This is a genomic window from Bradyrhizobium sp. MI1.11, assembly GCF_055811255.1.
In genome coordinates this window covers 1-56,279 of record NZ_JBVVPM010000032.1, presented here as the reverse complement: position 1 = coordinate 56,279, position 56,279 = coordinate 1, and the positions used below count along the sequence as shown (strand labels likewise).

Annotated in this window: 52 protein-coding genes and 1 pseudogene (1 of these 53 running past the window's edge); 17 read left to right on the top strand and 36 right to left on the bottom strand. The window is 64.4% G+C overall.

Going from position 1 to position 56,279, the window contains the following annotated elements; all coding sequences use genetic code 11:
• Positions 1 to 70, top strand: the end of a protein-coding gene (rpsU, locus tag AC0L30_RS27800) for a 30S ribosomal protein S21 (protein WP_007596265.1). Its footprint begins 239 nt before the window's first position; 70 of the gene's 309 nt are visible here — the last part of the coding sequence; the start codon falls outside the window, past its left edge; its stop codon occupies positions 68 to 70.
• Positions 71 to 195: 125 nt separating this feature from the next.
• A complete protein-coding gene (locus tag AC0L30_RS27795; protein WP_007596267.1) occupies positions 196 to 846 on the top strand; it encodes a tetratricopeptide repeat protein in 651 nt (216 codons plus the stop codon).
• A gap of 28 nt (positions 847 to 874) precedes the next feature.
• Here the strand turns inward: AC0L30_RS27795 and AC0L30_RS27790 are convergent, their stop codons facing one another.
• From AC0L30_RS27790 to AC0L30_RS27740, 11 genes are all read right to left on the bottom strand, one after another.
• Positions 875 to 1,822 (bottom strand): hypothetical protein, encoded by a 948-nt coding sequence (locus AC0L30_RS27790; RefSeq protein ID WP_473405662.1) that lies wholly within the window; start codon positions 1,820 to 1,822, stop codon positions 875 to 877.
• Between the two features lie 92 nt (positions 1,823 to 1,914).
• The gene (locus AC0L30_RS27785; protein WP_007596270.1) at positions 1,915 to 2,199 is read right to left on the bottom strand and encodes a cupin domain-containing protein; all 285 of its coding nucleotides are present in this window, start codon (positions 2,197 to 2,199) and stop codon (positions 1,915 to 1,917) included.
• Between the two features lie 34 nt (positions 2,200 to 2,233).
• Entirely contained in the window at positions 2,234 to 3,331 is a 1,098-nt protein-coding gene (locus AC0L30_RS27780; RefSeq protein ID WP_354160012.1) for a calcium:cation antiporter, read from the bottom strand.
• Positions 3,332 to 3,401: 70 nt separating this feature from the next.
• Positions 3,402 to 4,883 carry a sodium:proton antiporter gene (locus AC0L30_RS27775; protein WP_051058434.1) on the bottom strand — a complete coding sequence of 494 codons (1,482 nt, stop codon included), beginning with the start codon at positions 4,881 to 4,883 and terminating at the stop codon, positions 3,402 to 3,404.
• Positions 4,837 to 5,634 carry an alpha/beta hydrolase gene (locus AC0L30_RS27770; protein WP_007596276.1) on the bottom strand — a complete coding sequence of 266 codons (798 nt, stop codon included), beginning with the start codon at positions 5,632 to 5,634 and terminating at the stop codon, positions 4,837 to 4,839. The genes AC0L30_RS27775 and AC0L30_RS27770 overlap by 47 nt, the downstream gene beginning before the upstream one ends.
• Before the next feature lie 157 nt (positions 5,635 to 5,791).
• Positions 5,792 to 7,189, bottom strand: coding sequence for an NAD(P)(+) transhydrogenase (Re/Si-specific) subunit beta (locus AC0L30_RS27765; RefSeq protein ID WP_007596277.1), 1,398 nt, complete (start codon positions 7,187 to 7,189; stop codon positions 5,792 to 5,794).
• 42 nt (positions 7,190 to 7,231) lie between these two features.
• Positions 7,232 to 7,549, bottom strand: a complete 318-nt coding sequence (locus tag AC0L30_RS27760; protein ID WP_007596278.1) for a proton-translocating transhydrogenase family protein — start codon at positions 7,547 to 7,549, stop codon at positions 7,232 to 7,234.
• Between the two features lie 11 nt (positions 7,550 to 7,560).
• Complete coding sequence (locus tag AC0L30_RS27755) at positions 7,561 to 8,688, bottom strand: Re/Si-specific NAD(P)(+) transhydrogenase subunit alpha (protein WP_219681691.1); 1,128 nt, start codon at positions 8,686 to 8,688, stop codon at positions 7,561 to 7,563.
• Between the two features lie 137 nt (positions 8,689 to 8,825).
• Positions 8,826 to 8,978, bottom strand: coding sequence for an aa3-type cytochrome c oxidase subunit IV (locus AC0L30_RS27750; protein ID WP_007596280.1), 153 nt, complete (start codon positions 8,976 to 8,978; stop codon positions 8,826 to 8,828).
• Between the two features lie 185 nt (positions 8,979 to 9,163).
• Positions 9,164 to 12,055 carry a patatin-like phospholipase domain-containing protein gene (locus AC0L30_RS27745; protein WP_219681692.1) on the bottom strand — a complete coding sequence of 964 codons (2,892 nt, stop codon included), beginning with the start codon at positions 12,053 to 12,055 and terminating at the stop codon, positions 9,164 to 9,166.
• Between the two features lie 211 nt (positions 12,056 to 12,266).
• Positions 12,267 to 14,189 (bottom strand): M3 family oligoendopeptidase, encoded by a 1,923-nt coding sequence (locus tag AC0L30_RS27740; RefSeq protein ID WP_473405661.1) that lies wholly within the window; start codon positions 14,187 to 14,189, stop codon positions 12,267 to 12,269.
• 127 nt (positions 14,190 to 14,316) lie between these two features.
• Here AC0L30_RS27740 and AC0L30_RS27735 point away from each other — a divergent pair, with 127 nt between their 5' ends.
• From AC0L30_RS27735 to AC0L30_RS27725, 3 genes are all read left to right on the top strand, one after another.
• A complete protein-coding gene (locus AC0L30_RS27735) occupies positions 14,317 to 15,810 on the top strand; it encodes a sigma-54-dependent transcriptional regulator (protein WP_473405660.1) in 1,494 nt (497 codons plus the stop codon).
• Positions 15,811 to 16,157: 347 nt separating this feature from the next.
• A complete protein-coding gene (locus AC0L30_RS27730) occupies positions 16,158 to 18,338 on the top strand; it encodes a L,D-transpeptidase scaffold domain-containing protein (RefSeq protein ID WP_473405659.1) in 2,181 nt (726 codons plus the stop codon).
• 289 nt (positions 18,339 to 18,627) lie between these two features.
• Positions 18,628 to 20,250: a peptidoglycan L,D-endopeptidase MepK gene (locus AC0L30_RS27725; protein WP_473405658.1), complete on the top strand. Its 1,623-nt coding sequence runs from the start codon at positions 18,628 to 18,630 to the stop codon at positions 20,248 to 20,250.
• Positions 20,251 to 20,421: 171 nt separating this feature from the next.
• On the opposite strand, the gene AC0L30_RS27720 is transcribed toward AC0L30_RS27725, so the two are convergent.
• On the bottom strand, positions 20,422 to 20,694 hold the full coding sequence (locus tag AC0L30_RS27720) for a DUF2312 domain-containing protein (protein ID WP_007596286.1): 273 nt from the start codon (positions 20,692 to 20,694) through the stop codon (positions 20,422 to 20,424).
• 209 nt (positions 20,695 to 20,903) lie between these two features.
• Positions 20,904 to 21,206: a DUF1244 domain-containing protein gene (locus AC0L30_RS27715; protein WP_219681696.1), complete on the bottom strand. Its 303-nt coding sequence runs from the start codon at positions 21,204 to 21,206 to the stop codon at positions 20,904 to 20,906.
• Between the two features lie 179 nt (positions 21,207 to 21,385).
• On the opposite strand from AC0L30_RS27715, the gene AC0L30_RS27710 reads away from it, so the two are divergent.
• Positions 21,386 to 21,979 (top strand): DUF1036 domain-containing protein, encoded by a 594-nt coding sequence (locus AC0L30_RS27710; RefSeq protein ID WP_007596288.1) that lies wholly within the window; start codon positions 21,386 to 21,388, stop codon positions 21,977 to 21,979.
• A complete protein-coding gene (gene pyk / locus AC0L30_RS27705; protein WP_007596289.1) occupies positions 21,976 to 23,412 on the top strand; it encodes a pyruvate kinase in 1,437 nt (478 codons plus the stop codon). Before AC0L30_RS27710 ends, pyk begins: the two co-directional genes overlap by 4 nt.
• A 151-nt stretch (positions 23,413 to 23,563) precedes the next feature.
• Here pyk and AC0L30_RS27700 read toward each other — a convergent pair whose 3' ends face one another.
• On the bottom strand, positions 23,564 to 24,244 hold the full coding sequence (locus AC0L30_RS27700; RefSeq protein WP_007596290.1) for a TetR/AcrR family transcriptional regulator: 681 nt from the start codon (positions 24,242 to 24,244) through the stop codon (positions 23,564 to 23,566).
• Positions 24,245 to 24,513: 269 nt separating this feature from the next.
• Between AC0L30_RS27700 and AC0L30_RS27695 the strand changes: the two genes are divergently transcribed.
• Positions 24,514 to 25,497 (top strand): phosphatase PAP2 family protein, encoded by a 984-nt coding sequence (locus AC0L30_RS27695; RefSeq protein WP_473405657.1) that lies wholly within the window; start codon positions 24,514 to 24,516, stop codon positions 25,495 to 25,497.
• A 236-nt stretch (positions 25,498 to 25,733) separates the two neighbouring features.
• Here AC0L30_RS27695 and AC0L30_RS27690 read toward each other — a convergent pair whose 3' ends face one another.
• A complete protein-coding gene (locus AC0L30_RS27690) occupies positions 25,734 to 25,898 on the bottom strand; it encodes a Flp family type IVb pilin (protein WP_007596297.1) in 165 nt (54 codons plus the stop codon).
• Positions 25,899 to 26,196: 298 nt separating this feature from the next.
• Between AC0L30_RS27690 and AC0L30_RS27685 the strand changes: the two genes are divergently transcribed.
• Together AC0L30_RS27685 and AC0L30_RS27680 are read left to right on the top strand one after the other, a co-directional pair.
• Positions 26,197 to 27,711 carry a hypothetical protein gene (locus AC0L30_RS27685; protein ID WP_473405656.1) on the top strand — a complete coding sequence of 505 codons (1,515 nt, stop codon included), beginning with the start codon at positions 26,197 to 26,199 and terminating at the stop codon, positions 27,709 to 27,711.
• Complete coding sequence (locus AC0L30_RS27680) at positions 27,708 to 28,958, top strand: glycosyltransferase family 87 protein (protein ID WP_473405655.1); 1,251 nt, start codon at positions 27,708 to 27,710, stop codon at positions 28,956 to 28,958. The genes AC0L30_RS27685 and AC0L30_RS27680 overlap by 4 nt, the downstream gene beginning before the upstream one ends.
• Before the next feature lie 151 nt (positions 28,959 to 29,109).
• Here AC0L30_RS27680 and AC0L30_RS27675 read toward each other — a convergent pair whose 3' ends face one another.
• From AC0L30_RS27675 to tolQ, 11 genes are all read right to left on the bottom strand, one after another.
• A complete protein-coding gene (locus tag AC0L30_RS27675) occupies positions 29,110 to 30,324 on the bottom strand; it encodes an ABC transporter substrate-binding protein (protein WP_473405676.1) in 1,215 nt (404 codons plus the stop codon).
• A 288-nt stretch (positions 30,325 to 30,612) separates the two neighbouring features.
• Positions 30,613 to 32,535 (bottom strand): ATP-dependent zinc metalloprotease FtsH, encoded by a 1,923-nt coding sequence (gene ftsH / locus AC0L30_RS27670; protein WP_007596301.1) that lies wholly within the window; start codon positions 32,533 to 32,535, stop codon positions 30,613 to 30,615.
• A 268-nt stretch (positions 32,536 to 32,803) separates the two neighbouring features.
• Positions 32,804 to 33,859: a tRNA lysidine(34) synthetase TilS gene (tilS, locus tag AC0L30_RS27665; RefSeq protein WP_473405654.1), complete on the bottom strand. Its 1,056-nt coding sequence runs from the start codon at positions 33,857 to 33,859 to the stop codon at positions 32,804 to 32,806.
• 76 nt (positions 33,860 to 33,935) lie between these two features.
• Positions 33,936 to 34,988, bottom strand: a complete 1,053-nt coding sequence (gene ybgF, locus AC0L30_RS27660) for a tol-pal system protein YbgF (RefSeq protein ID WP_473405653.1) — start codon at positions 34,986 to 34,988, stop codon at positions 33,936 to 33,938.
• Positions 34,989 to 35,175: 187 nt separating this feature from the next.
• Entirely contained in the window at positions 35,176 to 35,664 is a 489-nt protein-coding gene (gene pal / locus AC0L30_RS27655; protein WP_007596304.1) for a peptidoglycan-associated lipoprotein Pal, read from the bottom strand.
• Between the two features lie 245 nt (positions 35,665 to 35,909).
• Entirely contained in the window at positions 35,910 to 36,674 is a 765-nt protein-coding gene (locus AC0L30_RS27650; RefSeq protein WP_473405652.1) for an N-acyl amino acid synthase FeeM domain-containing protein, read from the bottom strand.
• A gap of 164 nt (positions 36,675 to 36,838) precedes the next feature.
• Entirely contained in the window at positions 36,839 to 39,169 is a 2,331-nt protein-coding gene (locus AC0L30_RS27645; RefSeq protein WP_007596307.1) for a putative bifunctional diguanylate cyclase/phosphodiesterase, read from the bottom strand.
• 243 nt (positions 39,170 to 39,412) lie between these two features.
• A complete protein-coding gene (gene tolB, locus AC0L30_RS27640; RefSeq protein ID WP_007596313.1) occupies positions 39,413 to 40,759 on the bottom strand; it encodes a Tol-Pal system beta propeller repeat protein TolB in 1,347 nt (448 codons plus the stop codon).
• A gap of 41 nt (positions 40,760 to 40,800) precedes the next feature.
• Positions 40,801 to 41,760 carry a hypothetical protein gene (locus AC0L30_RS27635; protein WP_007596315.1) on the bottom strand — a complete coding sequence of 320 codons (960 nt, stop codon included), beginning with the start codon at positions 41,758 to 41,760 and terminating at the stop codon, positions 40,801 to 40,803.
• 3 nt (positions 41,761 to 41,763) lie between these two features.
• Positions 41,764 to 42,213, bottom strand: a complete 450-nt coding sequence (tolR, locus tag AC0L30_RS27630) for a protein TolR (RefSeq protein WP_018453789.1) — start codon at positions 42,211 to 42,213, stop codon at positions 41,764 to 41,766.
• A 43-nt stretch (positions 42,214 to 42,256) separates the two neighbouring features.
• Positions 42,257 to 42,973: a protein TolQ gene (tolQ, locus tag AC0L30_RS27625; RefSeq protein ID WP_007596319.1), complete on the bottom strand. Its 717-nt coding sequence runs from the start codon at positions 42,971 to 42,973 to the stop codon at positions 42,257 to 42,259.
• Positions 42,974 to 43,510: 537 nt separating this feature from the next.
• Here tolQ and AC0L30_RS27620 point away from each other — a divergent pair.
• A complete protein-coding gene (locus tag AC0L30_RS27620; protein WP_473405651.1) occupies positions 43,511 to 44,029 on the top strand; it encodes a DUF2231 domain-containing protein in 519 nt (172 codons plus the stop codon).
• 35 nt (positions 44,030 to 44,064) lie between these two features.
• Here the strand turns inward: AC0L30_RS27620 and AC0L30_RS27615 are convergent, their stop codons facing one another.
• Positions 44,065 to 44,832, bottom strand: a complete 768-nt coding sequence (locus tag AC0L30_RS27615; protein ID WP_473405650.1) for a serine acetyltransferase domain-containing protein — start codon at positions 44,830 to 44,832, stop codon at positions 44,065 to 44,067.
• Between the two features lie 318 nt (positions 44,833 to 45,150).
• On the opposite strand from AC0L30_RS27615, the gene AC0L30_RS27610 reads away from it, so the two are divergent.
• Positions 45,151 to 46,314, top strand: a complete 1,164-nt coding sequence (locus AC0L30_RS27610) for an acyl-CoA desaturase (RefSeq protein ID WP_473405649.1) — start codon at positions 45,151 to 45,153, stop codon at positions 46,312 to 46,314.
• 204 nt (positions 46,315 to 46,518) lie between these two features.
• Here the strand turns inward: AC0L30_RS27610 and AC0L30_RS27605 are convergent, their stop codons facing one another.
• The 5 genes from AC0L30_RS27605 to AC0L30_RS27585 form a co-directional block, all read right to left on the bottom strand.
• A complete protein-coding gene (locus tag AC0L30_RS27605) occupies positions 46,519 to 47,004 on the bottom strand; it encodes a DUF2852 domain-containing protein (protein ID WP_007596323.1) in 486 nt (161 codons plus the stop codon).
• Positions 47,005 to 47,124: 120 nt separating this feature from the next.
• Positions 47,125 to 47,865 carry a TetR/AcrR family transcriptional regulator gene (locus AC0L30_RS27600; RefSeq protein ID WP_007596325.1) on the bottom strand — a complete coding sequence of 247 codons (741 nt, stop codon included), beginning with the start codon at positions 47,863 to 47,865 and terminating at the stop codon, positions 47,125 to 47,127.
• A gap of 95 nt (positions 47,866 to 47,960) precedes the next feature.
• The gene (locus AC0L30_RS27595; protein ID WP_007596326.1) at positions 47,961 to 48,323 is read right to left on the bottom strand and encodes a YciI family protein; all 363 of its coding nucleotides are present in this window, start codon (positions 48,321 to 48,323) and stop codon (positions 47,961 to 47,963) included.
• A 38-nt stretch (positions 48,324 to 48,361) separates the two neighbouring features.
• The gene (locus AC0L30_RS27590; protein WP_007596329.1) at positions 48,362 to 48,766 is read right to left on the bottom strand and encodes a YciI family protein; all 405 of its coding nucleotides are present in this window, start codon (positions 48,764 to 48,766) and stop codon (positions 48,362 to 48,364) included.
• A 78-nt stretch (positions 48,767 to 48,844) separates the two neighbouring features.
• Positions 48,845 to 49,210 (bottom strand): nuclear transport factor 2 family protein, encoded by a 366-nt coding sequence (locus AC0L30_RS27585; protein WP_473367440.1) that lies wholly within the window; start codon positions 49,208 to 49,210, stop codon positions 48,845 to 48,847.
• A 155-nt stretch (positions 49,211 to 49,365) separates the two neighbouring features.
• Between AC0L30_RS27585 and AC0L30_RS27580 the strand changes: the two genes are divergently transcribed.
• The 3 genes from AC0L30_RS27580 (at position 49,366) to AC0L30_RS27570 (ending at position 51,461) form a co-directional block, all read left to right on the top strand.
• On the top strand, positions 49,366 to 50,154 hold the full coding sequence (locus AC0L30_RS27580; RefSeq protein WP_007596332.1) for an SDR family NAD(P)-dependent oxidoreductase: 789 nt from the start codon (positions 49,366 to 49,368) through the stop codon (positions 50,152 to 50,154).
• 82 nt (positions 50,155 to 50,236) lie between these two features.
• The gene (locus AC0L30_RS27575; protein WP_354168042.1) at positions 50,237 to 50,674 is read left to right on the top strand and encodes a hypothetical protein; all 438 of its coding nucleotides are present in this window, start codon (positions 50,237 to 50,239) and stop codon (positions 50,672 to 50,674) included.
• Between the two features lie 433 nt (positions 50,675 to 51,107).
• Positions 51,108 to 51,461, top strand: a complete 354-nt coding sequence (locus AC0L30_RS27570) for a hypothetical protein (RefSeq protein ID WP_007596336.1) — start codon at positions 51,108 to 51,110, stop codon at positions 51,459 to 51,461.
• 106 nt (positions 51,462 to 51,567) lie between these two features.
• Here the strand turns inward: AC0L30_RS27570 and AC0L30_RS27565 are convergent, their stop codons facing one another.
• The 4 genes from AC0L30_RS27565 to AC0L30_RS27550 all read right to left on the bottom strand — a co-directional run bounded on the left by AC0L30_RS27565 (position 51,568) and on the right by AC0L30_RS27550 (position 54,333).
• Positions 51,568 to 51,981, bottom strand: coding sequence for a VOC family protein (locus AC0L30_RS27565; protein WP_473405648.1), 414 nt, complete (start codon positions 51,979 to 51,981; stop codon positions 51,568 to 51,570).
• 38 nt (positions 51,982 to 52,019) lie between these two features.
• Positions 52,020 to 52,556, bottom strand: a complete 537-nt coding sequence (locus tag AC0L30_RS27560; RefSeq protein ID WP_007596338.1) for an SRPBCC family protein — start codon at positions 52,554 to 52,556, stop codon at positions 52,020 to 52,022.
• 95 nt (positions 52,557 to 52,651) lie between these two features.
• Positions 52,652 to 53,968: an RNA polymerase sigma factor gene (locus tag AC0L30_RS27555; RefSeq protein ID WP_473405647.1), complete on the bottom strand. Its 1,317-nt coding sequence runs from the start codon at positions 53,966 to 53,968 to the stop codon at positions 52,652 to 52,654.
• Positions 53,965 to 54,333: a YciI family protein gene (locus tag AC0L30_RS27550; RefSeq protein ID WP_473405646.1), complete on the bottom strand. Its 369-nt coding sequence runs from the start codon at positions 54,331 to 54,333 to the stop codon at positions 53,965 to 53,967. Before AC0L30_RS27550 ends, AC0L30_RS27555 begins: the two co-directional genes overlap by 4 nt.
• A 143-nt stretch (positions 54,334 to 54,476) precedes the next feature.
• On the opposite strand from AC0L30_RS27550, the gene AC0L30_RS27545 reads away from it, so the two are divergent.
• Together AC0L30_RS27545 and AC0L30_RS27540 are read left to right on the top strand one after the other, a co-directional pair.
• The gene (locus AC0L30_RS27545) at positions 54,477 to 55,442 is read left to right on the top strand and encodes a 2-hydroxyacid dehydrogenase (protein WP_473405645.1); all 966 of its coding nucleotides are present in this window, start codon (positions 54,477 to 54,479) and stop codon (positions 55,440 to 55,442) included.
• A gap of 117 nt (positions 55,443 to 55,559) precedes the next feature.
• Positions 55,560 to 56,123, top strand: a pseudogene (locus AC0L30_RS27540) (cache domain-containing protein); the annotation flags it as partial.
• Positions 56,124 to 56,279 lie beyond the last annotated feature (156 nt).

Sequence of the window (56,279 nt, the reverse complement as noted above, 5' to 3'; positions counted from 1 at the left end):
TGGCGGTGATCGTGGCGGTCGCGGCGGCCCGGGTGCTGGTGCAAGTGCCGGTCCGCGCGGACCGCGCTGATTTACCGGACTTGAGAGACTTCAGTTTTCGATGACGCGGGCCCCTGGCCCGCGTTATTGTTTTGTGAGCGGTGCCTTCCTGGGATGGGGCACTCCCGATGCGGCACTAGCGCGAGCGAACCGTAGATGGCCTCCCCTTTCCCCAAGCGCGGCTTGGCGCGGTTACGCCAGATCTTGCTGCAGCCATTTGCGCTGGCCTTGATGGGGATTTCGCTGTGCGGCTGCTCCTTCGACCTGGGATCGCTGACGCCGGAGAAGGAAAAGCCGCAGGAGGCACCCAAGGCGGCCACGACCGCCGAGAATGTGGTCAGCGCCGGCAATGTCAGCGAAGCCCAGGCCCATACGGCAAAGGCCCAAGCCTTGGCAAAGTCCGGCGAGACGGCGGCCGCGCTCGATGAATTCAATCACGCGGTCGGACTCGATCCCTACAATGCGCAGGCGCTCTATGGCCGCGCCCTGATCTACCAGGGCAAGAACCAGCACGATTTCGCGATCGCCGATTTCAGCGCGGCGAGCGGCCTTAACCCGCAGAAGGTCGAGCCGCTGCTCGGCCGCGCCAACAGTTATCTCGCCCTCGGCAAGGCCAAGGAGGCCGCGGCCGATCTGGATGAGGCTTCCGAGGCCGATCCCCACAATGCCCAAGTTTGGACCATACGCGGCCAGGCCTATGAACGGCTGGGCGACAGGACCAAGGCGGCGGCGTCCTACACCAAGGCGGTCTCGCTTCGTCCACGCGACGATGCCGCCCGCAGCGGCCTCGCCCGCGTCGGCGGCTGACGATTCTGGCGAAGCCGCAGGCGCCGTCTTAATCCGGGGTGACGCCCTTCGGCAGAACGGAGTGGAACATGGACTTGACGCCCGACAGCATGTCGTCGGCGACATTGGTCTTCGGCCGCGGCATGGACGCGCCGGCATCGGCGCGCAGATCGAGCGGGGGCGCGATCATCGGGACAGGAATGTCAGCCGGCGGCGTCAGCCGATTCGGGTTCTCGTTGCCGACCGAGGCCGTGTAGGGCGGGTTCGCCTGCGACGAGCCGCCATCGCCATAGGCCTCGGCTGCGGGCGTCGAGACCGTGATCGGCGGCGGCAACGGACGCACCGTTGACTGATCCAAGGGGATGATACGCGGAGCCTCCGGGCTGCGGGCGGCTTCGCGCACCGCAGGCTCCTGAGTCTTCTCGGGCGCCTTGGCTTCCGAAGACTTGGTCTCAACCGACTTGGCCTCAACCGACTTGGCCTCAACGGCTTTACCCTCAGGCGACTTGCGCAGGCGCTCGATCGCGGCGCGCACGAGATCGTTGGCGTCGGGGGTTGCGGTCGGTGCGGCAGCAGCCGGCGCCGAATTGGCCTCCCCCACCGGGGTGGCGGGAACGGGTGCACTGACGACCGGGGTGGACTTGGCGACTGCCTTCTCGCGCGCGGACGGCTTGCCGCGCGGGGCGGCCTCGGCCGGTGCGACGTCCGCCGTAGAAGTCTTTGGCTCCGCGGCGGGCTGATCGCCAGCCTTCTCGGTCGCCGGCTTGTCCGCCACCTTCTTCTCGGAAATACCCTTGGCCTTGACGCCCGGCGTGGGCAGGTTGGCCAGATCGGCGGGCTTGCCGTTCTTGCCAGCGTCGGCAGGCGCCATCACGGCCGCGGGTGCATCCGCCGCCGGCTTCGCGTTGATGTAATGATTAACGATGTATGCCCCGATGATCGTTGCGAGCACCGAGGGGAAGATGTCCATCGAGATTTTAGCGATGTATTTCAGCATTCCGGCCACTCCCCGCGCGATCTGATGCGGGAACTTTGAGGCATAGTGAGGGATCAACTGCGACGGATCAATGGCAAAGGGGTACGCCGGATTTACGACTTCAGCTCAACCTCAAGGAACACGATCTCGGTTGCGGTTTCGTTAAGCACATCGTGCTGGACGCCGGCCTTGCGAAAATAGGATTTTCCGGCCGCAAGTTGCGCCTTGGACCGCTCGCCATTGGGTGCCACGATGGTCATTTCCCCTGCGACCACGGGAACAATGACGTAGTCCATGCCGTGGGTGTGATGCCCGGTGGCGCTGTTTGGCGCGAGCCGCCACTCGGTCACCCGAACCTGCTCATTGTCGACCTGAACCTCGGACTCGGCGGCAAGCATCGGAACTCTCCTGGGGCATATCCGGAAAACCGGTTCAGGGCACGAAAACCATGAACACGTAGACGGCAAATACCACCATATGGACCAGCCCGAACAGGACATTGGTCCTGCCCGTACCGAAGGTCAGCATGCTCAAAAAGAAGGTCAGGAGCAAAAGCACGCTGCCCTGGCCGCTGAGGCCGAGCGTGAGCTCCTTGTCGAGCGCATAGGTGGCGACACCGACCGCCGGGATGGTCAGCCCGATGGTGGCCAGCGACGAGCCGAGCGCGAGGTTGATGCTCTTCTGAAGGTCGTTTTTGCGAGCCGCCGAGACGGCTGCGACGCCTTCCGGCAGCAGGATCAGGAGCGCGACCAGAAGTCCGGCAAAGGCAGGCGGCGCGCCGATCCTGGCCGCGACCGCATCGACCACCAGCGAGAATTTCTTGGCCAGCAGCACGACCGCCAGCAGCGCAATCAGCAGCAGCACGACGCTGAGCGCCAAGGTCCTCCCCGACAGATGCGCCTCCCCGCTCCCGCCGCCCGCCCGGTCGTGAACGAAGTAATCCTTGTGCAGCACGGTCTGGGTGTAGAGAAACACCCCATACAGCGCGAGTGTGACCACGTCGACGAAGCCGAGTTGAGCCGCCGAATAGACGGGGCCCGGCGTGGTGGTCGTGTAGTTCGGCATGATCAGGGTGATGGTCGCGAGCGCGAACAGCACGCTGAGATAAACGTTGGCGCCGGAGAGCTGAAAACCCTGCTCGCGATAGCGCAGGCCGCCGATGAAGATGCAGAGCCCGACGAGGCCATTGCAGACGATCATGACCACGGCGAACACGGTGTCGCGCGCCAGTTCCGGAGCCGGCTTGTCGCCCAGCATGATCGTGGTGATCAGCGCCACCTCGATGATGGTCACCGCGAGTGTCAGCACCAGCGTGCCGTAGGGTTCGCCGACCCGCTCGGCGATCACTTCGGCATGATGGACCGCGGCAAACACCGTGCCGAACAGGATGACGAGGAGCACGAGGGCGAAGACGAGCCCGCCGAACGACAGCGTGAACACGTAGTCCGTCGCGCTGACGGCCGCGAACAGCAGCACGGCCAGCGCCGGAAAGATCCAGGCCGACCGAGGCATCGGATTGTGCGCGCTCATCCACCGGCTCCAATTGCTTCGCGCAAATTCATCGCATCTTGGGCGAGCAGTAGCAAATCGGGTGGCGGATTCAATGCCAGCGCAGGATCGGAGCGAACGGCAGCAGCGTCAGCAGCACGAATAGCGGGATCAGCACCGCGCTGGCGCGCACGAAATAACCGAAGAAGCTCGGCATCTTGATGCCGTTCTCGCTGGCGATGCTGCTCACCATGAAATTCGGTGCATTGCCGATATAGGTGAGCGCGCCCATGTAGACTGCGCCCATGGAAATGGAGGCGAGCGTGCCCGAGAGTTCGTGCATCAGCACCTGCGGGTCGCCGCCGGCGAGCTCGAAGAACAACAGATAGGTCGGCGCATTGTCGAGGAACGCCGACATCAGACCGGTGAACCAGAAATAGGCAACCTCGCGCGGCGTGCCGTCCGGCGCCGTCACGGCCGACAACAGCCAGGCGAACGCGCCGTGATGGCCGGCATCGAGCATGGCGATGACCGGGATGATCGCGACAAAAATGCCGGCGAACAGCTTCGCGACCTCGCGGATCGGCTCCCAGGTGAAGCCGTTGGCCTGCCTGTGCTCGTCCGGCGTCAACCACACCGACAGGGCCGCTATGGCCAGCAGCGCCGCGTTGCGGGCGACGTCTTCCAGCTCCAGCCTGGTTCCGAGAATGTCGAAGGCGATGCCGGGCTTCCACATCGCCGACGCCAGCAGGCTCGCGACGATGGCTGCGATCAGCACCAGGTTGACGAGGCCGCGGATGCGGACCGGCTTCGCGGCGCCGGCGGCGCTGAACAAAGGTTCGCTACGGAAGCGCCAGACGTCGATGACGACGAAGATCGCGAGCAGCAGTCCGGCAACGATCGCCGTCTGCAGCCAGATGGTCCGCGTGGTCCAGAAGAAGTCGACACCGTGCAGGAAGCCGACGAACAGCGGGGGATCGCCGAGCGGGCTCAGCGCACCACCGACATTGGCGACCAGGATGATGAAGAAGATGACGACATGGGCGTTGTAGCGCCGCGGCCGGTTGGCGCGGATCAGAGGGCGGATCAGGATCATGGCCGCTCCCGTGGTGCCGACGACGCTCGCCATCACGGTGCCGAGCGCAAGGATGCCGGCGTTGGCCGCCGGTGTCGCCTTGATGTCGCCCGTCACGAGAATGCCCCCAGCCACGACATAGAGCGAGAACAGCAGCACGATAAAACCGAGATATTCGGCGAGCATGGCGTGAACGAGCGCCGCCAGCGTCGCCGTGCTCCCGGCCAAGATGACGAGCGAGGCGAGTGCCAGCAGCGACCAGGCTGCGGCGATCTTGCCGTAATGATGGTGCCAGAATCGTGCAAATAGCAGCGGGCCGAGCGCAATCGACAGCAGCAGGCCGGCAAAGGGAAGCGCATAGGGCCAGCCCATCGCCGCGCCGTCGAGCCCGGTCGCAGCCCATGCGTGCTGTGGCAACAACACGACGAGGATCGCGGCGATGAACCCGCTCGCGCGCCGAACGACAAGTCGTCTAGGAAGCAATGAATCGCCTCGCCGTTTCAATCGCACCGAACGCATCGAGATTGTCGTGTCCACCGCCTGCAAAGCGAACGAACTGCTTCGGTTCATGCGCAAGCGCGAACAGACGCTCTCCGAACACGATCGAAATGGCAAGGTCATTGGTGCCATGCATCACCAATAGCGGCACAGTGACGCGCGGGATGCGCTCGTCGGAATGAAAGGGATCGCGCATCAGCAGACGCACCGGAACGAACCAGAACGATGATGCTGCAATGTCGGCCGTCGATGTATAGGGCGCTTCCAGGATGAGTTTTCCAACACGATGCTCCGAGGCGATCGCGACCGCCACGCCTGTCCCGAGCGAAAAGCCCCAGGCGGCGATTCGTTCCGCCGCGTAGCGCGCAGTGGTGAAGGCGTAGGCGGCCGCGGCATCGCGCAGCAGGCCCGCCTCGCTCGGCGCCCCGCTCGAGCCGGCATAGCCGCGATAGGACAGCGCGACGAGGCCGGTGCCGTCCGCCGTCATGGCCTTGAAACGGCTGACGCGACCGGCGAGATAATCGCCATTGCCTGGGAAATACAGGATCACGGGGCGGCCGGGCCTCGCCGGCACGTGCCAGACGATGACCTTCTCGCCATCAGAGGTGGTCAGGACGTGCTCTTCGGCCTCAGGGAGGCCTGCGGCATCCGGCGCGGTGCGACCGACGGGCGGGATCGGAAACAGCATCTCGCGCTGCCTGACATACAGCACGAGGAGACCGGCGCAATAGACGGTCACGAGCAGGATGGCGATCCACTTGACGATGGTCATGATGACACGGCCCGGCCCCCGTCAAGGCTTTGCACCGGCTCCGCAGCAATTTCATGACCTCGCGGGAGGCGCGCCGGCCGCACGCCGCCCAATGAGCGGTGTGCCATACGACGCGCTGCTCGCGCGTCGCTTTGGCAATGGCCCGCTTGCCTCCGCGCTACATCGCCTTGACGATGTTCTCGGTGACCTTCTTGGCGTCGCCGAGCAGCATCATGGTGTTGTCGCGATAGAACAGCGGATTGTCGATGCCGGCATAGCCCGAAGCGAGCGAGCGCTTGATGAACATCACGGTGCCGGCCTTCCAGACCTGGAGCACGGGCATGCCGTAGATCGGCGAGGTCTTGTCCTCTTCGGCGGCCGGATTGGTGACGTCGTTAGCGCCGATCACGAACGCGATATCGGCCTGCGCGAATTCGGAGTTGATGTCCTCGAGCTCGAACACCTCGTCATAGGGCACGTTCGCTTCGGCCAGCAGCACGTTCATGTGGCCGGGCATGCGGCCGGCGACCGGGTGAATGGCGTATTTCACCTCGACGCCTTCCTTCTTCAGGACGTCGCCCATTTCGCGTAGCGCATGCTGAGCCTGCGCCACCGCCATGCCGTAGCCGGGCACGATGATGACCTTCTGCGCGTTCTTCATGATGAAGGCCGCATCATCCGCCGAGCCGAGCTTGGCCGGCTTCTGCTCGCCGCCGCCACCGCCGGCCGCCGCGGTCTCGCCGCCGAAGCCGCCGAGGATGACCGAGATGAAAGAGCGGTTCATCGCGTGGCACATGATGTAGGACAGGATCGCGCCGCTCGATCCCACCAGCGCGCCGGTGATGATCAGCGCGGAATTGCCGAGAGTGAAGCCGATGCCGGCCGCGGCCCAGCCCGAGTACGAGTTCAGCATTGAAATCACGACCGGCATGTCGGCGCCGCCGATCGGGATGATCATGAGGACGCCGAGCGCCAGCGCGATGATGACGATCAGCCAGAAGTCGAGCGCGCTGCCCGACATCACCAGCCCGACGATGAAGACGACGAGGGCGATCGCGAGCGCGATGTTGATGATGTGGCGGAACGGCAGGATGATCGGCGCACCGCTCATCCGCGCGGACAGCTTCAGGAACGCGATCACCGAGCCGGTGAAGGTCAGCGCGCCGATGGCGACGCCGAGCGACATCTCGACCAGGCTCTGCGGATGGATGTTGCCGGGGCTGCCGATGTCGAAGGCCTCCGGCGCGTAGAACGCACCGGCGGCGACCAGCACCGCGGCCATGCCGACCAGCGAATGGAAGGCGGCGACCAGTTCCGGCATGGAGGTCATCGGCACGCGGCGGGCGATCACCGCGCCGACGCTGCCGCCGATCGCGATGCCAAGGATCACGAGGATCCAGGCGAGGCCGTCCGCCGGCGGATGGCTGGCCAGCGTGGTGGCGACCGCGATCGCCATGCCGATCATGCCGAAGAAATTGCCCTGCCGCGATGAGGCGGGGCTGGACAGCCCGCGCAGTGACAGGATGAACAGCACACCCGCCACGAGATACAGAACTGCAGCCAGATTGGCGTTCATCTCAGGTCCCCTTTGTCTTCGTCACCCCGAGGTGCACGCCGCTCACTTCACCTTCTTCTTGTACATCGCCAGCATGCGCTGGGTGACAAGGAAGCCCCCGAAGATATTCACGCAGGCAAAGATGAGCGCGATGAAGCCGAAGCCGCGCGCCCAGCCCGAGCCGCTCGAGATCATACCGACGCCGACCGCGAGCAGCGCGCCGACCACGATCACCGAGGAGATCGCGTTGGTCACGCTCATCAGCGGCGTATGCAGCGCCGGGGTCACCGACCACACCACGAAATAGCCGACGAAGACGGCGAGAACGAAGATCGACAGCCGGAAGACGAAGGGATCGACGACTTGTGCAATATGCTCCATGACGGCTCTCCTTACGCTTTCGGCTGGAAGTTCGGGTGGATGACGGCGCCGTCTCTGGTCAGCGCGGTCGCTTTGACGAGTTCGTCGTCCCAGTTCACGGCCAGCGCCTTGCTGGTCTTGTCGACCATCGTTTCGATGAAGTTGAACAAATTGCGCGCGTAGAGGCTGGAGGCCGACGCGGCGACGCGGCCGGCAACGTTTGTGTAGCCGACGATCTTGATGCCATCGACATCGGCGACCTCGCCCGCCTTGACGCCTTCGACATTGCCGCCGCGCTCGACGGCGAGATCGACCAGCACCGACCCCGGCTTCATCGACTTGACCATGTCGGCCGTGACGAGCCTCGGCGCAGGCCGGCCCGGAATCAGCGCGGTGGTGATCACGATGTCCTGCTTCTTGATGTGCTCGGCGGTGAGCGCGGCCTGCTTGGCCTGATACTCCTTGGACATTTCCTTGGCGTAGCCGCCGGCGGTCTGCGCGTTCTTGAATTCCTCGTCCTCGACGGCGAGGAATTTTGCGCCGAGCGATTCGACCTGCTCCTTGGTGGCGGGCCGGACGTCGGTCGCGGTAACGACGGCGCCGAGACGGCGCGCGGTCGCGATCGCCTGGAGGCCGGCGACGCCGACGCCCATCACGAACACTTTGGCGGCGGGCACCGTGCCGGCTGCGGTCATCATCATCGGGAAGGCGCGTCCGAAGGCCTCGGCGCCCTCGATCACGGCGCGGTAGCCGGCAAGGTTGGCCTGCGAGGACAGCACGTCCATCACCTGCGCGCGCGTGATGCGCGGCATCAATTCCATCGCGAAGGCGGAGACGCCGGCATCGGCGATCGTCTTCAGCGCGGCCTCATTGCCGTAGGGGTCCATGATGGCGATGACGAGCGCGCCGCGCTTATACTGCGCCAACTCGGAGGCTTCAGGGCGCTTCACCTTGATGATGATGTCGGCGTCCTTCAGCGCGTCGGCGCTGACGGTGGCGCCCACGGCGGTGAATTCGGAGTCCGGCAGACCCGACTTGAGGCCGGCGCCCGGCTCGACGGCGATCTCGGCGCCCAGCGCCTTGAACTTCTTCACCGTATCCGGCGAAGCGGCGACCCGCGGCTCCGACGGATCGATTTCCTTGGCAACGGCGATCTTCATAGGCCCTCCGGCGACGCGGGAAAGAGCGCGCACGCGAACTTAGCGTTACTCCCGCAACGTTGGATACCGGTTTTCAATCCGGCTTGATTGCAAATTTTATGGGCACCGACGACGCTGGCGGTGCTGCAGGCGATGGATCAGGTCAGAAAGATCGCCATCAGGATCACGATAAGCGCGACCGAGACCGTGCCGTACTTCACCAGCTTGATGAAGCCCTCGTAGGTCTGCTCGTGGGCAACGTAGTCGTTGCCGTCGGCGGTGCTGTACGCCACTTCGCTATGGTCAGCCATGAATTGTCCCCAGTCGAAAGTCGAATTTCATGGCTGGGATACCGCAAACTTTCGGGCAGGGCAACGGCACGGAGGCGCGGTTTCCCGGCAAATCGGGTCATTTGGAATTCCGATTGGCGGAATCCCGCTCGGACCGGTGGTCCGCCCGTTGGGGGCGGTCTCCGGCGCCACGAGCCGAATGCCTCTCAGCGCAGACCGAGCGCACGGCGGACTGCGCCGATCGGCTCCACCTTGCTGTCGCAGAAGTTTCGCTTTGCGCAGCGTTCTCCCGGAACGTTCACGACGATCGCATCCGCGCCGGCATCCTCAGTGAGAAAACCGTGGGTCATGTGGAAACCCAGCGCGCGGTAGACCTCGAACTGCTCCTCCGAGAAGAACTGGTCACCGGTGGTTTCGTGCGGGAAGGTGTCGTTGCGGCGTGCATAGTCGCGGATGTAGTCGTTCTCGTCTCCGGTCAGGGACGATTTGATGTACACGAGGTGCCCCTTTTCCCCCGAGCCGTAGTCGATGGTGCCGACCGCCATGTGCGGTCCGCTCGCCGCGCGCCGGGCCGCGGCCGGGGATTTGGTGGCGTTGCACTTCATCCACTCGAGCGTCGTGTTGCGGATCGGCGTCCACGGCAGGTCGATGATGATCCCGAGATCAATGCGCGCATAGCGCTGCAGCGTCACCAAGGATGAGAAATTCATCGGCGCATCGGCTTCCGCGTCAACCGCGATGATCACCTTGCAGCGTCGTCGCAACAACTCGTAGACGCCGAGATTCTCGATGTGTCCGCCGTCCGTCAGGTAGACCGCATCGGCATTCTCGTAAAGCCGGCCCGAGATCTCAGACCATAGAAACAAAGGGGTCGAGTGGTGCTGCGGCTTGTCCTTTGTCGAGACCCAGCGCGGGTTCTTCAACCAGTACCCCAGGCGCACGTTGAGGAGCGCCAGGGTCGGGGTCAGTGAGCGGATCGAGCCCGAGCCCATGTTCGACGAAGCGGCGGCCCCGGAGATCGCCATCGCGGTCGCAAGATCGAGGCCCGGCGCGACCTTCTCGAAGGCCGGTGTATTCGCATAGCCGGTGGCCTCGCTGCCGACGTGCAGCGGCGAGAATATGAAGAAATCAGCGTTCCGTCCCCGCCGATTGGCGAAATCGGATCCTTGGATGTTCAGCGCGGCGTTGATGATGGGATATGGCGAGGCCAGGCTGCTTTTTTTCGATGTCGTGACCGTCATCGCTCCCGCTGGATCAGCGCCGTAGACCAACTGATGCAGCAAACCGCTCAGCTTCTCCTCGTCGAGCGGAAGGAAATCCCTCCCCTGGTCCAGGCTCGGCATGTTCCGCGACGGCTCCCCGTCGGCGTAATAGAGCGGATTGAACAAGAAGGCCTTGCTGAGGCGATCACGATAGAGCCGGTGCAACGAATTGGCATTCGGCCCGAGAACCCACGACAGGCCGAACAGGGCCGAGCCCGACAAGAAGTAGAGCAGCACCATCCGCCAGCTGACACTGTTGCCGAACTGGTACTTCGACCAAGTGAATGTGTTCGGGGACTGCAATGATGCAACAGAAAACAGCCATGCGGGGATGTGCGAGATCGGCCCCACCGGCTTGGAGGCGACGACCTTCGCTTCGCCATTGGTGATCTCGGCCGAGAGCTTGCGCGTCGCCGAGTCGAACTGGACATTTCCCTTGACGTCGACACCGGCCGCGGGCGGCACGGGTTGCACGCCAGCCGCTCCCCACTCCTCGATCATGGGATATTGGCGGTAGGCGGCGTCGAGCGTCTTGTCGTTCGCGATGCCCCAATAGCAAAGATAGAGATATCCGACCCAGATCAGTAAGGGCAGCGCCAGTCCCGCGACAAGCACGGCTGCTTTCGCCGCATGGGCGAGCAGGCGTGAGCCAAGGTCCGAGGCGCCGGCGCCCTTCAGCAGGTCGGCGAATTGCTGCCGGAACAGCGTGACGGCCGCCGCAACCGGCGCAGTGATGGCCGCAAGCGATTGGAGCCATTTGATTGCAACGCCCCCAATGATGCCGCCGGACTGAACCGTGTTGGCGTCGGCGACATCGAACATCTGGGCGATCATGAAGGGCTGGAATTCGAAGAAGCAGATGGCGGCAAGCAGAACGAGATAGGTCGCGCCGACAGTCGACGGATAGCCGCGGAATTCACCTCCCTTGGTCGATGAAATCGAGCGCAGCACGGCCCAGCCGAAGAAAAGCACGAGGCCGAGCAGGAGCGCTGCAAGCGAAAGGCCAAAGTGATCGACGTTCAGGCAGCTGGCGATCGCGCAGATGAGTCCCAGCGCAAACGCAAGACCGGCCAGGTAGCGAAAAAGCTCGCGCCGCCCGACTTTGAAAAGGCGCCCGACCAACAAAAGCAGCAAGGCGGCAACAAGGCCGCCAAGAAAGAAGGCAGGCATCAATCCCAGGCTGGAGAGGGGACCAAGATTGCTGGTGTCGTCGACGCTCAGCCCGAAGAAATTGGTCGTATAGAGTGATGAGCGTGCGGCGTTGGACAGGATCGTGATCACGGCAACGAGCAGTACGACCGGCAGCGTCAGGCTCAGATTGGCAACGAGCCCACGCACGACGATTGCGACGCCGGTGATCAGGTCGCGCGCGCCGGCCGGAACGAGGTAGTTCGAGTAGTTCCGGATATGCCCCACCGCAGGCGTGTCACTGATCTCATTGGCGCTCTCGGCTCCGGGTGTCGGCGTGCTTCCGAAGACGAAATTCTGCGCCCGCGTCATGGTCGCCGTGAACGAACAGCCGGTGTAACCGCCGCCGGATACGGTCGACAGATAGTCGATGTGCTTGATCAGCCCGTGGTGATTGAAAGCCTGCAAGACGCCGAGGCAGATTGCGGAGGATCGGATCCCCCCGCCTGACAGCGCAAGGCCGACCGTGTCGATCGCCTTTTCGTCGCCAGGGTATGCGACGGGATCCACGCCCTGGGCGCGGCGGCGGTTGTTGATGGCTGCGAGCTCGCGCTTGACGATCTTCCGGTGCTGCGTCCCCCACAGCTGCTGTTCCTCGACAGCCCGTGGCGGCTCCACCTTGGGGTCTGGGGCACTGATCCTGGCCATGTTCGCCTCCCTGGCCGAGCACACCACGCCGATCAACAATCATAGATTGCATTGCAGGTCGAACCCGCCTGCAAGAATTAGTCTGGCCCCAGGCACAAACGTTCAATGTGCAGGGCGGGAACCATACAACCCGCCCCGCCCCTCGTTGGAACAACGGGACATTCGGACGGCCGACCCAACCCGCTCGCTGCAGCGCCGAAGACGGCTCGCCTCAGCCCATCGCTTCCAGCTCGTCGATCATGCCGGCGATGACGCTCAGGCCCCCGTCCCAGAACTTCGGATCCTTGGCGTCTAGGCCGAACGGCCGCAACAGTTCGGAATAATGCTTGGTGCCGCCGGCGGCGAGCATGTCGAGATAGCGCTCGGCAAAGCCTTCGGCCGCGTTCTCGTAGACGGCGTAGAGCGAGTTCACCAGACAATCGCCGAACGCATAGGCGTAGACGTAGAACGGCGAATGGATGAAGTGCGGGATGTACATCCAGTAGTTCTCGTAGCCCGCTTTGATCTCGATTGCCGGCCCGAGGCTCTCGCCCTGCACCGAGAGCCAGATCTCGCCGAGCCGCGTCGCGGTGAGCTCGCCGTTCTTGCGTTCGGTGTGGACCGCGCGCTCGAAGGAATAGAACGCGATCTGCCGCACCACGGTGTTGATCATGTCCTCGACCTTGCCGGCGAGCAGCGCCTGGCGCTGCTTTGCGCTCCTGGTCTGCGCCAGCAGCCGCCGGAAGGTCAGCATCTCGCCGAAGACGCTTGCCGTCTCCGCCAGCGTCAGCGGCGTCGGCGCCATCAACGCGCCGTTCCTGGCCGCCAGCACCTGATGCACGCCGTGGCCGAGCTCATGGGCGAGCGTCATCACGTCGCGCGGCTTGCCCTGGTAGTTCATCAGCACGTAGGGGTGCGCGGATGGCGTGGTCGGATGCGAGAAGGCACCCGGCGCCTTGCCCGGGCGCACCGGCGCATCGATCCAGCGGTCCGTGAAGAAGCGCTCGGCGATGTCGGACATCTTTGGCGAGAAGCCGCGATAGGCGGTCAGCACCATGTTCCGCGCATCGGGCCAGCCGATCACGTCCGTCGCCGCAAAAGGCAGCGGCGCGTTGCGGTCCCAATAGGCCAGGCGCTTCCTGCCGAACCAGCGTGCCTTCAGCGCGTAGTAGCGATGCGACAATTTTGGATAGGCCGCGCGCACCGAGGCGACCAGCGCATCCACCACCTCGCGCTCGACCCGGTTGTTGAGATGCCGGGAATCCGCCACGTCCTTGAAGCCGCGCCAGCTGTCGGAGATGTCCTTGTCCTTGGCCAGAGTGTTGGTGATCAGCGCAAAGGTGCGCTCATTGGCCTTGAAGGTCTTTGCGAGCGCCTCTGCTGCGGCCTTGCGCTTGGCGCCGTCGCGGTCCTGCAACAGATTGAGCGTCGGCTCGATCGCGAGCTCCTTGGACCCGACCTTGAAACGCAGGCCGGAGATGGTCTGGTCGAACAGCCGGTTGAAGGCGGAATAGCCGGTCTGCGCCTTCTCCAGGAAGAGCTGCTCGAGCTTGTCGTCGAGCTGGTACGGCTTCTCCTTGCGCAGATCCTCGATCCAGGGACGGTAGTGCGCGAGCTCGGCGGCCTGCATCGCGCGGTTCAAAATATCGTCATCGACTCGATTGAGCTCGAGCGCGAAGAACAACAGATGCGTCGATGCCGCCGTCAGGCGCTCGGAAACGTCGCCGTAAAACTTTGAAATCTTGGGGTCCACGCTGTCGCCTGCATGAACGAGGCCGGCGTACGAGCCGAGCCGGCCGGCAAGGTCGTCGATCGCCTCATAGCGTCGCACGGCTTCAGCGAGCCATTTTCCGCCATCTTCCTTTGCTGTTCCTGTTGCGAGCTTGCCCTTGTAGTCCGTCTCGAACGCGACGCAATCGGCGTCCATCTTTGCGAGATCGCGCGCCACGTCCGGCGCATCGATCCCGGAATAGAGGTCGGCGAGGTTCCACTCCGGAAGCTTGCCGGTCTTGCTCGCAGGCTTGGCGGGTGAAGACTTGGCGAGCGACGGCTTGGAGGATTTGACCTTGGCTGCGGATTTCTTGGTGTTCGGTTTGCGGAGAGCGGGCTTGCCAACGGCGGACTTCTTAACTGCAGACTTGGAGCGCGAATTCATTGTGTGGGAAACCTGTGTTCAACAATCGCGACGGCGGGCGGGGGCATCAGGATTTAACAGTGCGTTAATCGGCTTCGGCCAGAGTGCCCCGATTCGAGACAGATAGTAGTAGCGTGCGGGGAACACCATGGCTGCCAGTATTTTGATCGCCGACGACGACGCTGTAGCCCGCCGGCTGGTCGACAACATGGTGCAGAAATGCGGCTATGAGACGATCGTGGTGGACTCCGGCGATGCGGCGATCGCCGCCCTCACCGCCCCTGACGCGGCCATCGACGGCGTCATCCTCGATCTCGTGATGCCCGGCCTCGACGGCATGGGCGTCCTGGCGAAAATCCGCGAAGCGGGTCTCAGCATCCCCGTCATCGTGCAGACGGCCCATGGTGGCATCGACAATGTGATCTCGGCGATGCGCGCGGGCGCGGCCGATTTCGTGGTCAAGCCGGTTGGCCTGGAGCGGCTCCAGGTCTCTCTTCGCAACGCGCTCAATTCGTCCGCGCTCAAGGGCGAATTGCAGCGCATCCGCCATAGCCGCGAGGGCCGGCTGACCTTCTCCGACATCATCACCCGCGCCGAGGCGATGGCGGGCGTGATGCGCGCGGCGCAGAAAGCAACAAACTCATCGATCCCGGTGCTGATCGAGGGAGAGTCCGGCGTCGGCAAGGAGATGTTCGCGCGTGCCATTCATGGCAGCGGCGAGCGCAAGGCAAAGCCGTTCGTCGCGGTCAATTGCGGCGCGATTCCCGACAACCTCGTCGAGTCCATCCTGTTCGGTCACGAGAAGGGTGCCTTCACCGGCGCCACCGAACGCCACACCGGCAAGTTCGTCGAAGCCCATGGCGGCACGCTGTTTCTGGACGAGGTCAGCGAGCTGCCGCTGAGCGCGCAGGTCAAGCTGCTTCGCGCGCTCCAGGAAGGCGCGGTCGAGGCGGTCGGCGGCCGCAAACCCGTGAAGGTCGACGTCCGCATCATCTCGGCGACCAACCGCAGGCTGCTTGAGCGGGTCAAGCAGGGCCACTTCCGGGAAGACTTGTTCTATCGCCTGCACGTGCTGCCGCTGACGATCCCCTCGCTGCGCGCCCGGCGCGAGGACATTCCACATCTCCTCAGGCATTTCCTGGCCCGCTTTGCCGCGGAGGAGAACCGCCCCATCACCGGCATCAGCGGCGAGGCTGTTGCGCACCTCGCCCAGCTCGATTGGCCCGGCAACATCCGCCAGCTTGAAAACGCGGTCTACCGCGCCGTGGTGATGAGCGACGGCGACCAGCTTGGCCTTGACGACTTCCCCCTGATCGCCTCGCAGCCGCATCCGGGAACAGACATTCCGACCGCGCCGCTGATGCTGGAGCCGATCGCGGCCCCCTCCGTCGTATCAGGTAATGAAATACCCATCGCGCCGCTGCCCGTGGCGGGTGCGCTCTCCATGCTGACCGCGACCGGCGACGTCCGGCCGCTGGAGGAGATCGAGAACGAGATCATCCGTTTCGCGATCTCGCATTATCGCGGGCAGATGTCGGAGGTCGCCCGCCGCCTCAAAATCGGCCGGTCCACCCTCTACCGCAAACTCGATGAAGCCGGGGTTCCCGGCCATGGCGGCAAAAGCGGCGAGGAGACGCACTGAGCCTGATGCGAACGAAGGTTCGTCCGGGCGCCGCGAGACGACTGTAAGCCATTCGCATGACGACGGAATTCGACTGCGATCTGAACCGTGACTTGGAAGTGACAGACACAGGGAAAAGCGCGTGGCAGAAGCGCACAATCCGTTGCCAAGCGGCTTGCTTGAAGTCAGTTTGTCGTGAGTTGTCCCGGGTAGCGCTGGCCGCGAAATCGGGGCCTGTATATCGTCTGCGTAGGAATCGTTGCGTGCAGGCGTGCAACTTTCGAGAGGCCGGCGCGGTTTAGCCGAAACTCAATAGGCGATAACGAAGCTGTTCCACGGGGGACAGTTCACCCGAGGGGTGCGACACAATGCGTGACTGTTTGAACCACCGTGCAGGCTTTGACCGTGTCTTGATGACGGTCGCGGCGACCTTCCTCACGGTATCGGCCAGCTCAGCCCTGGCGCAGGATCAGGCGCGCAGCAGCGCTGCCGAGCTCGCGATCGAAGCTGCGATCCCGCGCCCCGAACCCGCAAACGTCCCGCCCCCGACCGCATCCGACATCAAGCTCGACACCACCGCCACGGTTCAGGACTCGGCAAAGGAGCCGGTCAAGGAACCCGTGAAGGCCGAAGCCGCTCCCGCGCCGGACAAGGTCGAGACCAAACCTTCCGACGTCGCCACCACGCCCGCCGCCGAGGCGACGAAGAGCGAGACGGCGAAGACTGAGCCTGCCAAGTCCGAACCTGCCAAGGCCGACACGGCGACCCCAACGCCGGCCGCGCCCGCCACCGCTGCTGCCCCGGCCTCGGAGCCGGTGAAGGCCGCGAGCAACGTTCCCGCGGCCGACCAGCCGGTCGCCGACAAGCTCAAGGACATCATCGGCGCCAACGCTTCGCGCTATTTCGACCGTAAGAACGAACGCGCGGCGATCGAGAAGTTTTACGGCGCACGCGACTTCGCACCCGTCTGGACCCAGGCCGGCAGCCTGACCACTGCGGCCAAGGGAGTGATCGCACGGCTGAAGGACGCGGCGTCCGACGGTCTCAATCCCGCCGATTACCCGCTGCCGGACTTCGCAACCGCCACGACACCCGATGCGCTCGCCAATGCCGAGCTCAAGCTCACCGCCAGCATGTTCGACTATGCGCGTCAGGCCCAGAGCGGCCGCATGCACTGGTCGCAGGTCAGCGGCGACATCCTCTACCCCGAGCATCCCGTCGATCCGAACGAGGTGCTCGCCAAGGTCACGACCGCAGCGGACGCCTCCGCGGCGCTCGACAGCTACAATCCGCCGCAGAAGCTCTACAAGGAGCTGAAGGCGAAGCTCGCGGAGCTCCGCGGCCAGGGCAACGGCCCGGTGATCGAGATCGCCGATGGTCCAACGCTGAAATACACGCCGGCCGGCAAGAAGCAGGCTGAAATCGTCGTTGAAGATCCGCGCGTGCCGCAGCTGCGGGCCAAGCTTGGCATCGCCGAGAATGCCAACGATACTCGCTATGACGCGGCAGTCGCAGAAGCCGTGCGCAAATTCCAGAACAGCGCCGAGCTCAAGGCGACCGGCATCCTCGACGACAAGACGGTCAAGGCGATCAACACCCCGAAGCGCGACAAGCAGATCGACGTGGTGCTGGTGAACATGGAGCGCTGGCGCTGGCTGCCGCGCGACCTGGGCGTTCCCTCGCTGGGCGATGCCTACGTCATCCTCAACATTCCCGACTACACGCTGAAGGTGATGCAGCGCGGCCAGCAGGTCTGGACCACCCGCGTCGTCACCGGCAAGCCCGGCACACATGCGACCCCGCTGCTCACCGAGACGATGAAGTACATCACGGTTAATCCGACCTGGAACGTGCCGCCGTCGATCGTCTACAACGAATACCTGCCGGCGCTTCAGCAGGACCCGACCGTGCTCCAGCGCATGGGCCTCAAGCTCGAGCAGAACCGCGATGGTTCGGTCCACATCTCGCAGCCGCCCGGTGAAGCCAATGCGCTCGGCCGCATCCGCTTCAATTTCCCGAACAAGTTCCTGGTCTATCAGCACGACACGCCGGACAAGAACCTGTTCGCCCGGGACGAACGCGCCTTCAGCCACGGCTGCATGCGCGTGCAGAACCCGGATCAGTACGCCTCGGTGCTGCTCAACATCGCGATGCCGAACGAGAAGTACACGCCGGAGCGCGTGCGCAGCATGTACGGCAAGAGCGAGATCGACCTGAAATTCCCGACCCCGATCCCGGTCAACATCACCTATCAGACCGCATTCGTGGACGAGGGCGGCAAGCTGCAATTCCGCAAGGACGTCTATGGCCGCGACGCGACCATGATCAACATCCTGAAGAACGGCCGCGGCAAGGACCTCGAGAACGTCGTCGCGCACTCCCAGCCGAGCTATTCACGCCCGGCAACGACGCTGCCGAACGGCGTGCTGGCGGCCAACAATGGCGGCTCGTCCGGCCCGAACTTCTTCGAGCGGCTGTTCGGAGCGCCGACCCCGCCGCCGGCACCGGTCGGCCGCCGTCCGCAGCAGCAGCGGGTGTTCACCCGCTGAGCTAGGCCCGCTCTGAAGCCTGATTTCCTGAAATTGTGCAATAAAATCAGCGGCCTCATCCTATGGATGGGGTCGCTTAACGTTAACCATTCTCCACCTGACCTCGGGCAGCGGGCGTTTTTTTGCCACACTCACCCGGTTAGGTTCGCGATCTGACTTGGTTTGGGGGCGGGAAGGTCAACCTCGAATTAACCTTCTCGCTTTAACAAAGCGTTCATCCTCTTTCGCGCGCTAACGGGGTTAGCGGGAGAGTCCATTTTGAACGCTCGTCGACTGGGTGGGCTCTAACGTGCTGACTGGAATCGCACGCCAATTCGCTGTGCTGTCGTTGTCCCATGCGGGAGTGAAGGCCGGTTCCAGGATCGGCCTCGCTGCCGTATTGCTGCTTGCTGCCGCGGGTTCAGTTCATGACGCCGCCGCGCTCAACGAGACCAAGACGCTCTCCTTCCACCACACCCATTCCGGCGAAGACCTCACCGTCACCTTCAAGCGTGACGGACGCTACGACGAAACGGCGCTGAAGCAGCTCAACCACTTCCTGCGCGACTGGCGTACCCAGGACGAGACGGTCATGGACCGTCACCTGTTCGACATCCTCTGGGAAGTCTATCGCGACGTCGATGCCAAGCAGCCGATCCAGATCATCTCCTCCTACCGCTCGCCCGCCACCAACGCCATGCTCCGCCGCCGCTCCGCCGGCGTGGCGCGCTTCAGCCAGCACATGCTGGGGCATGCGATGGACTTCTACATCCCGAACGTGCCGCTGGAGCAGATCCGCTTCGCCGGCCTGCGCCTCCAGCGCGGCGGCGTCGGCTTCTACCCGACCTCAGGCTCGCCCTTCGTGCATCTGGACACCGGCAGCATCCGGCACTGGCCGCGCATGACGCATGACCAGCTCGCCAGGGTCTTCCCGGACGGACGCACCGTCCATGTTCCGACCGACGGCACGCCGCTGAAGGGCTATGAGCTTGCCAAGGCCGAGATCGAGCGGCGCGGCAGCGGCGAGGATTCCGGCAACAAGTCGAATTTCTTTGCCAGCCTGTTCAAGGGCAAGCCGGCTCCGGCCGCCACGAGCAACGACGAGGATGACGAGGGCGCGCCCGCTCCGGCCGCGAAGCCTGTCGCGCCGACCGTGGTCGCCGCCGCGACCAAGCCGGCCGATCCGGTGCCGACGCCGCGCGCCAAGCCGTCAGTCGCAGCGACAATTCAGCTCGCCTCGGCCGATGCGCAGATCGTCGCGCTGCCCAAGTCGAAGCCGGCATCCGTGGCTGACAAACCGGCCGCCGGCAAATCCGCTGACGCCAAGCCCGAGACTCCCGCCGATATCATCAATGCCCGTGGCTTCTGGGATGCCCCGGCTGCGCCGCAGCAGGCGACGCCAGCTCAAGTGGCTGCGCTGAAGGCGCGCCAGGCGCTTGCCGCCGCCACCGATCCGCAGCCGACCGCGAGCGTGTCCAGCGCCGCCTATCAGGCCCTGGCCTACGCGCCGGCGTCCGCCTCCCCGGTCGACCGCGCCAATGTCGTCGCCGCCTCCGCGCCGATCCCGCGCTCCGCACGTCCCACCGCCGCGTCGCGTAACCTTGCACCCGCGACCGAGATCAACACGGTGGTCGGCAAGCGCGTCGACGGCATGGTCGCAACCGCGACCCGGCTCTCCGCAGCCAAGGGCGAAAGCATCTGGCTCAAGATCGTGATGCTGTCGCCGAGCGCCAGCCGCGCGATGTCGGTCACGCTGATGGGCGAGCTCGACACGGCCGCAATGCGCGCCTACTTCGTCAAACCGCAATCCGTGATCGCCATGGGTTTTGCCGACGATCCGATGCAGGGCCTGTCCTGCGACAGTTTCTCGGGCACCGCCACCGCCAAGCTCGAGACAACGTCCTTCGTCATGCGGACGGCTTCGCTGCGCTGAGGCTGATAAGCCGCACCGTTACCAAAATCTCTGTCGTCGTCCTGGCGAAAGCCAGGATCCGTACCGCGTGATCCATCTGGCTCACGCGGTACGGATACCAAGCGACGAATTTTCGCCAAACTGCTCCCTGGGATAATGGGTCCTGGCCTTCGCCAGGACACGACACCGGGCTCAGATCATCCCCAGCGCCTGCATGTAGGTCTCGAGAATCGTCTCGGCCTCGGCGCGCTCGTTCGGGTCCTGCTTGCGCATGCGCACGATGGTGCGCAGCGCCTTGACATCGTAGCCGTTGCCCTTGGCCTCGGCGAAGACGTCGCGGATGTCGTCGGAGATCGCCTTCTTCTCTTCCTCCAGCCGCTCGATGCGCTCGATGATGGACTTGAGTTGGTCCTTGGCAAATTTCGTCGCGGGCTCGTCGTCGCGGACGGCGGCGGAGGTGGCCATCTTGGTACTCCCAATGGAACTGGCAAAACGAGGTGACGCCGGCATCCTCACCGCGCGTGCTGGTTAGACCCTTAGGGTTCGGACCTCTCGCGTTCAAGGCAGCATCGCGCTCGTCCACAGCGCGCCCACACCTTCCTGCGGCGGGTCGAAGAAAGCTGTTGTGTGATGCGACTCAAAGGCACCGCACATCGGGCTGCCGGCGAGACCGTTCAGTGCCCGGGATGAACCTTCTTCATGGAATCGAGCTGCTCAGGCGTGGCGGCGCCCTGGTATTTCGACTTCCAGGCCTCGTAGGGCATGCCATAGACGGCTTCCCGGCTCTCGTCCTTGCTCAAGGCGACGCCTTGGGCGTCGGCGGCGTCCTTAAGCCAGTTCGACAGGCAGTTGCGGCAGAAGCCTGCGAGGTTCATCAGGTCGATATTCTGGACGTCTGTCCGCGTCTTCAAATGATCGACCAGGCGCCGGAAAGCGGCAGCCTCGAGTTCCGTTCTGGTTTTGTCGTCGATTGCCATGGCTGGATCCCTCGGCTTTGCGAAATTGGCTGTGACCTGGATGGGTCACCCTTACGAGATCAGGTGGGGCCTGTCACAGATTTTGCCATATCGCGGCGCAAACGGGCGCGAAGCCGGCTTCGGGGCAGTTCCCGGGCCCTACGCCAAATCGTCAATGATCTGATATAGCTTCCGCGACAATGATCGCCGAATCTCCCCGCTCCCCCTTTCGCCTGCTCGCCCGGTTGGTCCCGGTGCTGGTGGTTGGCCTGCTGTGCCTCTGGGCCAGCCCGGCCTCCGCCGATTTCCGGCTTTGCAACAACACATCGAGCCGGGTCGGCATCGCGCTCGGCTACAAGGATGCCGAGGGCTGGACCACCGAAGGCTGGTGGAACATCTCGTCCCGTTCCTGCGAGACCCTGCTGCGGGGAACCTTGGTGGCCCGCTTCTATTACATCTACGCCATCGACTATGACCGCGGCGGCGAATGGTCGGGCCAGGCCTTCATGTGCTCGCGCGACAAGGAGTTCACCATCCGCGGCACCGAGGATTGCCTTGCACGGGGCTATGACCGCACCGGCTATTTCGAGGTCGATACCGGCGAGCAGCGGGCCTGGACGGTGCAGCTCACCGATGCCAACGAGCAGCCGTCAAAACAGCAGCGCGTGCCGGGAATGCCCGGCCCGGTTGGCCCGGGGGTTCCCGGTTTGCCCAATGGCCCGCCCGGTGGTACGCCCCCCGCCGCGCCTGGCCTCCCGCCCGCTCCCTCGCCCCCGTCTGGAAATAAGCCATGAGGCGTCTTCGCCGTATCAAGATTCTCGCGACGCTTGGACCCGCCTCTTCGGACCTTGCGATGATCCGCCGCCTGTTCGAGGCCGGCGCCGACCTGTTCCGCATCAACATGAGCCACACCCCGCATGACAAGATGCGGGAGCTGGTGGCGACGATCCGCAACGTCGAGAGCAGCTATGGCAGGCCGATCGGCATTCTGGTCGACCTCCAGGGCCCAAAGCTCCGGCTCGGCGCCTTCGCCGAAGGCGCGGTCCAACTCCAGAACGGCCAGACCTTCACGCTCGATTCGGACAAGGCACCGGGTGACACAACCCGCGTCCAACTCCCGCATCCGGAGATCCTGGCCGCGCTGCGTCCGGGCCATTCGCTGCTGCTCGACGACGGCAAGGTGCGCCTGATCGCCGAGGAGACCTCGAAAGACCACGCGGTGACGCGCGTCGTGGTCGGCGGCCGGATGTCCGACCGCAAGGGCGTCAGCCTGCCGGACACCGACCTGCCGGTCTCGGCAATGACGCCGAAGGACCGCGCCGACCTCGAAGCGGCGCTGGTCACCGGCGTCGACTGGATCGCGCTGTCCTTCGTGCAGCGCGCGGATGACGTGCTCGAGGCCAAGAAGATGATCCGCGGCCGCGCCGCGGTGATGGCCAAGATCGAGAAGCCGCAGGCGATCGATCGCCTCGCCGACATCATCGACGCCTCCGACGCCCTGATGGTGGCGCGCGGCGACCTCGGCGTCGAGCTGCCGCTGGAACGCGTGCCGAGCCTGCAGAAGCAGATGACGCGCATGGCGCGGCGCGCCGGCAAGCCGGTGGTGATCGCGACCCAGATGCTGGAATCGATGATCCAGTCGCCGGTGCCGACCCGCGCCGAGGTTTCCGACGTCGCCACCGCCGTCTACGAAGGCGCCGACGCCATCATGCTGTCGGCGGAATCGGCGGCCGGCAAATTCCCGGTCGAGGCCGTCTCGACCATGAACCGCATCGGCGAGGAGGTCGAGCGCGACCCGATCTATCGCTCCGTCATCACCGCACAGCGCCCCGCGCCGGAAGCCACCGCCGGCGATGCCATCGCGGACGCCGCGCGGCAGATCGCCGAGACGCTCGACCTGCCGGCCCTGATCTGCTGGACCAGCTCGGGATCGACCGCCGTGCGCGTGGCGCGCGAGCGGCCGAAGCCGCCGATCGTGGCGATCACGCCGAACGTCGCTGCGGGACGCCGGCTGTCGGTGGTCTGGGGCGTGCATTGCGTGGTGGCAGAAGATGCGCGCGACCAGGACGACATGGTGAGCCGCGCCGGCCAGATCGCGTTCCGCGACGGCTTCGTCCGGGCGGGCCAGCGCGTGATCATCGTCGCTGGCGTGCCGCTCGGCATCCCCGGCACCACCAACATGGTGCGCATCGCCTCGGTCGGCCCCGAGGGCGAAGCGAATATTTAGGTCCGCCAGCACGCGGCAAACAAAAATGTCGAAAACAACCCCATGCACAGTAGCAGGCTGGTCCGGCGAATGTGCTGGGGTTTTTCGCAAAAGGCGAATTCGGGCAATGGCCTGGGCGCGATCAGGTCCCTCGGTCGATCAGGCGGACGTTTTAGGCCCCAACCAGCGCTTTCGCGGTCGGCAGCAGCGTCTGCTGCACAACGAGACCCCTGGCGCGGGCGTCCATGACGCCGACCGCGCGGAGCGCCAGCAACGTCACGGTCTGCACGGCATCGCGCATCCTGGCGGGATCTTCGAGATTATCCGGCGCAAGCGGTCCGACCAGGGCTTCGTGCAGGGCGCCGAGCAGCGCGGTGGCGGCGAGCGCGGTGTCCTGCGCCGGCAGGTGCCCGGCGCGCACGGCGGCGTCGATGCGCGAGGCCATCTCACCTGCGATCTCGCGCCGGCTGGCGAGGCGCGAAGCGCTGACATCAACGTCGACCGGCTCGGCCAGGATACCCCACGCGAGCCTGCGCTGCGACAGGGTATGGACCGCTACGGTGGTCACCGCGGCCGCCAGCGCCGAGGACGGCCCCGGCGCCGCATCGGCGGCTCGCCGGATCGCCGTGAGCTCGTCGCGGGAGACTTCGGCGATCAATTCGGAGATCAAATCGGCCTTGGAGGGGAAGTAGCGGTAGACCGTACCCGCAGCGACGCTGGCGCGAACCGCGACCGGCGCAATCTGCACCGCCGCCATCCCGCCTTCCGCCGCCGCCTCCCGCGCCGCCGCCAGTATCGCACTGCGCCGGGCCGCAAGGCGCTTCACCACTTGATGCGTCCGCCGATAAACCATGGCGCGCTTCCTGTCCCACACGCCGGCCGCACGCCCTGCGGCCGAACGCTTCGTCACTGATGTCGCAAATCGCCCCGCAAGGACTGAACAACTATTCAGAGGGGATGACAAGGTGCAAATGCATGAAGCGTCACGCCAAGAAAAGCGCGAGCTCGAACAGCTAAAAACCTCGCGAACTACTTTGGTGAAGGGGTAACCACGATCGTTACCGCCATCTTAAACCTGCTCCGCGACTGTGCTGCGGTATTGCGATCCCACCTCGGTGCAGCATGGTCGACACGGACGCCCGGACCGCCTGGAAGCTCTTCCACCTGAACTGGCTTCCCATCGCAGCCATGGGCAGCCTGCTGGCGCTGGGCCTCCCCTTCACTGGCCTGAGCCTCGAACCGGTCGCCTACGGCGTGACGCTGGCAGTCGCTGCACTCTTGCTCGCGCTGGCCTATGGCCACCGCATCCTCAAAGGCGAGCTTGCCGACCCGAAGCTGCTGTTTTCGCTCGGAACGATCGGACAGATCATTCTCACCTGCGCCATCGTCGGACCGCTCAGCTATGTCGCGGCCAAGCTGAACTGGCCACTGCAGGACCAAGCACTGCTTGCGATCGACCGTGCACTCGGCCTCGATCCCGAACCGATCGCGCGATACGTCAACGACCATCCCTGGCTCGCGGACAGCCTGGCTCGCGGATACGGGCTGATCAAATTGCCGCTGCTCGGCATTCCCGTCGTGCTGGCACTGACGGCGCGCTATATGCGGCTGCAATTGTTCATGCTCGCGATGAGCCTCGCGCTCGCGGTCACCATCGCGATCTCCGCCGTCGTGCCCGCGATCGGCACCTATTGGGGGCTGCAGCTGTCCGCCGCGCATTTTCCCGAAATCAACACCGCGGTCTATGCCGGGCAGTTGCGCGACATCCTCGCGCTTCGCGACGGCAGCCTGCACGAGCTCCGGTTGTTCTTCCTCGCCGGCATTGTCTCGTTTCCGAGCTTCCACGCCGCATCCGCCGTGCTCTACATGTGGGCGCTGTGGCCGGTGCGCGGCGTCGGCGGCATCGCGGCCGCGCTGAATCTGCTGATGATCGCGGCGACACCAGTGATCGGCGCGCACTACATCATCGACGTCGCCGGCGGAATCGCAGTCGCCGCAGCGTCGATCTGGGCGGCGAAATTCTATCTCGAATGGCACGGCCGCGCGCGGCAAACGTCTGCCGCGCCTGCGCCGTCGGCGGTCTGGCAGCCCGGCCTCGCGGAATGACGGGCGGCAAGTTACCTAGGGGGCCGCGCGTAGCGCTGTGCCCATCAGCAACTTTCAATGTTCGATGTTCTCGACAGCGGGAACGTTTCCGCCTGCGCTCTTGGAGCTGAGGCGGACGCTTTGCCGTCCTACAAGCTTGCTACGGCTTCACGATGTCCCGGACCCGGAAATCGTCGACCAAAAGAAAAAGAGCCCCGTCAATGACGGAGCTCTCTCAGTTCGCGATGAGTCCAGCCTTACTTGAGGCTGCTCGAGATCGAGGTGAACTTGGCGTTCAACGTGGTGCCCAGGCTGTTGATGACAGTGATGATCGCCAGCGCGATGCCGGCGGCGATCAGACCGTATTCAATGGCGGTGGCGCCGGATTCATCTTTCGCGAAACGCGCAACGAGGTTCTTCATAAAGAGCTCCAAATGAGTACACGAGGCTACAACTGATCTGGTCTTTTTGGCTTCCCAGCGCCGCTTGACCATGGAACCAAACGTAGTGGCAAAGAATTGCGCCGCAGTTAATTCGACTGCGGAAACACAGAGCGGTTTGCGTGTATTCGCCGATGGTAAACCGAAATCTAAAATGATCCGTTAAATTGTCGAGACATCAAGCCGGCCCGGCACCGCCGGTTTACCCGGAATTATGACCGCCATGGTCCAATGTCGATCGCTCGGCACAACGACAAAAACACCAGGACGACGAGGCGGCATGTCCCTTTCCTTTGCCAACAGCATCACGGTGCAGAGTCGTGCGCGAGCGCTGGTGCCGCTATGCGTCGGTGCGGGCGCCTATCTCTTCTTCCTGTATGTCGGCGACACGCTGCTTCAGGACTCCGACTCGCTCTGGCAGATCAAGATCGGGCAATGGATCCTCGATCACCACGCGCTTCCCTACACCGACTTCTATTCCTTCACGCGGCCGGGGGCGCCCTGGGTTTCGACTTCATGGTTGTCGCAGGTGCTGTTCGCTCTCTCCTACGCGCAATGGGACTGGGCCGGCCCGGTGATCCTCACCGCACTTGCTGTCGCATTGTCGGCGGCGATCCTGGTCGGTCTGATCGAGGCCCATCTGGAAATTCCGCGCGCGGTCCTGTTCGCGATGTTCGCGCTGTTGCTATCGCTGCACCATATTCTGGCGCGGCCGCACATGCTGGCGCTGCCCGTGATGATCGCGTGGGTCGGCGTGTTGATGGCCGCAGCCGACCGCAAGGGCGCCCCGTCATGGTACTGGCTGCCGCTGATGTCGCTGTGGTCGAACCTACATGGCGGCTTCGTGCTGGGCCTGGCGCTGATCGGCCCGATGTCGTTTGTGGCGCTCTGGGGCATGGAGTCCAGCAAGCAGGTCCGGCTGCTGTCGCGCTGGTTCCTGTTCGGTGTTGCGGCACTCGCCGCAAGCTGCGTCACGCCCTATGGCTGGCGCACATTGCTCGGCGCGATCAACATCCTCAATCTCGGCGAGTTGCTGACGGTCATCTCCGAATGGTCGCCCGCGAGCTTCGCATCCTTCAACGCATTCGAAGGCGCGCTGTTCGGCCTGATTGCGATCGGGCTGTATCGCGGCCTGACGCTCTCGCCGCCGCGTATTCTTCTGATCCTGCTTCTGACCTGGATGGCGCTCACCCACGTCAGGAGCATCGAGGCCTTTGCCTTCCTGGTACCGCTGGTGCTGGCCAAGCCCCTCGGCGAACGGACTGCGCTGCTACAGCCTGGCACGCAGGGCGGCGAGAGTTGGACCGCCCGCTACGTCACCGCAACCGGTGCGCTGATGATCGTGGCCGCCGGCTGGACCTCGACCTCACTTTACATGGCGCATCACCGCTTCACCTTCACGATGGATCAGACACCGGTCGCTGCCGTCGATCTGCTCGAGAAACGCCAGGCGCAGCGCATCTTCAACGCCTACCAGTTCGGCGGCTATCTGATCTCGCGCGACATCCCTGTCTTCATCGACGGCCGCGCCGAGCTCTACGGCGAAACCTTCGCCATGGACGTCTTCAAGGCCGTGGAGCTCAAGAAGCTCGACACCCTGACGCGACTGCTCGACGCGTACAAGATCGACGCCACGCTCATGGTCGCGGACGCGCCGGCCGCCCAGGTGCTGGACCACATCAAGGGCTGGAAGCGGCTCTACGCCGACAACATCGCCGTGATCCACGTGCGAAGCGGCGGCACAGAGGCCGGGGCGACGCCGGAAGCGGAGTCCTCGAAGGAAGCCGTCAAGTGAGCGCGTCCGCTCAACAGCAGATATCCGGTCCATCGCGCCGCTGGATCGGAATTCCCCTCGTGATGTTGCCAGCGTTTTCGATCGCAACGCTCTTCGGCTGGGGCGTCCTGATCTCCACCTTCACCCATCCCGGCTGGATCGGGCTGAACCACGTCGCGCCCGGCACCGACTGGATGGTGTTTTACGGCGCCGTCAGATCGTTGCTCGCCGGCAATCTTGCGCTGGTCATCGACGGTGAGGCGTTCACGGCCTATCTCAACCAGTCGTTCGCATCATGGCTCTCGGTCCCTCTGGAGTTCCGTCCATGGTTCTATCCGCCCGGCTTCCTCGTTCTGCTGCTGCCATTCGCGCCGCTTGGCTTCATCGGCTCCTATGTCGCATTCCAGGCCGCGACCGCAGGCTTCCTGGGCTGGGCGCTTCGCAACCGGGCCGATCAGCCGCAACTGACGCCCTACATCATCGCGGCCGTGCTGGTCTCGCCATCGGCATCTCTCAACCTGGCCGATGGACAATGCGCTTTTCTCGTTGCCGCACTGCTGGTCACGGGCGTCAGGCTGCTCGGACCGCGACCGCTCCTGGCCGGGGCAATCCTCGGGCTGCTGAGTTTCAAGCCGCAATTCTTCCTGCTCGTCGCCTTCGCGCTGGTGGGGTCGCGCCGTTATGGCAGCCTGTGCGCTGCTGCATGCTCGGCATTCGCATTGGCGGCTGCAAGTGCCATGATTTTTGGCGTCGAATTGTGGCTTTGGTGGATACCGCAGGCGTACAACAATCTGGTCCGCCCCGACGCGAAATGGCTCGCCTATGGCCGCATCTGGGGTCACAGCGTATGGGCCTGCGCAATGCTGCTGGGCCTGCCGGAGCGGCTGGCCTCCATCCTTCAGCTGGCCGCGATCCTTTCGAGCGCGGCGGCGACGTTCGCGGCCTTTCGCTCCTCGCTCAGCACCAACAACAAGCTGATCGTACTGCTTGCGGCAACCGTGCTGGCGGCCCCGCATTCGGGCCCTTATGACGCGACGCTGCTGACGGTCGCCGTCGTGCTGTGGCTTGCCGCATCGATCGATGCTCCACGCTTTCGCGACTGGCTGATCGGGCTCGGCATCTGGATGGTGCCGTTGCTCAGCCCGGCGGTGTATATTCCGGCGGGACGACTATCGCCGCTCCTCATCGTCGCTCTCATTGGCGTCGTCTTCGGCGCGTTGCGCGGTCCGGCAGGGTCTGGCGAGCCGGCAATGTCGCCGCATTCCTGAATCCAATCTGCGGCTGGCGATGGGGACGCCGAAGTGATGAGTAGCGGACAGGACATGCATTCGCGGGCAGATCGGACTTATCGGTAGGGAGAGATGATCCCCGTTCTGGACTCGCATCGGCCCGATCAAAAAGCCGATCCCTCATCAATCATCAATTGCCCGTCTGCAGTTCGCCGAATCTATCCCAGCTCTTGCCGTTGAAGCGCATGAACTGCATCTGGTCGACCGGGACATGGTCGGTCGTGCCGGTGTTGACCTTGATGCCGGGCAGCAGCATCGGCAATTCGAGATCGCGAATTGCAAAAGCCTGCTTGAGGATGTTCTCGGTCGACAGATCATTGCCGCAGGCTTTCAGCACAGCCTCCAGCGCCATCGCACTGTTGTAGGCGTTGACATAATTGGTGTCGTGCTGGTCGGCCTCCGGCAAATATTTGGTCATGAACTCGCGCCAGCCCCTGACGCCGGAATCGTCCTTCCAGGCGGGATCGTCGGGGTCCTTCACGTAAGCGGTGGAGAGGATGCCGGTGCCGGCTTCCAGTCCCGCAGGCTCCATCACCGTCGAAACCCACACCGCAACGTTTGACAGGAACGTCATGGGTCGCCAGCCGATCTCGAAGGATTTGCGGATCGCTTGCGCCGCGAATTTCGGCGTCGCCGCGATCACGAATACATCGGCGCCCGAGGCCTTGAGCTTCACGATCTGGGAATCGATGGTCGGGTCCTGGATCTCGTAGGTCGCGCCGGTGACCACTGTATCGTATTTCTCGCCGAGCACGTCCTTCAGCCCGGCGAGATAATCGCGGCCGTAATCGTCGTTCTGCGAGATAACGGCGAACTTCGCGTTCGGATTCTTCGCCAGCGCGTAACGCGCATAGAGCCGCGCTTCGTAGCGGAACGGCGCCTGCACGCCCATCGTTGCCTGCGGATATTGTGCGACGTCGGCGAATTTCGAGGCGCCGGAGCCGATGAAGAGCTGCGGCACGTTCTTGGACTGGAGGTATTTCGCGATCGCCGTGTTGTGGGCGGTACCGATCGAGGAGAAGATCAGCGCGACCTCGTCGCTCTCCACCAGCCTGCGGGTCTGCTCGACTGATTTCGGCGGCGCATAGCTGTCGTCGAACGAGATCAGATTGACCTTGCGGCCGTTGATGCCGCCCTTCTCGTTCAGCATCTTGAAATAGCCGACCTCGCCCTTGCCGAGCGCCCCGAAGGCCGACACCGGCCCGCTGTAGGGCATGGTCTGGCCGATCTTGATCTCGGTCGCGGTGACGCCGCGCATTTCGGCGGCGGCGGATGGAGCGGACGGGAATGAGACTATCAGGAACGAAACGGCGCCAAGCGCGCCCAATGTCCTCGCAAAGCGCATCGACTTGCCCTCCCCTTTGTCTCCGCGGTCGAGCCGCGCCTTAATTGGGAAGAGCATGCCACGACTTCACCGCAGACTCCAATCGCGATGAGTCGCGGGGTCGGAGAGCGAGTAAAGGTAAGGGTGCCACCAATGGCGGCACCCATAGATGGTCGGCACTGCGCAAGGGCGGCTTTGCGCACATACCTGTTCGTCGCGAGATGCTCAGTTGCCCACGTTCGAAAAGCACCACGCAACAAAAAACGCGGCGCTTCCGCCGCGTTTTTCAATTCAATCTGCCGTGCGCGGTTACGCCTGCGGCTGCGGCTCCAGGCCGGGATCCGGATCGGGTCGCGGGCGCGACTTGCCGGCCGGCGGCACGGCCGAGGCGCGCGGGGTGGTCGGCTCGAGCACGGATTCGCGGTTCGGCTTCTTGCCCTTGAGCAGGTCGATGATCTCGTCGCCGGAGAGCGTCTCGAATTCGAGCAGGCCCTTGGCGAGAGCTTCAAGATCGGCGCGCTTCTCGGTGAGAATACGCGTCGCTTCGTTGTAGCCTTCTTCGACGAAACGCCGGATCTCGGTGTCGATCTTCTGAACCGTCGCTTCCGATGCGTTCTGGGTGCGCGACACCGACATGCCCAGGAAAACCTCGTCCTGGTTCTCGCCATAGGACACGGTGCCGAGCGCCTCGGACAGGCCCCAGCGCGTCACCATCATGCGCGCAAGACGCGTCGCCTGCTCGATGTCCGACGACGCACCCGAAGTCACCTTCTCGCGGCCGAAGATCAGCTCTTCGGCGACGCGGCCACCCATCATGATGGCAAGGCGCGAGGTCATCTGCTCCAGCGACATCGACAGCTTGTCGCGCTCGGGCAGCTGCATGACCATACCCAACGCACGACCGCGCGGAATGATGGTCGCCTTGTGGATCGGATCGGTCGCAACGACGTTGAGGCCGACGATGGCGTGGCCGCCCTCGTGATAGGCCGTCAGAAGCTTCTCTTCCTCGGTCATGACGAGCGACTTGCGCTCGGCGCCCATCATCACCTTGTCCTTGGCTTCCTCGAACTCGGCCTGGGTCACCATCCGCTTGTTGCGGCGGGCGGCGGTGAGCGCAGCTTCGTTGACGAGGTTCATCAGGTCGGCGCCGGAGAAGCCCGGGGTGCCGCGCGCGATCGTCTTGAGGTTGATATCCGGCGCCAGCGGCACCTTGCGGACGTGGACCTTGAGGATCTGCTCGCGGCCGACGACGTCCGGGTTGGGCACCACGACCTGACGGTCGAAGCGGCCGGGACGCAGCAGCGCGGGGTCGAGCACGTCGGGACGGTTGGTCGCGGCGATCAGGATCACGCCCTCGTTGGCCTCGAAGCCGTCCATCTCGACCAGCAACTGGTTCAGCGTCTGCTCGCGCTCGTCATTGCCGCCGCCGAGGCCGGCGCCACGGTGACGACCGACGGCGTCGATTTCGTCGATGAAGATGATGCAGGGCGCGTTCTTTTTGGCCTGCTCGAACATGTCGCGGACGCGGGAAGCGCCAACGCCGACGAACATCTCGACGAAGTCCGAACCCGAAATGGTGAAGAACGGCACGTTGGCTTCGCCCGCGACCGCACGCGCGATCAGGGTCTTGCCGGTGCCGGGAGGTCCGACCAGCAGCACGCCGCGCGGAATGCGGCCGCCTAGGCGCTGGAATTTGCCGGGGTCGCGCAGGAATTCGACGATCTCCTGCAGGTCCTGCTTGGCTTCGTCGACGCCCGCGACGTCCTCGAAGGTGACGCGGCCATGCGCTTCAGTCAGCATTTTTGCGCGCGACTTGCCGAAGCCCATCGCCTTGCCGGCGCCGCCCTGCATCTGCCGCGACAGGAAGATCCACACGCCGATCAGCGCGATGAAGGGCAGCCACGAGACCAGCAGCGAGACGAACCACGGCACGTTGTCGCCGGGCGGCTTCGCGGTGATCTGCACCTTGCTGTCATAGAGGCGCTTCACGAGCGTCGGATCGCTCGGCGCATAGGTCTGGAAGCTCGAGCCGTTGGTGAAGGTGCCGTGAATGTCCGGCCCCTGGATTACGACGTCGCGCACATTGCCGCGGTCAACCTCGCTCAACAGCTGGGAGAAAGCGATGTCCTGCGAGGAGGCGCGCTGACCCGGATTCTGGAAGAGCGTGAACAACGCCAACAGCAGCAGGACAATGATGACCCAGAGGGCGAAATTGCGCAGATTGGCGTTCATCGATCTTCCTTCGTGGTCGCGCGGATCGCGGCCTGATCCTCGGGCAGTTACTTTAAGCCGTACGAGGAAATCCCAAGGAATCCTCTCGGTTAGACGCATTACAATTTAGGTGCCGCCCCGGTCGCTGCCAAGGGAACGAGATGGGACTATTTATCCCATCTTAGAGCGATTCCCGCTGAAATAATGGCGCCCGGACAGGGGTTTTTCCCGCCTGGTTAAGGTGACCTGACGTCGCGCCGCCGAAACGGCTGGTGTCATGGTCCGCGGCTTAGCTCCCCTTGCGCCGCCGCGCCGGCGCCGGCGCGATGTGGATACGCCCCCCGGCAAGGCTGATCAAGGCTCCCGCAAGGGTCTGCTTCACCACCGGCCGGCCATTTGCAGCCGTACTTCCCGCCGCCATGGCCTGATCGAGCACGGCCAGGAGAGATTCGACCTTGCCGAGTTCCGCTGGTCCCTCATGCCCGAACGCGTTGATGGCCCGCAGCAGGATCCGCAGCCGGACCTCCTCCGGCAGGGCGGCAAACACGGGGGCCTCGAAGCTTCGAACGCCGGCCTGCGGCGCATCGCCGCGATCCCGCAAACGGAGGAAGCGCTCGGCTCCATCGGTCAGCACCTCGACGGCCGCATTGGCGCGCGCCAGCCTTGCCGCGAGCCGAGCCAGGCTGCGGGCATCACCGCCCTCCCCCGCGAGCTGCGGCAGCAGCGCACGCAGCCGCGGCCGGGTGAAGGCAGCGTCGTGGTTGGTGGGATCGTCGGCAAAGCCGATCTTCGCCCGCTTCAAGGTCGCGATCAGCTGCGACTTCGGAACGTCGAGCAGTGGACGCGCAAGGATGACGCCGTCGCGCTCGGTGAGACGGGCCATCGCCGACAGCCCGGCTAATCCGCTGCCGCGGAGAAGACGCATCAACAGGGTCTCGGCCTGGTCGTCTCGGGTGTGGGCGGTCAGCACGTGGCTCGCGCCGGCGACACGTGCGGCCTGCACCAGCAGGCGGTAGCGGGCTTCGCGCGCGGCGGCCGGCAGTCCCGTTTTCGGCTTTGCCCCGCGCCAGCGCACGGTCCGGTGCGGCAAGCCAAGCCCGGTCGCGAGATGCTTGACCTCGCGCGCCTCGCGCGCCGCCTCCGGCCGCAAGCCGTGGTCGATGGTGACGACGGTGAGACGCGGGCCGCGCGCGAGGCTACGGTGCCAGCGCGCCGCAAGCCACATCAGCGCCACCGAGTCGGGTCCGCCGGAGACCGCGAGCAACAGTCCCCGCGCGCCTTTCAGGCCTGCGAAGAGGAGCTTGGCCTCACGCGCCGAGATCGGTGAATTATCGTCGTCTGACATGACGCTGCAATCGTCCGCGGATGGACCGAATGTTTAGCGCAGCGCCATCAATCTTGTCAGGACCAATCGCCGCCGGTCAGCACTTCACCCGCTTCTGCTCGCGGTCAACCGCGGCTTTGACGCCGGCCGAAGCGCGCGGATATTTGCGGCCGACTTCGCCGAAGGCGGCGCATGCGGCCTCCTTCTCCTTCAGCGCGGCCAGCGACTGGCCGAGCCGCAGCAGGGCATCCGGCGCCTTGGCGGATTTGTCGTATTTGGTGGTGACGGCGAGGAAGGCTTCCGCGGAGTCGCGATATTGCTGGCGCTGGAAATAGCTCTCGCCGAGCCAGTATTGGGCGTCGCCGAGCAGCGGGTCGCTCGGATATTTCTGCGAGAAATTCTTCATGGTCTGCTCGGCCAGCGCATAGTCCTTGCGCTGCATGTAGCCGATGCCGAGATCGAATTCGTCGCGCGGCGTTGCCGAGGGCGGCAGGGTTGTCAGCGCCGGAGCACCTGCCGGCGCGGGAGAGCCGGATGGGGCCGGCGGATAGCCGGGCTGCGCTGCCGGCGGCACGCCTTGCTGGTAGCGCGGACCGGTGTTGGCGAGATCGAGCGGCTCGCCGGCGCCACGGCCGCCGGGTGCGCCGCTCGGGGCACCTGCGGGCATCGGTTGCTGCCCGCCGCCGAGCGCGCGTGGCGCACCCGGCGCATTCGGGCTCTGGTTCGGGTCGAAGGCGTCGCCGCGGCGGCGCGTGCCCGGCGCGCCGGGCGCAGGCTGCTCCTGAACGATCGGCGCCGGAGAGGCGATCTGCGGCTGCTCGTAATTCGGCTGGGCCGCTTGCTGGTGCGGCGGCTGGCGATAGGCCGGCGCGGCTTGCGCGGGCGGCATGGCCGCGACATTGGGCTGGACCGGCGCCTGGCCGGGCGCAGCTTGCGCGCCGCCCTCGAGCGCTCGCAGCCGCTCTTCGAGCTGGCGGTTGCGATATTGCAGCTCTTCGTTCTGGCCGGTGAGCTGGCGCAGCTGATTCTCCAGCCGCTCGATCCGCATCTCGGGATCTGCATCGTCCGATTGTGCGAGGGCGGGCGAGCACAAAGAGAGCAGCGCGGCGATCGCCACGGTGCCGGTGAAAACCTTAAATCTGGATGACATCTTGCCCTGACGACGAAAGCGAAATGGCCTGCGACCGAACATTCGACGCGCCACACATTGAAGGGGAGTACGCCAAAACTGTGACTGTAACAAACGGGTTTCCGTCACAGATCGCTGAAACGAAACCGGCGCCCGAGAGGGCGCCGGCATAATCGGTTTCTGAAGATGAACGGCGCCTGACCGATCGTCAGGAGCTCGCGTTCAGAACGGTGACGGCGCGGCGGTTCTGCGACCAGCAGGAGATGTCGTTGCAAACGGCCACCGGCCGCTCCTTGCCGTACGAGATCGTTCGCATGCGGTTCGGATCGATGCCGCGCGAGGCGAGGAACGAACGGACCGACTGGGCACGGCGGGCGCCGAGCGCGATATTGTATTCGCGGGTGCCGCGTTCGTCGGCATGACCTTCGACGGTGAAGCTGTAGCGCGGATAGCTCTGGAGCCACTGCGCCTGCTTCTCCAGAGTCACGATCGCCTGCGGGGTCAGATCGGTCTGGTCGCTTTCGAAGAACACGCGGTCGCCGACATTGACGACGAAGTCTTGCTGGCTGCCCGGCGTCGCCGCGTTGGCCATCGCATCCGTGGCAGCGTTCTTGTTGGCACAGGCCCCCATCGACAACGCGACGGCAAGCACCGCGGCCAGCTTCAATCCCTGGAGGATGCGCATAGGATGTTTCATTCCGGAGCCTCCACGCTCACGTTTCGTCCACTGCTGTCCGGTCTACAGGGGGTTGGTTAAGCGAACGTTCCGTCAACCTTGATGGAACCTTGCCACAGCCGGTCAAATGCCCCCAACCAGCGAAAAGCAACCGTCATGGTTAATGGGTTGTAAATGTGGCGCGATGGTGAAGGCAAGCCGCGCCGACCGGCAAAAACCGCGGGCTTTGCTGGAATTTTAGGCTCGTCGTGTGGAGACCCTAGCGCCTAGCGGGCAGAACCCGTTGCCGAGGCGGCTACGTCCGGGGTCCGCTGCGTGGCGAGCGACACGGGGCGCGGGGCCGCCTGGCGCGGGCCGCTGCGTTGAAACAACATGCGCCGCTCAAAAGCGCTGGAGCGCATGATCGGAAAGCGCGTCAGGACCTTTTCCCGCTGGTTGCGGAAATCGGACGCCATCAGCACGGCCTTCTTGGTGGGCCAGCCCGGAAACCCGCGCGGCTCCGGTGAAATGGTCTCGTGCAGGAAGATGCGACGATAGAACGCCTGATGATCGGTCCGGATCATGGCCAGCCCGGTGTCGGCGTTGAAATGATCGCAAGCCACAAAAGCCAGCCGCACCGTCAGATAGGGCAGCTCCGGAAAACGCTGGTGCTTTTCGGGATCGGCAACAAACCGGCACGGATCGACGAGGACTTCGCCGCGGTCGAGCCGGGGATGCAGGACGTCGCCAAACACTTCGGTCGTGTAGGACATTCGCCAGTCGGACGTCAGGACGTGAATGCGAACGGAGCTGCAGAGCTCTCCATCGACATAGACCCCGAAATTCCAGGTGTTGGGCGCATCGTCGAAGCGATCGGTCACGCGCCGCGACTCCGACGGCTCGATCAGTCCGGCGTGCAGATAGGCCCGGTACCGCATCAGATAGAGGTTGTCGCGGTCCTCAGGAGTTTCGATCAGGCGGTAATCGATGCGGTCAAACAGAGCGGCTCCCCGCGGAAGGAGCACCGTTTGCGGTTCAGCCCCAGACGTCATCCAGTACCCCTACACTCCAAAGCAACTTCTGCGAGTGTGACGAGATTAATGGTTCATTAACGGAATTGCAAAGGCTTAGAAACGTTAGGGTTAACCTTGCGGCCCGCAAAAACACGGGGCGCGAACGAGAGCCGAGGGCGTTGAAGAAGTGGGGCAGCGAAAGATCAGGCGATCGATCGCGAGGACACCATGACGATCTGGTCCTCAGCCCCGCGACGGCCATGCGAGGCATTGAGCAATTGGCGAATCCGGACTGCCGGCACCGGCCGGCTGAACAGATAGCCCTGCCCTTCGGTCACGGTGCCGTCGGCGCTGATCAGCTCGAGCTGATCATTGGTCTCGATGCCCTCGACCACGACGGCCATGCCGAGATCGGCCGACAGCCGCGCCACCCCGCGCAGCAGCGTCAGCGGCCGGTCGGCATCGATGCCTTCGAGGAAGGAGCGGTCGATCTTCACCTTCTGCATCGGGAAATTGTGCAGGTAGCTGAGGCTCGAATAGCCGGTACCGAAATCATCCAGCGAAATGCCCACGCCGATCGCATGCAATTGCGACAGGATGTCGTGCGTGAGCTGGGTGTTGCGCAACAGCGAGGATTCGGTGATCTCGATCTCCAGCCGATGCGCCGGCAGCCCCGAAACCTCGAGCGCGTAGCGGATTTCGCTCAAGACGTCGCGCTGGTGGAATTGCTGCGGCGAGAAGTTGACGGCGACGCTGACGCCCTCCGGCCATTTCATGCATTCCATGCAGGCGCGGCGCAGGATCCAGCGGCCGAGATCGACGATCAGCCCCATGTCCTCGGCGACCGGGATGATGTCGACCGGCGAGACCGTGCCGCGCACCGGATGATTCCAGCGCAGCAGCGCCTCGCACGTCGTGATCTTGCCGGACTTCAGATTGACCAGCGGCTGGTAGAACAGCTCGAACTCCTCATTGGCGAGCGCCTTGCGCAGATCGAGCTCGAGGATGCGGCGCGCCTCGACGGTCGCCGCCATCTCGTCGCGGAAGAAGCAGAATGTGCCGCGACCGTCGGCCTTGGCCCGGTACAGCGCCATATCGGCGTTCTTGAGCAGCGTGTCCGCGCTGACGCCCTCCGGCGCGGTCAACGCGATGCCGACGCTGGCGCCGATCTCGACCAGATGATTGTCGATGCGGTAGCGCTCGCTCAGCCGCTCGACGATCCGGCGCGCCAGCGCAGCGGCGTCCTCGGGCGAGGAGATGTTCTCCTGGAACACGACGAATTCGTCACCGCCGAAGCGGGCGACGAAATCCTCGGGGCGCAGCATCTCGCGCAGACGGTTGGCGACCGCGCACAGCAGCTGGTCGCCGCAGGGATGGCCGAGCGTGTCGTTGACCTGCTTGAACTGGTCGAGGTCGACGAACAGCAGCGCGGACAGGCGCTCGGCGTCGTGCGAGATCGCCAGCAGCCTTTCGATCTCGTCGCGGAAATGAACGCGGTTGGGAAGCGCGGTGAGGTCGTCGTAGCGCGCCAGATGCGTAATCTTGGCCTCGGCGCTGCGACGGTCGGTAATGTCCTCGACCAGCACCACCGCGCCACCGTCAGCCATCGGCTGGACAGTCCAGGACAACGACCTGTTTCGCTGCGTATCGGGATCGGCGGTGATGATCTCCTTGGCTTGCGAACTCTCGATGTCCGTGACGATCCGCTCGCCGCTCCCAGCCGAGATGGACCCGGCGCTGACGCACGCCGCGACGATGTCACGCGCGTTGACGCCGCGTTGCGCCAGACCTTCCGGCAGATTCATCATTGCGCCGAAGCGGTGGTTCATGACCGCCAGCTGTCCGTCGACGCGGAACATGCAGAGGCCGTGCGGCATGTTGTTCAGCGCCGTATCGAACTGGCCGGCGAGCGCGGCTTCACGCTCCCGTGCCACGACCGCTCCCATGAAGATTCGGTGCAGATTCACCGAGAGCTGCATGATCGCCATCAGGAACGCGGCGCTGACCAGCGCCATCGCGATGTAGTAGGGCGTTCCACGCAGTGCCAAGGCAAGCACGGCCGGACCGAAAATCAGCACGGCCTGGAGGTGGAAGATCGCAGGCCGGCCATATGCCCTGCCCGCGCCGCCCGCCGCGATTCCGGTGGTGACCGATAAGGCGATCATGTGGGCCACAGCGTCGTCGGTGGCCAGCAGGGCGGTGGCGCACCAGATGCCGATCGCAGCCGCCTGGATCTTTGCCCCGATCTGATAGCGCTTCTGCCAGCGTGCTGCCGCCTCGATGGTCATGACCGACTGACGTGCCTGATAGAGGCGCAGGTCGATCGCCCGCGCAGTCCCCGCCAGGACAAGAAGTGCGACGCACGCCCAGATCAGCGGCTCGCCCGTCCTCAGCGCGGTCAGGGCCGCACCGATCGACACGAAAATGAGTCCTGCCAGCAGCGGACCAGGCGCTTCGAACAGCGAATCGATTTGCGCCGCCGAAGTTTTCGGCGGCCGCTGTTCCGGCTCTCCGCTCTGACTTGCAAACTGCATCTGGTGTTTACGCGCGTCCTGTCTGGAGCGCAGTTTTACCGATCCGGTATGAAGTCTTTCTGAGGGAATATCGTTAAAGTCGAGTTGTTTTGAACGAGCAACAGTCGAAATAGATCAATAGAAACAAACCCATGGGAAAAGTTTGCCGAGTGCAACCTTAAAGAACAATTATCGCGGGGAAACATCGCGCCAAGTTTTCGAAAAAGGCGCGCGGTCAAATCATTGCGCATCGAGGACGGGCGGCTAGCCCGATGTCGAGGACAATAGCGGCGACCATGCGGGGTCGGAGGCGAAGCCCGGCGTCGGCACCTTCAGCTCGTTGCGGCCCGAGATGTCGACCGAGAACAGCGATGGCCCGCCGCTGCCGCCGGGATCGCGGAAGAACATCAGCACGCGGCCGTTCGGCGAGAAGGTCGGGCCTTCGTTGTGGTAGCCGGAGGTGAGAAGCCGTTCGCCGGAGCCGTCCGGCTTCATGACGCCGATCGAGAACTGCCCGCCACCTTGCCTGGTGAAGGCGATGTAATCGCCGCGCGGCGACCACACCGGCGTCGAATAGGTGGCGTTGTTGTCGTCCTTGGAGAAGGAGATGCGCTGCGCCGCTCCGCCGCCCGCGGCCATGACATAGATCTGCGATCTGCCGCCGCGATCGGACTCGAAGCAGATGCGGGCGCCGTCCGGGGAGTAGGACGGAGAGGTGTCGATCGCGGGCGTGTCGGTGAGGCGCGTGGTCGAGCGCGAGCGCAGATCCATCACGAACAGGTTGGAATTGCCGCCCTGCTGCAGGCTCATGATGACGCGCTGGCCGTCCGGCGAGAACCTCGGGGCAAAGGTCATGCCCGGGAAGTTGCCGACGATCTCGCGCTGGCCGGTCTCGATGTTGAACAGGTAGACCTTCGGATCGCCCTGCCCGAACTCCATGTAGGTGATCTCTTGCGAGTTCGGCGAGAAGCGCGGCGTCAGCACGAGGTCGGAGCCGCGGGTCAGATAGCGCACATTGGCGCCGTCCTGGTCCATCATCGCGAGCCGCTTGACGCGGCGCTCCTTCGGCCCGGTCTCGTCGACGAACACCACGCGGCTGTCGAAATAGCCCTTCTCGCCGGTCAGCTTCTCATAGATCTGGTCGGAGATGATGTGGGCGATGCGGCGCCAATATTCCGGCGAGGTGAAATATTGCTGGCCGGCGAGCTGCTGGCCGGTGACCACATCCCACAAGCGGAATTCGGCCTTGAGGCGCCCGTCCGGCTGCCGCGTCATGCGGCCGGTGACGAGGGCCTGTGCGTTGAGCGTCTTCCAGTTCTCGAATTGCGGCGCGACGTCGATGTTGCTGATGCGCTCGATGAAGGCGGCCTGGTCGACCGGCGCGAACAGGCCCGAGCGTTTCAGATTGTTGGTGATGACCTGAGTGACGCCGTTGCCAACGTCGCCGTCGGCCGGCGAGCCGGGCACGAAATTGGTGATCGCAATCGGGATCGGCCGAAACTCCGTGGGATCGATACGGAGCCGTCCCTGCGGCTGCTGGGCGAAGGCCTGCCCGCCTCCGAGCATCGCGAGCGTCGATCCGGTCAGGGTCATGAAGCGGCGGCGGTTCATCGATCGAACGTCATTCATCGCAAAATTCTTTTGTTCGGATGTCACAACATGTCTTTCAGGCCGAAAGTCATCGGAATGAGCTTCCAGCTCTCGTATTGCTGCTTCGGCATGAACGAATAGACCTGACACTGCACGATGGCGCGTCTGGCACTCTCCGCCACCGCCTGTGCGATCGACCGCGACGGCCCCCTCACCGCGACGACGATCGGCTCGGACGCGAGCGATCCGTCGATCTTCATGGGAATGTCGATGTCGGCTTCGTATTGATCCGCATCCTGCCCGTTATAGGTCGGCGTGAAGCAGCGCTTCACCGCCCCTTGGAACGCCCCCCGCCAGGTCGCAATGTTGTTGGCGGCCGTTCCGCTCGTCGATCCCAGCGAGGCCGACGCATTCAGCGTCGAGCCGGCGAGTTCGTGCCGGGTCGCCGCGCGCTTGTCGAGATCGCGCTGGATCTGCGCGGGATCGAAGCTGCGCTCCTTGGGCTTCGGCACCTGCTGCGGCTGCACCGCTGCGACCTTCTGCTCCGGCGGCTTGGGCGGCGGCTTCTTGGTTTCGAGCTTTTTCTGGAGCTCGGCGATCGGATCTTCCTTGGCCGGGTCAGGCTTTTTTTCCGGCGGCTTCGGTTCTTCTTTGGGCTTCGCCTCGGCGACGGGCTTGGGCGGCTCGGGCTTCTTCTCGACCGGCTTCTCGACGGGTTTTGGCGGCGGTTCGGGCGTCGAGTTGGTCTTGATCAGCTCTTTCTTCTCGGTGACCTTGCCGACGGCGTCTTCCTCGGGCTTGGCTTCCGCGATCTTCTCGACCTTCGGCTTCGGCTCTTTCTTGTCGCCGGTCTTCTGCCCCGACATCATCTGCGCGAGCTGGTCGGTGGAGATGATGTCGATCGGCAGCGACTCTTCGGCCGGAACGAAAGCCCTGCTGCTAAAGGTGACGAGCCCCCATCCCAGCACGAGGACGTGGAGGGCAATCGACGCAACGAGTGTCTTGTCGACCTTCACCTTCACGGTCTACCCCTGATCCGCTTCCGTGACGAGCGCCAGCTTCTTGAAGCCTGCGCCGGACAACTGGCCCATGACCTTGGCCACCGTCCCGTAATCCGCCTTCTTGTCGGCACGCAGATAGATGCGCTCCTCGAGCCCGCCGCGCGCGTCCGTGATCGCCTTCAGCTTGGGGATCAGTTCGTTGATCGCGATCTCGGCGTCGTTGATGAACACCTTGCCCTTGATGTCGACCGACATCTGGATCGGCTTCTGGTCGTTGTTTTCGAGGCTCTTGGCCTGGGTCTGCGGCAGGTCGAGCGGCACGCCGACCGTCAGCATTGGCGCCGACACCATGAAGATGATGAGCAGCACCAGCATCACGTCCACCATCGGCGTGACGTTGATTTCGGCCACGACCGGCTTACGCCGGCCACGGCGCCCACCGCCTCCGGACGAACTCGCGACGTTCATGCCCATGGTCTGGTGCCCAAATTGCCCTTCACACTATACATGCCGTCCGTCAGCCCCGCTCGTCGATCTGACGCGACAGGATGGCTGAAAATTCATCGGCGAAGCCTTCGAGCCGCTGGGCCTGCCGGTTCACCTCGGAGGTGAACTTATTGTAGAAAATAGTGGCAGGAATGGCGGCGATAAGGCCGACGGCGGTTGCAAACAGCGCCTCCGCGATACCGGGGGCCACCACCGCCAGAGAGGTATTTTTCGACGCCGCGATCGACTGGAAGCTCGACATGATGCCCCAAACAGTGCCGAACAGGCCGACGAAGGGGCCGGCGGAGCCGACGGTGGCGAGCACCAGCAGCCTGCGTTCCAGCCGCTCGACCTCGCGGGCGATCGAGACATTCATGACCTTGTCGATGCGCATCTGAAGGCCTGCGACCGAGCGGGCCTGGCTCTCGAACGAACGCTTCCACTCGCGCATCGCCGCGACGAAGCAGGCCGCCATGGAATGCGTCGGCTTGGCCGAGAGCGTGCGATAGAGGTCTTCGATCGACTCGCCGGACCAGAAAGCCTGCTCGAAACGGTCCATCGAGCGGCGGGTGCGGGCAAACAGGAAGATCTTGTCGATGGCGATCGCCCAGACCCAGACCGAGCAAGCGAGAAGCCCCAGCATCACCGCTTTCACGATCCAGTGAGCCTGCCAGAACAGCGCGATCAGCGACACGTCCGCGGAAGCGGCAACCGGAAGGGCTGACTGAGCCACGTCGGCCGGATTCATAAGCAGTATCCTCTCAAGGCGATCGTTACCTGATGTCCCGATCTAATGTCCCGGCCAGCAAATGGCCGCCGGTTCCCCAATAGCCGCGCTAGAACCGGCGCGGCCGGCAAGCCCGCTCAAAGCCTTGTCTTTCTGGGTGCAGGGCTCTTCCAAAGCCAGCCGCCTGCATTCCCTGCCAAGATGTCAAAACTATGGGCCCGACCCCAAGGCTCAGACTTCGGGCTTTGGGCGCGATTGTCCGCAATTACCAGAGCCCGGCGATGGTTAATGCTGGGTTACCGCAGGCGGATTTGGCTGCGGGAAAGAGAGGTGGCGCAGGGGGATGGGTGGTGCGGCGGGCGAGTCCGTGATCCAGACGCGCCGCAACACCCACGCGGGGGCCTCGGCTCTGCGGCGCGTCCTCGACAGGACGTTGCGCTGCGCCCAGGACCAGAGTTCCGCTTCCAGCGGGCGCATCAAAACGGAGCCGCTACCGTCGGAGGAACCAGCCCTCGCCCGAAAAATTGTCTGGAAAATCACTTCTCGCGAGGTTTTGCCATGAGCATCAACCCTAAGACGACCGCCGCCATCGGCGATCATCCGCTCCACCCCATGATCATCCCGTTCCCCGTCGCTTTCCTGGTGGGCGCGCCCATCGCCGATCTCGCCTTCATTGGAACCGGCGACGGCTTCTGGGCCAGAGCTGCCATGTGGCTGATCGGCGCCGGCATCGTCATGGCGCTCGTTGCTGCCGTGGCAGGATTCACCGACTTCTTCAGCGACGCCCGCATCCGCAACCTCAACGACGCCTGGTATCACATGGGCGGCAATCTCGCGGCCGTCGTGCTCGCCGCGATCAATTTCTACCTCCGCTACGCGCAAGGCGCGGAGGCTGCAGTCAAGCCGTGGGGCGTGGCGCTCTCTCTGATCGTGGTCGGCATCCTCCTGTTCACAGGATGGAAGGGCTGGGAAATGGTCTACCGCCATCATGTCGCGGTACTGGACGCGCCGGGCCAGACCAGTTCGGAGCCGGTCACCCCGCATCATGGCGGCGAGAGCCACCGCCGCGCCGCCTGAACGAGGAGTATGTCGCCTGATGACGTGAGGGCGAGTCAGGCCGCCGAGGCGGATTCGGGGCAATTGGTCAGCCGCGCCGGATTGCCGATTGCGGTGCAGCCCGGGGGCACGTCGCTCGTCACGACGGTGTCGGCGCCGATCTTCGCACAATCGCCGATCCTGACGTTGCCGAGAATTGTGGCGCCGGAGCCGATGAAGACGCCGCGACCGATGCGAGGCGAGCGCGCCGGCAGTTCCGTGCCACGACCGATGCTGACGTTCTGAAGGATGGTGGCGTCGTCGCCGATCGCCACATCTGCACCGATCACGATGCCGGTGGCGTGGTCGAGATACACCGATGATCCCAAGCTCGCCGCCGGATGAATGCTGACCTGCAGGACGTTGGAGGCCTCGTTCTGAAACAGCAGCGCCGCGTCGCGATAGCCGTGATGCCAGAGCCAGTTCGAGACGCGCCATGCCTGCAAGGCGACGTAGCCCTTGAAATGCAGCAGCGGCGCCAACAGTCCGGTGATGGCGGGATCGCGGAGAACGATGGCTTGTAAGTCGCAGCCGGCCACCTCGATCAGATCCGGCTGGCCATGGAAGGCGTCGCGGGAAAACGTCGTGAAGCGCTCGCGTTCGGCCGCGCTGTCGCCAAGCCGGCGTCCGATCAGATCGGACAGTGCGGCGGTAAAATCGTCGTGGACGAGGATGAGTCCGACAAGAGCCTTGCCGAATATGGGGTCGGCTGCCGCTGCGCGCTGCGCCTCGTCGCGGATCTCCTGCCAGAGGGCCTCGCTCGCCGTCATCGCCGCTTCCGCCATCGTTGCTGCCTGCGGTATTTTGACGCTTCCTTTTCACTGTCGGATATAAACCGTCGGCAGCCCGCGCGCCACGCACCCCGTGACGCTACGAGCTTGCATGCCAAGCGGCCTGGATCATATATAGGCCGTCGAGTTCGCGGTCGAAGCTATGGCCTCAGGTTGACTTTGCCGCGTGCGGCCGCCTTGGGCCAGGGTTGTCCAAGCATCTCGTTCAAGACCCCGCGGTGGTCCGCCATCGCCGGGTTTTTCGTACACAGCGGCCCTCAATGCTGCCGAAGCGAAACTCGAAATCCCCGTCATCCAAGGTCACGCCAATACATGTCGCCCAACGCCCCCGCCGACGACCAACACGACGACATCATGTATCCCTCCGCCCTGCCGTTCCTGCTGGTCCATCTCGGCTGCGTTGCCGCCATCTGGACCGGCATTACCTGGCAGGCCGTCGCGATCTGCGCCTCGCTGTATGTCGTGCGCATGTTTGCAATCGGAGCGGGCTACCACCGCTATTTCTCCCATCGGGCTTTTGCGACCGGCCGGGTGTTTCAGTTCATCCTGGCCTGGCTTGCGCAAAGCACCGCGCAAAAAAGCGTTTTGTGGTGGGCGGCCAAGCATCGACATCATCATCTACATTCCGATACCGAGGACGACGTGCATTCGCCGCGTCACCGAGGCTTCCTCTACAGTCATCTCGGCTGGATTTTTTACCGGGAGCACGATGGCACCGACCTCGTGAAGGTCGGCGATTTCGCCGCCTATCCGGAGCTGATGTGGCTGCATCGCCTGGAACTCCTGCCGGCCGTGACGCTGGCTGCGCTCTGCTTCCTGGTTGGCGGATGGTCCGGTCTCGTCGTCGGCTTCCTGTGGAGCACCGTGCTGGTCTATCACGCGACCTTCTGTATCAATTCCCTCGCCCACGTGCATGGACGCAAGCGGTACGTGACCGGCGATGATTCCCGCAACAATTGGCTGCTGGCCTTATTCACCCTCGGTGAGGGCTGGCACAACAATCACCACGCCTACCAGAGCAGCGTGCGGCAGGGTTTTCGCTGGTGGGAAATCGATGTCACCTATTACATCCTGAAGGTGCTGTCCTGGTTCGGCGTCGTCTGGAACATGAAGTCGCCGCCCGAGCAGGTGCTGCGCAACGAGCAGCCGCTCGGCGCACGCGTCATCAACCGGGCGGCCCGCGAGCTTGCCGGACGGTTCGATGCGCAGACCCTGGCGCACGCGATCTCGTCGGCGCTACGCCGAGCCGATTTGGCCCAGTTGCAACTGCCGACGCTGCACGACATCCTCAGTCGCGCGCATGAAGGCGTCGATGCACTGACCCATCTGCATTTGCCGAAGATTCCCACCCGCGAGGAGTTTCTCACCGAGGCCAAGGCGATGTTCGCGCGAACGCGATCACTCAACGAGATCGTGGACTACGCCTACGAACACTTCCTGGAGTCGGTTCGCGCGCAGCTCGCCACGGCGCGCTGACCAAGTCTCTCCAGGCCAAGACTCTCCAGGCTAAGACTTTCCAGGCCAGGACATTTCCAGACGGTCGCGGCGGCCTGCCGCGCATTCCCAAAAACAAACCGCCCCCCTGCGGGTTGCGCAGGCGGGCGGCTTGGGGCCATCAGGACTTTGGGGGCATGCGCCTGACGGCTTTGAGAAGCGTCAGTCTCGAGATCAACCTTGAGATCAACCCTGCTGCTGGTCGGTCGGCGGCGGGGTCGGGCGCGTCTTGTGTTGCGCCATGAACTGGTCGAACTCTTCCTTGTCCTTGGCGTGACGCAGACGGTCGAGGAAGTTCTTGAACTCGACCTGCTCTTCCTCGAGCCGCTGCAATGTCTCGGTGCGGTACTCGTCAAAGGCGCGGTTGCCGCTCGAGGGCGGGCCGAAGCCAAAGCCGAAACCGTGGCGCTCCATGCGGCCGCGCATACGGTCCATCTTGTACTGCATCCGCTCCATCTTGTTCTGCCAGCGATCCTGGTTGCTCCAGCACGACATTCTTCTGCTCCCGAGTGTGAAAAAGAGAAGGGCAAGTCCGATCGGCCACCAGATGATGAAGCCGAGGATGGTCACGGCGATCCAGCCGGGATGCCAAGGCGTGTTGAGCATGTGGGGGCGCTCGTAGTGTTGGTCCGAAGGGCCGCGCCATCGATTGACATCAGCGGTGTAGGCCATTTCCCTCTCCATGACGGCATCAGCGCCGTTGTAAATGTAAATAACATTTACATAGGTAGATCATCCCGCGATTTTGTCAAGCCGACCGCCTGACAGGGCGAGGCAATTATTTGGGTAACTTTATTTCGGCTTGCCCCAGGGACCACCGGGCGGCACGCCGGAACCGGAGGATGCCTCCGGTGGCACCGGCGGCGGCTCGGCGCTTTTCGCCGGAGGACGGCGATCGGTCGGGAAGCCGAGACCGCGGAGATAAATCAGCACCTCGGCTTCGAGCAGCTCGTCCGGCGACATCGGCAGCTTTCGACGCGCGGCATCGCCGCGGGAGAACAGCGAGGCCACGCCATGCGCCATCGACCAGATGTGCAGCGCCATCATCATCGCCGGAGGCCGCGGCGTGCCCGGCGGCGCCAGCGCGGCAAGCCGCTCCGCCGCGGCACGAATGACGTTGAAAGCACGCTCGCTAGCGGCCTGTAGCGCCGGATTGACATCCACCGGCACGCCCGATTCGAACATCGCGTTGTAGAACGCGGGCTCCTCGCGGGCGAAGGCGAGATAGGCCCTGCCGACACGCTCGAACGCCGTGACGGTGTCGGGCCGTCCGTCGTCCCAGGCCGCGGTCAGGCGCGATTCGAACTGCTCGAAACCGCGCTGCGCGATCGAGGACAGCAGTTCGTCACGGTCGCGAAAATGCCGGTACGGTGCCGCCGCACTGACGCCGGCCATGCGCGCGGCATCGGCAAAGGTGAAGCCGGCCGCGCCCTTCTCGGCGATCAATCCAAGGGCGGCCTGCAGCAGGGCTTCCTTCAGATTGCCGTGGTGATAGCCGCGCTCGGCGCGGCGCGTCTCCTTGCGCCAGCTCATGTGAACGACCTTTACATGAGCTGGGCAGGAAGGTCACTAGCGGCGACGGGTTGATCAGCCCGTATTCTCCCCGGTCCGGGGCAGCGGCCGAAGCCCTAGCCGCCAGGGATCGGCAGCACCGGCATGATCTCGACGCGTTCGCCGGGGAAGATCGTGAAGTGCGGGTGGTTTTCGAACATCTTCGCCGCGGCTTCGTGCGAGGCCGCACGCACCACGGTGAAGGCGCCCATCTCGTTGGCGATGTCGGCGAGGCCCTTGCCGTCGACCTTCTTGGTCTTGCCGAGCGGCCCGCCCATGGCCTGGATCGCGCCTTGGTGCTTTTCGACCCAGCCCTTCCAGGCCGCCATGCCCTCCTGCTCCTTCGCCTTGCGCTCGGCCTCGGGCATCGCATCCCATGCGGCCCATTTGGAGCTGGTCTTGCTGCCGAGGAAAACGGCGAGATAGGTATCGGTGCTCATCGGTTCTCTCCTTTGCTGATGGATAGACAAAGCTGCGGCTATTTCTTGAGGTCGCCGAAACCGGCGGCGGCCTCCTGCACGTCAGGCGGAAAGTCGCTCATCTCCTGCACCTGACGGATCTCGATGATTTCGTTCGGTGCGGCCGGACACCGCCTGGCCCAGGCGATCGCCTCGGCACGCGATGCAACCTCGATCATCCAGTACCCGCCCAGGACCTCCTTGGCCTCGGCGAACGGGCCATCGGTCACGATGGGCTTGCCGGCCGCAAACGAGACGCGCGCGCCCATCGAGGGCGGGTGCAGGCCGTCGAGCGTGATCAGCACGCCGGCGTCGTTCAGCACCTCGTTGTAGCGCATCATCGCAGCGACCCGCTCGGGATCGAGCTGAACGTCGGGCGCTGCGGTCTCGTAGCCGAGCGGGATCATCAGCATCATGAATCGCATGGAGGTTCCTTGCTTGCTTAGTCGCCCTTACCCAAGACGAGCGAACCCTGACGGAACCGACAGCGTGGCGACAATTATTTAGCGCGCCTGCGGCAGGAAACGCCCGTCCTGCCGGGCAGCGCCGAAATAAACCTCGATGCGGCGAACCTTGCCGCCGGCGAAGGTGAAGAACTCGGTGTTGCGAAAGCTCCTGCCATCTGTCGCCAGGCAGAGATAGGTGACGAAGGCCTCGTCACCTTGGACGAAAATCCGCTCGATGTCGTGCCGCGCAATCCAGCCGGTGTCCCTCCAGCAACGCTCGAAATAGGCCGCCTTGTCGAGGTCCTCGTCGAACGGGCTGGTGAAGCGGAAATCGTCCGCCAACGCGTCGGCGACCCGTTGCCGGTCGTTGTCGAGATATGCGGCGAAAAGGTCTCGAATCAGGCGCTCGTGATCGTTGGACATTCCGGGTCTCCCTGGCAATGATCCCCTGGAAGACGATCCATCGAGGACCGTCCCGACATCGTGGCTTCGAGTTAAGGCCTTCCTCGTCGGAACGAAAGCGAAGTAAAAGAGGCTCGCGCTCGCGCGACCAATCTTTCATAAGGACCGATCAGCCAATGCCCCCTACCCCGCACCGCGTTGCCCTCGTCACCGGAGCCGCGCGTGGCATCGGGCTTGCGACCGCGAAGAAGTTTTTGACCGAGGGCTGGCGGGTTGCGTTGCTCGACATCGAGGGCGAGCTGCTCGGCCGCGCGGTTGCCGAGATCGGCCGGGACGAGGCCACGCTGGCGCTGACCTGCGACGTCTCGGACGCAGCCGCGGTTGCCGCCGCGATGATGTCGGTCGAAAGGCGGTTCGGCCGGCTCGACGCGCTCGTCAACAATGCCGGCATTGCCGTGTTCGCGCCGCTGATGGAGACGTCGGAGACCGATTGGCGGCGCGTGCTCGAGGTCAACCTCACCGGCCCGTTTCTCTGCACCAAGGCGGCGGTGCCGCTGATGCGCGACGGCAATGGCGGCGCCATCGTCAACATCACCTCGATCTCGGCGGTGCGCGCCTCGACGCTGCGCTCGGCCTACGGCACCAGCAAGGCGGGCCTCGCGCACCTCACCAAGCAGCTCGCGGTCGAGCTTGCGTCCTTCAACATCCGCGTCAACGCGGTCGCACCGGGACCGGTCGACACCGCGATGGCGAAGCAGGTGCACACCAGGGAGATCCGCGCCGACTACCACGACGCCATCCCGCTCAACCGCTACGGCCTGGAAGAGGAACTCGCCGAAGCGATCTACTTCCTGTGCTCGGAACGATCCAGCTACATCACCGGACAAATTTTGGCCGTCGATGGCGGCTTCGATGCGGCGGGCATCGGCCTGCCGACGCTGCGCGGCGAACGGCGGAACGGGTAGGCACGGCGTAGGTTGGCCTAGCGAAGCGTCACCCACCTCTTCTCGTCGGCCAATCCTACGGACTCGAATTCGCGGAGGCTTCATGCGACGCGTCACCTTCCTCAGCGCCTTGATGCTCGTATCCGCGCTGCTCGCCGCCACGCCTGCCTTGGCCGAAATCCGCATCATCCAGTCGCCCGGTGGACAGGTCGGGCCGTTCCTCGATTTGTTCGAGAAGGTGCGCGAGAGCGGCGAGCGCGTGGTGATCGACGGTCCCTGCCTGTCCGCCTGCACGCTGGTGCTGAGCATCGTGCCGGGCGAGCGGATATGCGTCACCAAGCGTGCCGTGCTTGGCTTTCATGCGGCGCGCTCGGTCGACCGGCGCGGACGCTTCTACGCCGAGCCGGAAGCATCCGATGCGGTGCTTGCGGCCTATCCCGGCCCGGTGCGCGACTGGATCAGCCGCCGCGGCGGCCTCTCGTCGCGGTTGCTTCTGCTGAAGGGACGCGACCTCGCCGCGATCTATCCGCGCTGCCGGTGACGATCAGCGGACGCAAGCGCCCGCCAAATCGCGCCGGTCACCTGCTTCGTGAGGCCTAATAAAAACTCTGGATCAGCTGGGTCAATTCCATGCTCGCGCAGATGAGCATACCCCAAAGTGCAAAGTTGATCTGCAGCGCCGCCGCCATCGGTCGCTCCCCTTCCAAGTCCGCCCGCCCCAGTTTTTAGAGTTTATGACGAAATAAATAACGATTCTGCGCCGGAGTTCACAGCCTAATATTGCGCCAGTTGTTGTGCGATGCGGTCCGCATCATTTCACGAAGCGGCCTCACTGCTCTCGCAATGTGGTGCGACACTAAAATTCATATTCGGCCGTGTCGGCCAGGCGTTTCCCTTAGGTTCCATTTGAGCGGTGCGACGCAAGCTTCGGCAAGCGAATTTGGCGCGTCGCATACAACACCCAAGGGTTCGGCATGATGCGACACGGCTTTGTCTTGCTCACGTTTTGCGCAACGCTCATGGGATGCGTGGTCGCGCCTGCTCAGGAACGCCGTCCGATCGCATGGGACGGCCTCGGTCAGGATCCGAACCGTCCCTACGTCATCAAGCGTCGCGTGGCGACCCAAGCTCCCGCGGCGAGTGATCCGAATCAGGAGCGAGAAAGAGTCCTCGGCACCTTGCGCCCGTACTCCGCGGCGTGGTGGGCAATCCATGACGAAATCGAAGCGGAGAATGACAAGCAGCTCGGGACAAAGCTCGTGATCTGCCCGCGCTGCGTTCCCTCCTCCCAACCACCGAGCAATGACGTGACCGGATCGATCCGCTGAGGCGGCATGCGGTCGATCGGCACATCACGCAACATCTCATGCGCGCCCCTCTCCGCATCGTCAGGGAGAGGGGATCGCCGCTTGGCGCGTCAAGCGATCGCGGCTGTCACATTCCCTCGGCCGGGCAGTTCACCATCCAGGGAATGCCGAACTTGTCGACGCACATGCCAAAACCCTTGGCCCAGAACGTCTTGCTGAAGGGCATGGTGACGTTGCCGCCATCGGCGAGCGCATTGAACTTGCGCGCGCCGTCCGCGGGATCCGCGACCGTGAGCGAGATCGAAAAGCCCTGCGGCTTGTGAAAATGCTCGCCTGGTGCGTCGGAGGCCATCAGGACGCTGCCGTCTGGCAGCGACATCCGCGCATGCATAATGATCTTCTCGCGGCCGGGCGTGGCGGGCACCTCCGGCGGCGCATCCGAGGCGCGCATCATCGCATCGATCTTGCCGCCCAAGACCTTGGCGTAGTAGTTGAACGCCGCTTCGCAGGTGTCCTGATAGAACAGATAGGGATTGAGCATCGTTTCTCTCCGTTTTGCTTTCATTCGGGGTGACGGCGCTACTTCTCGGTGAGCTTCTTCAGGCTGGCCAAGCCCGCCTCGAAATCCTTGCCGATCATGTTGTCCATGTTGATGAACACCTGCATGACCTTGGACAGGAACGGCGCCGGACCGGACATCGCCCACGTGACCAGTGTGGCATCGCCTTGCGGCACAAAGGTGAACTCGGCGGTGTTGTGGCCTTCGAAAGGCCGCTCGAAGTCGAGCTTGATCCGGAGTTTTGACGGCGCACTCGCCTCGAGGATCTCCATATGGCCGGCGCCGACATTGTTGTTCCCGTCCCAGGCATAGGTCGCGCCCTTGCCCGGCGCAGTTCCGCCGAAGCTGCGCTTCATCGCGGGGTCCCGGCCCTCGTAAGGTGACCAGGCGGTCCAGCGATGGAAATCGGCGACCAGCGGATAGATCGCATCGGCGGGCGCCTTCACGGCGAGGCTGCGTTCGACGCGGAAGGTGCCGGATTTCGTCAATGCGAAGACGAGGACACCCGCGAGTCCGATAGCGAGCACGACGGCGATGATGGCAATGGCTTTCAGCATGAATGGCTCCCTGGATACGCTCCTAGGACGAAGGGAGGGGACCGGGCCCGACAAGGCGAAGCGAAAATTTTTGCGATGCCCGAAGCAGGCGCTCCCTACTTCACCTTGGCGCCTTCGACCTTCGCGCCCTGCCTGGCGCCGCCATTTGCGCCGTTCGGCTGGCTGTCGCGGATCAGGCGATCGAGATGCATGCGGATGTGAGCGGCTTCTGCGGACGTGTTGGCGAGGGCGATGGCGCGGTCGAAGGCGATGCGGGCTTCGTCGTTGCGGCCAAGCTGCATCAGGAAGGCGCCGCGCACGCCGTAGAAATGGAAGTAGTTGGCAAGCTTTGGCGCCAGCGGCTCGATCAGGTCGAGCGCGGCTTGCGGACCGCGCACCTTGGAAACCGCGACCGCGCGGTTGAGCGTCACCACCGGCGAGGGCTGCACCACCTCCAGCGCGCCATAGAGCAGGTCGATCTGCGCCCAGTCGGTCTCCTCGGGCGTGGAGGCGCGGGCATGCAGCGCGGCGATCGCAGCCTGGATCTGGTAGGGCCCGCTGCGGCGATGGCGTATCGCCTTGTCGATCAGCGCGAGGCCTTCCGCGATCATCGTGCCGTTCCACAGCGAACGATCCTGGTCATCCAGCAGGATCAGCGAACCATCCGCGGCAAAGCGCGAGGCACTGCGCGCATGCTGCAACAAGATGAGCGCCGTGAGCCCCATGATCTCCGGCTCGCTCTGGAACAGCCGCAACAGCAGCCGCGCCAGCCGGATCGCTTCTTCGCACAGCGGCTTCCTGATTTCGGCGGTGTCGCCGCTCGCCGAATAGCCCTCGTTGAAGATCAAATAGATCATCGCGGCGACAACGGCGAGCCGCTCCGCGCGCTCGACCGCGCCCGGCGTTTCAAACGGCGTCCCGGCCTCCGCGACCTTGGCCTTGGCACGCGTGATGCGCTGCTCCATCGCCGCTTCCGACACCAGGAAGGCGCGCGCGATCTGCTTCACCGTCAGGCCGCAGACGATACGGAGCGCCAGCGCGATCTGCTGCGTCGCCGGCAGCCCTGGATGGCAGCAGATGAACATCAGCCGCAGAATGTCATCGCGGTAGTGCGAGCCGTCGAGCCGCTCCGCGAGCGCGCCCTCGGCGTCGTCGAGATCGGAGATCGCCTGGTCGTCCTCCGGCAGCGGCTGCTGCTTGCGGGTGCGGCGCACCTCGTCGATCGCAACGTTGCGGCCGACCATGATCAGCCAGGCCACGGGATCCCGCGGCGGCCCGTTCTGCGGCCATGTCTTCAGCGCGCGCAGGCAGGCGTTCTGGAATGCCTCCTCGGCGGTGTCGAGATCGCGGAAATAGCGCAGCAGCGCGCCGACCGCCTGGGGGCGCGCCGAGGTCAGCGCGGTCTCGATCCAGGCGGTATCGGCCTCGCTCACGTCAGATTTCCTCCGGGCCTGAACACGCCCACGGGCCGCACCTCGTAGGCGCCGCCGGGATTGGCGGCGCCGAGGTCGCGCGCAACGTCGAGCGCCTCGTCGAGGTTTTGGCAATCGACGATATAGAAGCCGAGCAACTGCTCCTTGGTCTCCGCGTAGGGGCCGTCGAGCACCAGCGGCGGGTCCTCTTTACGCAAAGTCGCGGCCGCGGTGGTCGGCAGCAACCGCGCCACCGGGCCGAGCCGGCCTTGGCTCGTGAGCTTCTCTTGCACCACGGCGAGCTTCTTCATCACGGCTTCGTCCTGGTCCTTGCTCCAGGAGCCGACGAAGTCCTCGTCGTGATAGCAAAGGATCGCATAAAGCATGGGCAGTACCTTCCCTGACCTCTTGTTTTGAAGACGATCCAATATGCCTCGCCCCGACAGGGCTGCGGAAAAAATTTGCAAGAAAAATCCGGAAGATCGTGCCAAGGAGGGCCCTCAAAAGCGGAACCTATAGAGGCACTCGAATGACCGTAGGCACACTGGCCGTCCTGATCAACAGCACGCAGCAAAACTGGCTGCCGGAGCGCTGGAAGGCCCGGTTCGACGCGGTCTGCGGCGGCCGCCGCGTCGTGCTGCTGCCCGATGCCGGGCTCGATCCGGCCGAGGTGCACTATGCCGCGGTGTGGAAGCCGGTGCCGGGCGACCTCGGCTCCTTCCCCAATCTGCGGGCGATCTTCAATCTCGGCGCCGGCGTCGATGCGCTGATGGCGGACAAGAGCCTGCCGAACGTGCCGCTGGTGCGTGTCGCCGTGCCCGATCTGACCGGCCGCATGACCGAATACGTCGTGCAGCACGTGCTGATGCACCACCGCCAGGAGCTTTATCTGCGCCAGTCGCAGCGCGAAAAGCGCTGGGAGCCGACCTATCAATGGCCCGCGAGCGCCGTCACGGTCGGTGTCATGGGACTGGGCACACTCGGCGCCGATGCGGCCGATGTGCTGCGGCGGCTTGGTTTCCGCGTCGCCGGCTGGAGCCGCGGCCCGCGCACCATCGCAGGCGTCGAATGCTTCCATGGCGCCGGGCAGATCGACGCGTTCCTGCGCACGACCGATATCCTCGTCAGCCTGTTGCCGCTGACGCCTGATACACACGGCATCCTCAACCGCGATGTCTTCACCAAGCTCAACCGCAAAAGCCCGCTCGGTGCGCCCGTGCTGATCAATGCCGGCCGCGGCGGCCTTCAGAACGAAGCCGACATCCTGGCCTGCCTCGACGACGGCACGCTGGGCGCCGCCTCGCTCGACGTCTTCGTGCAGGAGCCGCAGCCGAAGGACAGCCGGTTCTGGACCCATCCCAAGGTGCTGCTGACCCCGCACAACGCCGCCGACACCGACGCTGACGCGATCTCGGCCTATGTCGCCGAGCAGATCGCGCGGTTCGAGGCCGGTGGCGTGCTGGAGAACGTGGTGGACCGGACGCGGGGGTATTGAGACCTCACGTGCCATCGAGCCCGTAAAATCACTGATCGTCGGCCGGTATCCCGTTCACCCTCTCTTAGCGAGAAGTTGATAGGCGTTGTTAATCAACGCTCAACGAACGAGTCGGACATGCGCTTCACGCTCGGCCTCAGGATGCGGATCACGGTTGCGCTGGCGGTGACGGCGGCGGCGACCGCCCTGTTCGCCGTGCTCGGGGCGATGTGGATCATTTCCGGCATCATCGACCGCGCCGATCAGCGCGAGCTGCGCAGCCATTACGACGCGCTCCAGTCGCGAATTGCCGAGGAATCCCAGCGTGCCGCCGCCATGAGCGCCGTCGTCGCCGCAATACCGGCGACGCAGGACGCGATGGCCAAACAGGATCGCAACGCTTTGATCGGCCTGTTCGGGCCGGTGTTTGCCGCGACCAAATCGGAGTACGGCATCGAACAGTTCCAGTTCCATGTGGCGCCCGCGACCTCGTTCCTGCGCGTACACCAGCCTGCTAAATTTGGCGACGACCTCTCGGGCTTCCGCAGGACCGTGATCATGGCCAACCAGGAGCACAAGGTCGTGGTCGGCCTCGAGGGCGGCTTGGCCGGGCTCGGTATCCGCGGCGTGGTGCCGATCGCGCAAGCCGGCAAGCATCTCGGCTCGGTGGAGTTTGGCCTGACCTTCGGCCAGTCCTTCCTCTGTCTCTTATAAACATATGACGCTGCCGAAGATCGCATAAGTGTAGATCTCGGTGGTCGCCGTATCATTAAAAAAAAAATGGGGGGGGGGGGGGGGGGGGGGGGGGGGGGGGGGGGGGGGGGGGGGGGGGGGGGGGGGGGGGGGGGGGGGGGGGGG

Coding starts and splice junctions, on each gene's coding strand:
- AC0L30_RS27550 (WP_473405646.1), bottom strand. CDS start 54,333: ATGCTTTATGCGATCCTTTGCTATCACGACGAGGACTTCGTCGGCTCC.
- AC0L30_RS27675 (WP_473405676.1), bottom strand. CDS start 30,324: ATGCGCTTTGCGAGGACATTGGGCGCGCTTGGCGCCGTTTCGTTCCTG.
- AC0L30_RS27600 (WP_007596325.1), bottom strand. CDS start 47,865: ATGAGCTGGCGCAAGGAGACGCGCCGCGCCGAGCGCGGCTATCACCAC.
- AC0L30_RS27620 (WP_473405651.1), top strand. CDS start 43,511: ATGAGCATCAACCCTAAGACGACCGCCGCCATCGGCGATCATCCGCTC.
- AC0L30_RS27590 (WP_007596329.1), bottom strand. CDS start 48,766: ATGCGATTCATGATGCTGATGATCCCGCTCGGCTACGAGACCGCAGCG.
- AC0L30_RS27595 (WP_007596326.1), bottom strand. CDS start 48,323: ATGAGCACCGATACCTATCTCGCCGTTTTCCTCGGCAGCAAGACCAGC.
- AC0L30_RS27790 (WP_473405662.1), bottom strand. CDS start 1,822: ATGCTGAAATACATCGCTAAAATCTCGATGGACATCTTCCCCTCGGTG.
- AC0L30_RS27720 (WP_007596286.1), bottom strand. CDS start 20,694: ATGGCCACCTCCGCCGCCGTCCGCGACGACGAGCCCGCGACGAAATTT.
- AC0L30_RS27645 (WP_007596307.1), bottom strand. CDS start 39,169: ATGCAGTTTGCAAGTCAGAGCGGAGAGCCGGAACAGCGGCCGCCGAAA.
- AC0L30_RS27795 (WP_007596267.1), top strand. CDS start 196: ATGGCCTCCCCTTTCCCCAAGCGCGGCTTGGCGCGGTTACGCCAGATC.
- AC0L30_RS27745 (WP_219681692.1), bottom strand. CDS start 12,055: ATGGCCAGGATCAGTGCCCCAGACCCCAAGGTGGAGCCGCCACGGGCT.
- AC0L30_RS27700 (WP_007596290.1), bottom strand. CDS start 24,244: ATGGTTTATCGGCGGACGCATCAAGTGGTGAAGCGCCTTGCGGCCCGG.
- tilS (WP_473405654.1), bottom strand. CDS start 33,859: ATGTCAGACGACGATAATTCACCGATCTCGGCGCGTGAGGCCAAGCTC.
- AC0L30_RS27780 (WP_354160012.1), bottom strand. CDS start 3,331: ATGAGCGCGCACAATCCGATGCCTCGGTCGGCCTGGATCTTTCCGGCG.
- AC0L30_RS27690 (WP_007596297.1), bottom strand. CDS start 25,898: ATGAAGAACCTCGTTGCGCGTTTCGCGAAAGATGAATCCGGCGCCACC.
- AC0L30_RS27570 (WP_007596336.1), top strand. CDS start 51,108: ATGATGCGACACGGCTTTGTCTTGCTCACGTTTTGCGCAACGCTCATG.
- AC0L30_RS27685 (WP_473405656.1), top strand. CDS start 26,197: ATGTCCCTTTCCTTTGCCAACAGCATCACGGTGCAGAGTCGTGCGCGA.
- AC0L30_RS27760 (WP_007596278.1), bottom strand. CDS start 7,549: ATGGAGCATATTGCACAAGTCGTCGATCCCTTCGTCTTCCGGCTGTCG.
- tolB (WP_007596313.1), bottom strand. CDS start 40,759: ATGAACCGCCGCCGCTTCATGACCCTGACCGGATCGACGCTCGCGATG.
- AC0L30_RS27715 (WP_219681696.1), bottom strand. CDS start 21,206: ATGGCAATCGACGACAAAACCAGAACGGAACTCGAGGCTGCCGCTTTC.
- ybgF (WP_473405653.1), bottom strand. CDS start 34,988: ATGTCATCCAGATTTAAGGTTTTCACCGGCACCGTGGCGATCGCCGCG.
- AC0L30_RS27560 (WP_007596338.1), bottom strand. CDS start 52,556: ATGCTGAAAGCCATTGCCATCATCGCCGTCGTGCTCGCTATCGGACTC.
- AC0L30_RS27755 (WP_219681691.1), bottom strand. CDS start 8,688: ATGAAGATCGCCGTTGCCAAGGAAATCGATCCGTCGGAGCCGCGGGTC.
- AC0L30_RS27770 (WP_007596276.1), bottom strand. CDS start 5,634: ATGACCATCGTCAAGTGGATCGCCATCCTGCTCGTGACCGTCTATTGC.
- pyk (WP_007596289.1), top strand. CDS start 21,976: ATGAGGCGTCTTCGCCGTATCAAGATTCTCGCGACGCTTGGACCCGCC.
- AC0L30_RS27710 (WP_007596288.1), top strand. CDS start 21,386: ATGATCGCCGAATCTCCCCGCTCCCCCTTTCGCCTGCTCGCCCGGTTG.
- AC0L30_RS27580 (WP_007596332.1), top strand. CDS start 49,366: ATGCCCCCTACCCCGCACCGCGTTGCCCTCGTCACCGGAGCCGCGCGT.
- AC0L30_RS27775 (WP_051058434.1), bottom strand. CDS start 4,883: ATGCGTTCGGTGCGATTGAAACGGCGAGGCGATTCATTGCTTCCTAGA.
- pal (WP_007596304.1), bottom strand. CDS start 35,664: ATGAAACATCCTATGCGCATCCTCCAGGGATTGAAGCTGGCCGCGGTG.
- AC0L30_RS27650 (WP_473405652.1), bottom strand. CDS start 36,674: ATGACGTCTGGGGCTGAACCGCAAACGGTGCTCCTTCCGCGGGGAGCC.
- AC0L30_RS27695 (WP_473405657.1), top strand. CDS start 24,514: ATGGTCGACACGGACGCCCGGACCGCCTGGAAGCTCTTCCACCTGAAC.
- AC0L30_RS27585 (WP_473367440.1), bottom strand. CDS start 49,210: ATGTCCAACGATCACGAGCGCCTGATTCGAGACCTTTTCGCCGCATAT.
- AC0L30_RS27605 (WP_007596323.1), bottom strand. CDS start 47,004: ATGGCCTACACCGCTGATGTCAATCGATGGCGCGGCCCTTCGGACCAA.
- AC0L30_RS27740 (WP_473405661.1), bottom strand. CDS start 14,189: ATGAATTCGCGCTCCAAGTCTGCAGTTAAGAAGTCCGCCGTTGGCAAG.
- AC0L30_RS27565 (WP_473405648.1), bottom strand. CDS start 51,981: ATGCTCAATCCCTATCTGTTCTATCAGGACACCTGCGAAGCGGCGTTC.
- tolQ (WP_007596319.1), bottom strand. CDS start 42,973: ATGAATCCGGCCGACGTGGCTCAGTCAGCCCTTCCGGTTGCCGCTTCC.
- tolR (WP_018453789.1), bottom strand. CDS start 42,213: ATGGGCATGAACGTCGCGAGTTCGTCCGGAGGCGGTGGGCGCCGTGGC.
- AC0L30_RS27750 (WP_007596280.1), bottom strand. CDS start 8,978: ATGGCTGACCATAGCGAAGTGGCGTACAGCACCGCCGACGGCAACGAC.
- ftsH (WP_007596301.1), bottom strand. CDS start 32,535: ATGAACGCCAATCTGCGCAATTTCGCCCTCTGGGTCATCATTGTCCTG.
- AC0L30_RS27735 (WP_473405660.1), top strand. CDS start 14,317: ATGGCTGCCAGTATTTTGATCGCCGACGACGACGCTGTAGCCCGCCGG.
- AC0L30_RS27730 (WP_473405659.1), top strand. CDS start 16,158: ATGCGTGACTGTTTGAACCACCGTGCAGGCTTTGACCGTGTCTTGATG.
- AC0L30_RS27575 (WP_354168042.1), top strand. CDS start 50,237: ATGCGACGCGTCACCTTCCTCAGCGCCTTGATGCTCGTATCCGCGCTG.
- AC0L30_RS27545 (WP_473405645.1), top strand. CDS start 54,477: ATGACCGTAGGCACACTGGCCGTCCTGATCAACAGCACGCAGCAAAAC.
- AC0L30_RS27615 (WP_473405650.1), bottom strand. CDS start 44,832: ATGGCGGAAGCGGCGATGACGGCGAGCGAGGCCCTCTGGCAGGAGATC.
- AC0L30_RS27610 (WP_473405649.1), top strand. CDS start 45,151: ATGTCGCCCAACGCCCCCGCCGACGACCAACACGACGACATCATGTAT.
- AC0L30_RS27785 (WP_007596270.1), bottom strand. CDS start 2,199: ATGCTTGCCGCCGAGTCCGAGGTTCAGGTCGACAATGAGCAGGTTCGG.
- AC0L30_RS27765 (WP_007596277.1), bottom strand. CDS start 7,189: ATGAACGCCAATCTGGCTGCAGTTCTGTATCTCGTGGCGGGTGTGCTG.